The sequence below is a fragment of the Micromonospora sp. NPDC049523 genome (assembly GCF_040676775.1).
Classification (GTDB): domain Bacteria; phylum Actinomycetota; class Actinomycetes; order Mycobacteriales; family Micromonosporaceae; genus Micromonospora_G.
Map to the genome: position 1 here is coordinate 1 of NZ_JBFAPP010000026.1, position 56162 is coordinate 56162.

Consider the following 56162-nt stretch of genomic DNA (forward strand, 5'->3'; position numbering starts at 1 on the left):
GTCGTTGTACCAAGTACCGGAGACCTCGCTGTCTATCGATCACCGCCACGCCGTGACCTCAACCTGCCCACCGTGCTTTATGAAACGCGCCCTAGGCGTCCCGGCGGCGGACGCTCCAGTAGCCGGCAGCGACAGCGAGGACCGTCCAGCCGAGCAGCACCAGCAGGCCCTGGTTCTGGGTGAGTTCGCCCGGCCCGACGGTCGCCTCCATTGCCCGCATACCGGCCTGGTCCGGCAGGAAACGCGCGGCCGACCTGGTCGCAGGAATCATCCAGAGTGCGGGCGAGACGACGAAGAAGAACGGGATGAGGATGCCCAGGGACAGGGCGGTACTCCGCAGGACGGCGGCCACGGCGGCGGCGAACACGCCGAGCAGGGTCACGTACGCGAGGCCACCGAGCACCGCTCGGACGGCGCCCGGAGCGTTCAGGTCGACCCCGTGCGGACCGAGCGCGACCTGCGTCACCAGGAACGACCCGAGTACGGTGGCGCCACCCACCACCAGGCAGACCAGCCCGGCCATCCCGAGTTTGCACAGGTAGAACAGGCCACGTCGGGGCACCGCCGCCAGTGAGGCCCGGATCGTGCCGCTGGTGTACTCGGAACTGACCACGAGCACGGCAAAAACCGTGAACGCCACGTTGCCGTAGAGCAGGCCGCCGAAGCCGGCGTCGATCGGATGGAAGTCGGATCGGATTGCGTCGCTGCTCCGGTCGATGGCGACACGGATCGAGTAGCCGCTGGCCAACGCGAGCCCGAAGCTGACTACCACACCGACCGACAGCGAGATCATGCTTGCCAGGGTGGACCTGGCCTTGACCCATTCCGATGCGAGCACCGGGCGTACCGCCGTGCCGTTCATCGGTTCACCTCCACTTCCTGATGGCCCCGGTACTCGACCGCCGACGCGGTCAACTGCATGAACGCCTCCTCCAGCGAGGCCGAACAGGGGGTCAACTCGGTGACGGTCAGGTGTTCGGCGTGGACGATGGCGCCGATCTCCTCCATCCGGGCGTCGATCACGTGCAGCGCGCCGTCCGCGCCGTCCTCGACGCTGAGCCCGCCGGCCACCAAGGCGTGCCGCAGCCGTTCCCGCTCCGGCGAACGCACCCGCACGTACGACCCGGCGTGCCGGGCGACGAAGTCGGCCGTGCTCAGGTCGGCGAGCAGTCGACCCTGCCCGATGATGACCAGGTGCTCGGCGGTGACCGCCATCTCGTTCATCAGATGACTGGAGAGGAAAACCGTTCGCCCCTCCCGGGCCAGCCGGGTGAGCAGGTCCCGCATCCACTTGACCCCCTCCGGGTCCAGCCCGTTCACCGGCTCGTCGAGGATCAGGACGGGCGGGTCGCCGAGCAGGGCGGCGGCCAGCCCAAGGCGCTGGCTCATGCCGAGCGAGAAGCCGCGTACCCGTTTGCGGGCCACGCTCTCCAACCCGACCAGCCCGATCACCTCCTGGACCCGCCGCCGGCCGATCCGGTTGCTGGCGGCCAGGCCGAGCAGGTGGTCGTACGCGGACCGGCCCGGGTGGGCCGACTTCGCGTCCAGCAGCGCGCCGACGTGCCGCAACGGCTCCACCAACCGGCCGTACGGTCTGCCGTCGATCAGCGCGCTGCCGGAGGTTGGCCGGTCCAACTCCAGCAGCAACCGCATGGTGGTCGACTTGCCCGCGCCGTTGGGGCCGAGGAATCCGGTGACACGGCCGGGATGCACGGTGAACGACAGTCCGTCCACCGCCACCCGCCGGCCGTAATGCTTGGTCAACTGTGCTACCTCAATCACCGGACCAACATCCCAGCCGAGGGCCGCGCGGCGCGTCAGACCGAGGTTTGATCCTGTTCGCGCGACGCGTCAGACCGGGGTCTGATCCGGCACGCCACCGCCCGGGTGCCGGCCGCCGCCCAGCGGGACCAACCCACTCTCGTACGCGACGATGACCAACTGGGCGCGGTCCCGCGCGCCGAGCTTGGCCAGCAGCCGGGTCAGGTGGGTCTTCACCGTGGCCATGCTGATCTGCTCGTGCCCGGCGATCTCGGTGTTGGACAGCCCGGCGGCCACCAGTGCGAGGATCTCCCGCTCCCGGTTGGTCAGCCCGGCCAGCCGGGTTCCGTCGGTCCGGGCCGGCTCGGCTCGACCGAACTCGGCCACCAGTCGCCGGGTCACTGTCGGGGCGAACAACGCGTGCCCGCTCGCCACCACGTGCACCGCGTTGAGCAGGTCGGCCGGTGGGGTGTCCTTGAGCAGGAAGCCGCTCGCCCCGGCCCGCAACGCGCCGAAGACGTACGGGTCCAGGTCGAACATGGTCAGGATGAGGACGCGTACGTCCGCCGTCGCCCGGTCGGCGCAGATCCGGCGGGTCGCCTCGATCCCGTCCAGGTCGGGCATCCGGATGTCCATCAGCATCACGTCGGGGCGTACCCGGGCGGCGAGCCGCACCGCGTCGGAGCCCGTCGCCGCCTCGCCCACCACCACGCAGCGCGGATCGGATTCGAGCAGCAGCCGGAACCCACCGCGCAGCAACGCCTGGTCGTCGGCGATCGCGACCCGGATCGAATCCGTCACGAGGGGGTCCCGGCCGTTCGCCGGTCGCCGGCCGGGCGGCGATCAGGCGTCGGGTACGGCAGCCGGGCGCGGACTCGGAAGCCGCCCTGCTGACGCGGTCCCGCAGTCAGCTCACCGCCGTGCATGGCCACCCGCTCCCGCATCCCCGGCAGGCCGTGCCCGCTGCCCGCGATCGGGGTACGCCCGCCAGCCCGCCGCTCGTCCGGCCCGTCGTCCAGCACCTCGATCATCACCTCGGCATCGTCGCACCGCACGGTGACCTGGCAGCGGGTCAGCCCGGCATGCTTGATCACGTTCGTCAGCGCCTCCTGGAGAATCCGGTACGCCGAAACCGCCGTCCCCTCCGCCAGCCGGTCCGTACCGGTGATGTCGGACCGCACGTCGAGGCCGGCCGCCGCCGCCCGTGCCACCAGGACGTTCAGATCCCCCACCGCCGGGGCCAACTCCGGCTCGACCTCGATGTCCGGTGCGACGCCTCCCCTGCCATCGCTCCCCCTGCCATCGCCACCACCCGGGTCGGCGCCGTGCGCCGGAGCGCTGCCGCTCGGGTCGGCGCCGTGCGTCGGAGCGCTGCCATTCGGGTCTGCGCCGTCGGCCGGGTCGGTCCGCAGCACGTACAGGACCTGGCGCATGTCGGTGAGGGCCGAGCGGCCTACCCGCTCGATCAGCTCGAGTGCGTCGGCCGCCGCGTCCGGCTGGGTGTCCGCGACGTGCCGGGCCACCGCGGCCCGCACGGTGATGATCCCGAGGTTGTGCGTGACGATGTCGTGCACCTCCCGGGCGATACGCAGCCGCTCGTCAGCGACCGCCCGGGCGGTCTGTTCCGCGTTGCTCCGAGCCTGGTAGACCCGGCGTTCGCGGACCGCGACCCCAGCCGTCCACGCCGCCCCGACCAGCGCCAAGCCGGGCAGCAGCACACCGATGGCCTCCGCACCGGCGGGGGTCGGGCCGGCGGAGACGCTGAGCAGCAGCAGGACCAGGGTGAACACGCCCAGCATCCGCCACCGGATCCGGGTGAGTGGCCGGCCGGCGAGCGCGGCCGTGTAACCGGTCAGCGCGGCGGCCAGGAACGGCTCGTACAGCACCCCGGACGCCAGGGCCAGCACCGAGGCCGACGCGACAACCAGGAACACCGGCACCGGCCAGAGTCGGCGTACCGCCACCGGGACGGCCATGAGGAGCACGACCAGGCACAGCGTGAGCGCGGTCGAGCCGATCACGGGGCTCCCCGAGGGGGCACGGGTCATCGGGGCGAACGCGTACCACAGGCCGAGGACCAGCGCGAGCAGCGCGTCGAGCGCGATCAGCTCGCCACGGCGCAGCGGGCGGGTAGGAAGCGACGAGGCGGTCACCGCACACCTCCTCCGGCACGACTTTCCCCGCAGCCTATCCGGCCCCGCTGTTCGCCCTGGTCGGCGCAGAGAGAGGTCGACGTGACGCCCTGCGCTCCGGTTCAGGCAGCGCGGGTGTCGTACGTCGCGCGGTTGGCGAGCACGTCGTCCATGTGCGTCTCGGCCCAGGTCTTGAGGCTGCGCATCATCTGGTGCAGTGACAGGCCGAGGTCGGTCAGCTCGTAGGCGACCGTGACCGGCACGGTCGGCGTCACGGTACGGGTGACCAGACCGTCACGCTCCAGGGAGCGCAGCGTCTGGGTGAGCATCTTCTGGCTGACGCCGGCCAGCAGGCGGGACAACTCGGAGTAGCGCATCGACCGGGGCTCGCCGGCACAGTCGGCACCGAACCGGTGCGAGCCGTCGCTGCCCAGCGCGGCCAGGACCAGCGTGACCCACTTGTCGGAGAGCCGGTCGAGCAGCTTGCGGCTGGGACATCCGGCGAGGAAAGCGTCGTATTCCGCCTTGGTCTGTGCCCTCTGCTGCGCCGCCGTCATCGTTGCCATCGACCGCTCCTCCAAACATGGGTGCGTTACGCACTCGGAAGTGCCTACTTCCTACCAGGAAGTTACCCATCGATAGTGAAGCAGGCATCCGTCAGGTACCAGGACGGTCCGGTCACACACGAAAGTCAGAGAGGTATGCGCATGCTTCCCGCTTCCCTTCCCGGTGGCACCTGGACGCTGGGCGACCTGACCGTCACCCGGTTCGGGTACGGCGCCATGCAGCTCGCCGGCCCCTGGGTCATGGGGCCGCCCGCCGATCACGACGGCGCGCTCGCCGTCCTCAGGGAGGTCGTCGACCTCGGCATCACCCACATAGACACCAGCGACGCGTACGGGCCACACGTGACGAACCGGCTGATTCGGGAAGCGCTGCATCCGTACCCCGAATCGCTGCACGTGGTGACCAAGGTCGGCGCGACCCGCGACCAGCAGGGCGGCTGGCCCCCGGCCCGAGAGCCGGAGAACCTGCGCCGGGCAGTTCACGAGAACCTCGAAAACCTCGGCCTCGAGGCGCTCGAGCTGGTCAACCTTCGACTCGGCAACGCCGAGGGACCCGTGCCCGGCTCGCTCGCCGAGCCTTTCCAGACCCTCGTCGAACTCCAGCAGCAGGGCCTGATCCGGCACCTCGGGGTGAGCACCGCGACGGCGGAGCAGGTCGCCGAGGCACAGTCGATCGCGCCGATCGTATGCGTGCAGAACATGTACAACCTCGCGTACCGCCAGGACGACGGACTGGTCGACGCGCTCGCCGAACAGGGGATCGCCTACGTGCCGTACTTCCCGCTCGGTGGCTTCAGCCCACTGCAGTCCTCGGCGCTCTCGACCGTAGCCGCCCGGTTGGACGCGACGCCGATGTCCGTCGCCCTGGCCTGGCTGCTGCGGCGGTCGCCGAACATCCTGCTCATCCCCGGCACCTCCTCCACCACTCACCTACGCGAGAACATCGCCGGCGCGGGACTCCCGCTCTCCGACGAGGACCTGGCCGACCTGGACAAGATCGGCCGCTGACAACGCCGCACGAGGTAACCCGTTGCGGGGTCAGTGCGCCCCGGCGGGCGTCCACATGGTTGCCTTCATTTCCTGGGGTAGATGTCGATCCATGGCCGGACCGACCGCGCGCAGGTCCAGCCGGTCGGCCCAGCCCGATACGGACACAGCCCCGGCCGGTCGCCCGAACACCCGGACGCCTATCCGCAGCGACGGTCCGGGGCGCGTTCCGGGAGGCCGTACGTCCATCCGGTCCCACGGGCCGGCCGCGTTGCGGAGGTCGCGCACGACAAGCGCGAAACGCCGACTCTGCGTCGGGACGGATTCGGGGGCGGCCTATAGGTTTGGGGAGCTGCACCCGGTCCACCTACCGACACCGCTCGACCCGGAGGAACAACCGATGGCAAAAATCATCTCCACGCTGTTCATCTCGGCCGACGGTGTGGCCGAGATCGATCCCGACTGGCACTTCCCGTACTTCGACGCGAACATGGGCCGCGCGGTCGGCGAGGACTACGACACCGCCGACGTGCTGCTCATCGGCCGGGAGACCTACGACAGCTTCGCCGGGGCCTGGCCCGACCGCGAGGCCGCGGGCGGGGACGACGCACCGTTCGCCAAGCAACTCGGGGACGTACGCAAGGTGGTCGTCTCGCGTCAGCCGCTGGAGTTCTCCTGGCGCAACTCCGAGCTGATCAAGGGCGATCTCCTCGATGCCGCGAGTGCGCTCAAGGCCGATGCCGGCGTCAAGGGCATCCTCATCCCCGGGTCGATCTCCGTGGTGCAGCAACTGCTCGCCGCAGGGCTGGTCGACGAGCTGCGCCTGCTGGTGCACCCGGTGGCGGCACGTAAGGGCCGCAGGCTGTTCGACGACGGCGATGCGGCGTACCACCTGAAGATGACGGCGACGGAGGCGTTCCCGACGGGCGTGATCCGCGTGATCTACGCGCCGACCGCAGAACCCGCCAAGGTCGGCTACGACGAGGTCAAGGACCAGGTCCCCGCAGGAAAATAGTCACCATGGCCACCCATTGGACCTTGGGATGCGATGCCGCCGATCCCCAGCGGCTCGCCACCTTCTGGGCGCTTGCCCTCGGGTATGTCAAGGAGCCCGGTTTCGACGAGCCCGACAACGCGTCTATCGTCGACCCGGACGGCAGCGGGCGCGCGATCAGCTTCCTGAAAGTGCCCGAGGGCAAAACCGCCAAGAACCGGATGCACATCGACGTGCGGGTGGCGGGTCCGGGTCCCTGGGACATGACCGAGCGGGCACGACTAATCCGGCAAAAGGTGCCCGAGCTGGTGTCCGCCGGTGCGACGGTGGTCCGCGAGGAGTGGTACGGCGACAACCTGGGCCACGTCGTCATGCTTGACCCCGAGGGCAACGAGTTCTGCGTCGCCTGACGCCGTGGTGGGATGCGAGTTCGAGGGCGGTGGAGATGACGAGACACGTCGCCGCGCCCCTGGGGAATCTCCCACGGACCTGTCGCCCTGTGTCTCTGGCAGCCTGAAGCGATGCGTTCCCTTGGTTGGCCGAACGACTTCCGTGGAGAGCCGTGGGCGGACATCGCGACACGGTTGCACGCCGTCCTCGACAGCAGCACGACCTATGAACCGGTGCTCGACATCGTCGACAGCGTGATCGCGTTCGAGGCTGAGAATCTCTTGGCCGGCATCACCTCGATGACCGACCTCATCGTCACAGCCGTACCCGTCACACCAGCACCGGTCGACGTCATCGTGGTCCGGTCGGCCCACGACTGGGTCACCATCGAACATCTCGCGCACACCGGCCGTAACGACCGGATAGCCAGGCCGGCTCAAGACGGGGTCGCCCTGTTCTGGCGATTCGTGATTGAAAAGTTCGGAATTCACCCCACGGCGACCGGTGCACCACCTGACCAGGCATCACGCTGACGGACTGGATCGTTTCGCCGTCGGAGATGTTGACCCAGGGCCGTTCGGTATGGGAGTCGCAGCATGGACAGACGTTCTCCCACGTGTAGTGCTCAGCGGCTGGGAACATCACCGAGTCATCCGAGCGTGCACCGTGTCGTGTAGCGACCCGGCGAGATCCTGCCATCGCGCTGCACCGCCTGCGGCTGCGTCCGGCTGAGCCGCATCCCCTCGATCGCTCCCCAGGTGTACCGTCGGGGTACATCGTGTACCCAATCTCAACCCCGGTGAGGTGTCAGATGGCCGAGCAGGCACAGCCCACGCCAGGACAGCGGGTCGAGCGTCTACGCCGGGCTGCCGGCCTCTCACGGGAGAGGCTCGCCGGACTGGCCAGCCTCTCGCCCACCACCATCAAGTTCATCGAGAACGGCAAGCGGAGCTTGACCCTACGGGCAGCCCAACAGCTTGCTCCACACCTCGGCGTTCGGGACCTCGGCGACCTGTTCGGGCCGGCGGTCACGCTGTCGCTTGACGGCCGCCCCAGCCACCCTGCGGTCGAAGACGTCCGCCGGGCGTTGACCTCATGGCACGTGACGGTGAGCGGGGAGCCCGCCACCACCGAGTACCTGCGCGGGGCGACCGACTCCGCTTGGCAGACGTGGCACACCTCGCGCCAGCAGCGGACCGAGATCGGAGCCCTGCTGCCCGGCCTGCTCAAGTCCACCCAGCGGGCGGCACGACTCCACGAGGGACCCGACCGACGAACCGCCTTGGCCCTGCTTGCCCAGTCGTACCACTTGGCTCAGGCATACCTGGCATGGCACGGCGACCGCGAGCTGTGTTGGCTGACAGTCGACCGGGGCATGGCCGCGGCCATGGACGCGGACGACCCTCTCGCCCTGGCGCAGGCCATCTGGTACGCGGCGCACCTGCTCCGGTCCACCGGTCGCAGCGACGAAGCGGTGGAGCGGCTACGAGAGGCGTGCAGCCTGATCGAGCCGAGGGTTGCGGACGGCCCAGCCGAGTACGCCGAAATGCTGGCCGATCTGCATCTGTGCGCGGCGTTGACGCGGGCACGCAACGGTGACCAGGGCGCCTGGGCGGATTGGGAGTCCGCCCGGAACATCGTGCACCGGGCGCTACCGGCGGACTTCGTCGGCCTCCGTACCCGGGTGTCCCGGCCGCTGGTCGAGGTGTACGCGGTGATGTGCGCCGTCGACCTCGGTGACCCGGAAGAAGCGCAGCGGCGGGCACACGCGCTCGACCCGCTGACCATCCCCTCCACTGAGCGCAGAGGTCGGCACTACGTCGAGCTGGCCCGGAGCGCCGATCTTGAGGGCGCCCGCGAGGCGACCCTGCACCTGCTGACAAAGGCGGACGCCACCTCACCCGAGACGGTGCGGTTTTCGCCGGCAGCCAGGGACATGCTGACCCGACTGGCAACGGAGGCACCCGCGTCAGTGCGCGGAGACGCGGTCGAGCTGGCCGAACGAGCGGGCATCAACCTGTAGGGGTACATGCCGTAACCGGGTACGCCGCGTACCCCTCACTGCCTTTGCTGATACCTACTGTGACTCCATGGTCGCGGCGAGGTGTCGCACCGAGGCGCCCGTGGTACCTCGTAGCCGTCCACCTCGCCGCACCTACCGATCGCGCCGGATCGGCTGCTCCCGTGGCTGGCCCGGCGTCCCGGGGCGCGGCGACGGGACTGGCGTCGCCGCGCCCCACCTAGTGGAGGTGGGCATGGCAGCGATCAACAGCACCCGGCGGAAGTGGTTCTTGGACCCCGACCCCGTCCCTGAACCGGTCGAGCAGGTGACCCCCAGTCCCACGCAGGCACCGGTCAAGCCGACCCGCACTGTGGACCATCGCCCGGGCCTGCTGGTCGGCACGGCGATGGTCGGAGGGTCCTATCGGTCGGACGCCGCGACACGGAGGCGCCTCAACTCCCGGCAGGCTGCCTGGTGGGGGGCGTCATGAGCGACGCGGCAGAGATGATCCGGGACGCGCTGCGGGTGGTCGCCAAGCACCGGGACAGCACCTGCGACCAGTGCAAGGAGGACGGAACGTGCCGAGCGCTCGACCGGGCACGGAGCATCGTCGCAACGCCGAGCGAGTGGTGACCGCCGCCCTGCGGCCCGTCCCGCGCGGCCTGCTCCTCCGGCTCCAACCGGGCGAGTGGTACAAGGACGGCAGGCCGGCCACGACGGCAACCACGTTGCGCGTGTTCGCGATAGACCGGATGGCACCCCGGCTACGCGGACTCGACTACGAATTCTGGGTATCCGCTCACACGCTGAGATGCACCCCAACGGAGGCGTTGAAGCACGCTCCCTGCGCGAGTTCCTACGTCCCGCGCGCGGCAATCGAGCGACACCTGAGGGAGCCGACGCGGTGAGCCGACAGGACGAGCCACTCACCCCGGCCGCGATCTGGTGGGCAGCGACCCGAACCCTCGACGCCCACCTCAACGGCCGCCAGTGCCCGCAGTGCAAGGGCGCCGAGTGCGCGCAGTTAGCGTGGGCCGTACGGCAGCGGCCCGCCGGGCGAGCGGCTTCGGTGGTGCCGGTCCTGCTCGCTGGCGTGACCCCGTGACCAATCCGGAGGCGGGTACGGGGACGGTGCGGGCGCTGGTCAAGGTCACTGTCAACCTCACGCCTCGGGCGGTCGACGCCCTCGACCTGTCGTGCGCGCGGACCAGGGACACGAAGACGGACACGATCAACCGGGCACTCGTCGTCTACAACGTCGTGCAGGACCTGATGGAGCACGGCGGCGGCAGCCTCACCGTGCTGCGCCTGGACGGGAGCACCGAGCGAATCCACCTGTTGTGACCAGTCCGGGCCGGCGGTAGCCGGCTACGGACAGCAAGACGTCGCCCCGGACGATCGCGGTCCGGGGCGGCGTTTGTCTGCACGGCGGGCACGGCCTCGAGATATGGGTTACAGATCGGTGCCAGGCGTCACGCTCTTCTGAATGCGGGTGAGCAATATCCGAAGCTTGCCAAAGGCGGCAGATAGTGTCGAGCATGGTGGACCTTGAGAGCTCCTTTGGGGGGGCAGTCGAGGTAGGGAAGGACGTCGCGGATGATTTGGGTCGGCAGGCCGCATTCGATCAGCCCACGAATCTGCCGGACCACCTCGACGGCGCCGTGACTGAAGTGGCGGTAGCCGTTGCCGCTGCGAGCGGGCCGAATCAGCCGTTCTTCCTCGTAGTAGCACAGCGCCCGAACGCTGACGCCGGTCAACCGCGACAGTTCGCCAATCTTCATGTCCCCCGGCGGCCAACTCTCACGTGAACATGAACCTTCAACGTATCGCACTCAGGTCCAGCGATCAGGCCGAGCCTTCCGCCGTAGGTCCAGCTCGGGCGGCTCTTCCACCAAAGCCCCGGCCCAGACACCCTCACCCGAACCAAGCTTCACGCGCCATTTCCGTTGGACCAGCCGATTTGGAAAGATCTTGAAGTCCGGCCACGCCGCCGTGCCGTGGTCAACCCGGCCAGCGTCGCCCTGTGTCTGCTCGTGTCCGCCCGCTTGACTGTACGGATGGCTGCACCCCAACAATCAGGCACTGTCACGTCGGCTGTGACTTGGGACAGATCCGCTTGCGCTGCATGTCCCCGTGCCGGTGCGTTGCTGGATAGGCAGCCGAGGCGAGGCTCTGCCGTCCCATCTTTGGTCCCATGTGTCATGCTCTCGCACCTCGCGGATCCGCTCGATCCTCGGGCATGCAGGCGACACCGGCCAAGTCCGTCAGGAATCCGACAGCACCAATGCTGCGGGCAAGTTCGCATAGGTCTAGCAGCCAGGCGGGCTCGCAAACGGCCGAAATGCCGGAAGTTCAGCTGCCACCTTGAACGAACAAGCATTGGCAACCTTCGAACAAACACGTACGTGATCACTCGGTTATCTAGAGCGATGACGATCTGGATGGTGATCTGCGCATGGCAGTGAACACCCACAGAGCGAATTGCGCCAATGCCCAGAGACCTGGCTGTGAGTGCTCCGGCTGCGGCGGCTCGCTGCACGGTTGGCGAGGCTGGACAACCCTCGCCGCCGACCCGCCACAGGTACGCGACGAACTGCGGCGCCAACTCGAGAACAGCGTAAAAAAGGACCAACGATCCGGGCGCCTGAGCTTCAACGCCCACAATCGACAGGCGTATCTCAACCTTGCACGCCTGGACGTCGCCGATCACCTGTGGGCTACTGGCCCGCGCTCGACGCTGGACAGCCGCCTGCCACTCGATGTTGACACCGCCGACCCGGCATCCGTGTCATCCGACTTCGACCGGGTGAACGTTCTTACCAAGGCGATCATGGAGGATACTTGGCGCGAGATCTCGATCGATATCGATAACCTCGTCCAGAACGAGCCGAACGCCAGGGAAGTCAAGAAAGGTTTGGCCAATCACGTCTGGTGCGGCCTGCTGGTGGCCCTGATTCAGCTGATCGAGAAGATTGACAAGGCCATCGACTTCCTCAGTGACGCGGCCAGGCAGTTCATCAAAGACGCGTTGTCACAACACTTCAAGTCGGGGATCTCCCGGCTGGTCGCCGACGCCGTCATCAACATCGTCGTGGACAAGGTGTGGTCGGCCCTGACAAGGCTACTGGAAGCCCACTTTCCCCTCCTAGGTACAGACACTCTGCGCGTCCTCCGAATACTGACCGTATACACCTGCCCTTCGGTGGAACAGCACCCAGAGGTCTACAAGCACGCCGTCGAACCGCTCATGGCGGACACCCACAAGATCATTGGAGAGGAGATCAAGACGCAAGTAACTATCCTCTTCACCGCATGGTGGGGACGACACCGCCTAGATCCTGGCGTGTGACGGCCCAGAACGGGCATCGCGGACGATCGACAGAACGGAATGCGCGTTCCTGCGGAACATCTAAGCGTCCGTGTTGCTCGACGCCGGAGAAAGCATCAAAAGCCTAGCCGTATGGCCTACTGGGCTCTCGACGGTCTTTCCATGCAGCTCAGGGCGGATCTGTCGACTACTTGGCGTTGAAGTAGTTGGCGTCGGGGTGGTGGACGATGATGGCGTCGGTGGCCTGCTCGGGTTCGAGTTGGAACTCCTCGGAGAGGCGTACGCCGATGCGGTCGGCGCCGAGCAGGTCGACGATTTTCGCCCGGTCTTCGAGGTCGGGGCAGGCCGTGTAGCCGAGCGCGTACCGGCAGCCTCGGTAGTCGTTGTGCAGCAGGCCGGCGAGATCGGTCGGGTCGTCGGTGCCGACCGTACGGCCGCCGGGTAGGACCAGCTCGTTGCGGACCCGGCGGTGCCAGTATTCGGCGAGGGCCTCGGTGAGCTGTACGGACAGACCATGCACCTCGAGGTAGTCGCGGTACTCGTTGCGGGCGAACATCTTCGCGGTGTACTCGCTGACCGGCTGCCCGACCGTGACCAGTTGCAGGGCCACCACGTCCAACTGCTCACCGCGCGGCTTGAAGAAGTCGGCCAGGCAGAGGCGGCGTTCCTGCCGCTGGCGGGGGAAGGTGAAGCGGGCCCGTTCGGTGTTCCCGTTCTCGTCCAGCACCACCAGGTCGTTGCCTTCGGAGTACGCCGGGAAGTAGCCGTAGACCACGGCGGCTTCGAGCACCTTGTCGGAGATCAGCCGGTCCAGCCAGTAGCGCAGCCGGGGCCGTCCCTCGGTTTCGACCAGTTCCTCGTACGTCGGGCCGTTGCCGCCGCGGGCACCGCGCAGCCCCCACTGGCCGACGAACGTCGCCCGCTCGTCCAGCAGGGCCGAGTAGTCGGCCAGCGGCACGCCCTTGATCACGCGGGTGCCGAAGAACGGTGGTGCGGGCACCTCGACGTCGGTGGCGACGTCGGAGCGGACCGAGGTGTCGTTGATGTCCGGCAGGGCGTCGCTGATCATGGTTCGTTGGCGCTCCCGTCGGGCCCGCCGTGCCGCCAGGGCCGCTTCGCGTTCCGGGTCGACCACTGCGGCACCGCCACGCTTGGCGATCATCACCCGGTCCATCAGGGAAAGTCCCTCGAACGCGTCGCGGGCGTAGTGCACCTGGCCGGCGTACATCGAACGGAGGTCGTCCTCGACGTAGGCCCGGGTGAGCGCGGCCCCGCCGAGCAGGACCGGCCAGCGTTCGGCGACCCCGCGCGACGCCATCTCCTGGAGGTTTTCCTTCATGATGACGGTGCTCTTGACCAGCAACCCTGACATGCCGATGGCGTCTGCCCTGTGCTCCTCGGCGGCGTCGAGGATCGCGGTGATCGGCTGCTTGATGCCGATGTTGACGACCTCGTAGCCGTTGTTGGACAGGATGATGTCGACCAGGTTCTTGCCGATGTCGTGCACGTCGCCCTTGACCGTGGCCAGCACGATTTTGCCCTTGCCGCCGTCGTCGGCCTTCTCCATGTGCGGTTCCAGGTACGCGACCGCGGTTTTCATCACCTCGGCCGACTGGAGCACGAACGGCAACTGCATCTGGCCGGAGCCGAACAGTTCGCCGACCACCTTCATCCCGTCCAGCAGGGTGTCGTTGATGATCGCCAGGGCGGGGCGCTCGGTCAGGGCGTCGTCCAGGTCGGCTTCCAGGCCCTTGCGTTCGCCGTCGACGATCCGGCGCTTGAGTCGTTCGTCCAGCGGCAGACCGGCGAGTTCCTCGGCCCGGGTGGCACGCGCCGAGGCGGCGTCGACGCCCTCGAAGACCTGGATGAAGCGCTGCACCGGGTCGTACGCGGGCTGGTCGTCGGTGGCCGGACGGCGCCGGTCGTAGACCAGGTCGAGCGCCGCCTCGCGCTGCTCCGCCGGGATCTTCGACATCGGCAGGATCTTGCTGGCGTGCACGATCGCGCTGGTCAGACCGGCCTGCACGCACTCGTGCAGGAAGACCGAGTTGAGCACCTGGCGGGCGGCCGGGTTGAGCCCGAAGGACACGTTGGACAGCCCGAGGGTGAAGTTGACGCCTGGGTAGCGCTGGGCAATCTCCCGAATCGCGTTGATCGTCTCGATGCCGTCGCGGCGGGTTTCCTCCTGGCCGGTGGCGATCGGGAAGGTCAGCGTGTCGACCATGATGTCGCCCAGCGACAGCCCCCACCGGCCGGTGAGGTCGTCGATCAGTCGGGAGGCGACCCGGACCTTCCACTCCGCCGTACGGGCCTGGCCTTCCTCGTCGATGGTCAACGCGACCACGGCGGCGCCGTGCTCCTTGATGATCGGCATCACCCGGGCGTAGCGGGATTCGGGACCGTCGCCGTCCTCGAAGTTGACCGAGTTGACCACGCACCGGCCGCCGAGCATCTCCAGCCCGGCCTCGATCACCTGCGGCTCGGTGGAGTCGAGCATGATCGGCAGGGTGGACGCGGTGGCGAACCGGCTGGCGAGTTGGCGCATGTCCTCGGCACCGTCACGGCCGACGTAGTCGACGCAGAGGTCGAGCAGGTGCGAGCCGTCGCGGGCCTGGCTGCGGGCGATCTCCACGCAGGCCTGCCAGTCACCGGCGAGCATCGCCTCCCGGAACGCCTTGGAGCCGTTGGCGTTGGTCCGCTCCCCCACCATCAGCACGCTGGCGTCCTGGGCGAACGGGACGTGGTGGTAAATCGACGCGACCCCGGCCTCCGGCTGGGGCTGGCGCGGGACCGGGGTGGCCCCGGCCAGCCGCTCGGAGACCGCCCGGATGTGCTCGGGGGTGGTGCCGCAGCAGCCACCGACGAGAGATACGCCGTACTCGTTGACGAACCGGTCCAGGGCGTCGGCCAACTCCTGCGGGGTCAGCGGGTAGTAGGCACCGTCTGCGGTGAGCTGCGGCAGGCCGGCGTTCGGCATCACCGACAGCGGCACCCGGGCGTGCTGGGAGAGGTAACGCAGGTGCTCGCTCATCTCGGCCGGGCCGGTGGCGCAGTTGAGCCCGATCAGGTCGATGCCGAGTGGTTCGAGGGCGGTCAGCGCGGCACCGATCTCGCTGCCGAGCAACATGGTCCCGGTGGTCTCGACCGTGACGTGGCAGATCAACGGCACCGTACGGCCAGCCTGCGCCATCGCCCGGCGGGCACCGACCACAGCGGACTTGACCTGGAGCAGGTCCTGGCAGGTCTCGATGATCAACGCGTCGACACCGCCGGTGAGCAGACCGGTCGCGTTCTCCAGGTACGCCTGGCGCAGCGTGTCGTAGCGGCTGTGTCCGAGAGTGGGCAGCTTGGTGCCGGGCCCGATCGAGCCGAGTACGAACCGGGGCCGCTCCGGCGTCGACCACTGGTCGGCGGACTGCCGCGCGATCCGGGCGCCGGCCTCGGCCAGCTCGACGATCCGGTGCTGGATGTCGTACTCGCCGAGGTTGCCGAGGTTGGTGCCGAAGGTGTTCGTCTCGACGCAGTCGGCACCGGCCTCGAAGTACGCGTCGTGCACCGAGCGGACGACCTCGGGCCGGGTCACGTTCAGGACCTCGTTGCAGCCCTCGTAGCCCTCGAAGTCGTCCAGACTCAGATCGGCTGCCTGCAACATGGTCCCCATCGCACCGTCGGCGACGAGGATCCGGGTCGCGAGAGCGTCCAGCAGCGAAATAGGCACCCGTCCAGGCTAATCCGGATCGCGCCTACTGACGGTTGCACAACACACACTCCCACATTATGTGATTCGCGTCGCCTAGTCTGCTCCGTACCAGGTTGTCCGACCTGCGGTGATCTAAACGGCCGTACCGGTCGGTTCGGCCGGGCCGGACGGCGGCCTGACGGGCGAGGTCGCGTGCGAGCGTGGGGTGTCGGCGCGGCCGGCGGGCCCCATCCCGCGCAGAGACGTAGGCTGACGGACGTGAGGGACATCAGGGACAGCGCCACCGGGCCCGGCGCGGGGACGGCCGGGCTCAGCATCATCCGGTCAAGCGTTATCCGGCTCGACATCACCCGGCACGGTGACGGTGACGGCGAGGTGCTCGCGTGACCGAGTTCGACGGCCTGCCCACGCTGCGCTCGCCGGTGGCCATCGCCGCCTTCGAGGGCTGGAACGACGCCGCCGACGCCTCGACCGCGGCGGTGGAGCATCTGGAGCAGGTCTGGCAGGCCCGGCAGATCGCCGAACTGGACCCGGAGGATTTCTACGACTTCCAGGTGAGCCGGCCGACGATCACGATGGCGGAGGGCGAGACCCGACGGGTCGAGTGGCCGACCACCCGATTCATGCTGGCCAGTCCGGAGGGGACCGACCGCGATGTGGTGCTGATCCGCGGGATCGAGCCGAGCATGCGCTGGCGGACCTTCTGCGAGCAGATCCTGGAGCTGTGCCACAGCCTGGAAATCAACCGGATCGTGCTGCTCGGGGCGTTGCTCGCCGACGTGCCGTACACCCGGCCGTTGCCGATCAGCGGGAGCGCGTCGGACAAGGACGCGGCCGAGCGCTACCAGCTCACCCCGACCCGGTACGACGGACCGACCGGCATCGTCGGCGTGTTGCAGGACGCCTGCACCCGCGCCGAGGTCGACGCGGTGTCGTTCTGGGTGCACGTGCCGCATTACGCCAACAACCCGCCCTGCCCGAAGGCGACCCTGGCCCTGCTGCACCGGGTCGAGGAGGTGCTCGACCTGCCGGTGCCCATGGCCGACCTGGCCGAGGAGGCCGCCGAGTGGGAGCAGCGCGTACGCTCCGCCGCAGAGCAGGACGCCGAACTCGGCGAGTACGTCCGGGAGTTGGAAGAGCGGGTCGGTGACGCCGGCATCCAGCCGTTGACCGGCGACGAGATCGCCCAGGAGTTCGAGAAGTACCTGCGTCGTCGGGGCGGTTCCGCCGGCCCGACCGCCGGCTCCTGGTAGGGCTTCACACACCGGTAACAAAGGGACATCTGTCGGATAGCTGACAGATGCGGAGTGACACATCGACCTGGATGATCATATGTCGGGATGATCACTCCTACCCCGCTTATGGGGCTCGTGACCGGTTTCTGGAGCTTCAAGACCTTCGCGGCAGCGGTCGAACTCGGCCTGTTCACCCGGATCGCCGGTGGACAGGTGCTGACGGTGCAGACCGCCAGCACCGAGTTCGGCCTCGCCGCACGCCCGGCGGACCTGCTGCTGTCAGCCTGCGCCTCGCTGGGACTGTTGGAAAAGACCGACGGCGGCTACCGCAACTCCGCGCTGGCCGAGGAGTTCCTCGTCGCCGGGAAGCCGTACTACTTCGGCGGCCAGGTGCGCTACTGCGACGAGCGCACCTACCTGCCCTGGCACCGCATCGGCGAGGCACTGCGTACCGACAAGCCGCTCACCTGGGACCCCCAGGCCAAGGGGTCCGTGTTCGACGCCGACGACCCGGAGATGCTCGCCCTGTTCTGGGAGGCGATGTACTCCACCTCGATCTTCACCGCCCGCGCACTGGCCGGCGCGTACGACTTCACCGGTCACCGGCGGCTGCTCGACGTCGGCGGCGGGGCGGGAGCCTTCTCGATCGAGCTGTGCCGGCAGTACCCCGGCCTGCAAGCCACCGTCCTCGACCTGCCGCACGTCTGTGCCCAGGCCGACGGGAAGATCGCCGCCGCCGGGCTGACCGGCACGGTGGACGCCACCAGCGGGGACTTCCTGGCCGACCCGGCGCTGCCCGAGGGCTACGACGCGGTCCTGCTGAGCATGATCCTGCACGACTGGGACGAGCCGACCAACGAGCTGATCCTGGCCAAGTGCTTCGCCGCGCTCTCCCCCGGCGGCACCATCATCATCTCCGAGCTGCTGCTCAACGACGACCGGACCGGGCCACCGGAAGCCGCGCTGATGGGGATGAACATGCTGGTGGAGACCGAGGGCGGGAAGAACTACTCCGGCGCCGAGTACCGCGAGTGGCTGGGCCGGGCCGGCTTCACCGACATCCGTACGGTCGCCTTCGAGGCACCGGGCGCGAACGGCGTGGTGCTCGGCCGCAAGCCGTGATCCGCTGCCGCTGAACGCGTAGGAGTTTCGCGGAAGGTCCGGCCCTCAGCGTGTCGCTGCGGGCCGGACCACCGCGCGTACGGCATCCTAGGAACCTAGTTGTGCTGGTAGGGGCAGGGACCTAGCTGGGCTGGCAGAGGAGGACCAGGTGCAGATCAATCCGGGGGCCGCCGAGTTCCCGCACCGGCAGATCGCGAGCCAACTGCGTACCCGGGTCCGTCAGGGCGACTGGGCGGCCGGTGAGCGGCTGCCGAGCATCCCGGCCATCGCGGAGATGTTCGGGGTCGCCAAGCAGACCGTGCAACGCGCCATCGACCAGCTCCGGGTCGAGGGCGTACTGATCACGAAGCCCGGCTCCGGCACCTACGTACGCGGCACCCGACGCCGGCTCAACCGGCTCTCCCGGGGCCGCTACGGCGGTCACCGGGGCTACCACGCCGACCTCGCCGCCCGTTACCGCCAGCACCTGATCCAGGTCGGCCGGGCACCGGCACCGCCGGAGGTGGCCGACGCGTTCGGGGTGCCGGACGGCACCGAACTGGTCATCCGGCGGCACCTGGTCCGGACCGAGGAGGTGCCGGTCGAGGTGGGCGCCTCCTGGTTCCGGGTCGCCGACGCCGCCGGCACCAGCCTGGAACGGATGGAGTCCTTCGGCCGGCCGCTCTACCAGGAGGCCGAGGAGGCCATCGGGCGCGGGTACGCCTCCGCCACCGACACCATCAGCGCCCGGCAGCCGAGCCGGGAGGAGGCGGAGATCCTCCAGATCCGGCCGGACACCCCGGTCCTGCACCTGCTGCACGTCGCGTACGACGAGCGGCACAAGCCGATCGAGGTGGCGCAGGCGACCTGGCCCGGACCGATGACCACGTTGACCGAGGAATACCGGATCCCCGGACCCACGGCCGACCCCGAGCCCGACCCCGGCCTGGTGCTCGGCTGACCGGGATCGGTTCGGAAGGGGACGGAGTTACAGCTTCACGCCGAGCAGTGCGTCGACCGTGTCGGCAAAGAGCGCCGGGGCGGCCGGGTCGTCGCCGTCACCGGCGAGGGTGGCGTCCACCCACGCGTCCACCAGCGTCAGCGCACCCGGAGTGTCCAGGTCGTCGGCGAGCCGGGCCCGTACGCCGGCAAGCAGCTCCGCCCCGGACGGCCCGGCGGTCGCCGCGGCCGCCTCGCGCCACCGGGCCAGCCGCTGCTGCGCGGTCTTGAGCACCTCGTCGGTCCAGGTCCGGTCCGACCGGTAGTGATCGACGACCAGGCCCAGCCGCAGCGCCATCGGGTCCACCCGGTCGGCGCGCAGCCGGGACACGAAGACCAGGTTCCCCTTGGACTTCGACATCTTCTCGCCGTCGAGGCCGATCATGCCCGCGTGTACGTAGTGCCGGGCGAACGGCGCCTCGCCGGTCAGCCGCTCCGCGTGCGCGGCCGAACACTCGTGGTGGGGGAAGAGCAGGTCGTTGCCGCCGCCCTGCACGTCGATGCTGTTGCCGAGCAGGTCCAGGGCGATCGAGGCGCACTCGATGTGCCAACCCGGTCGGCCCGGCCCGAGGGGTCCGCCCTCCCAGGCCGGCTCGCCGTCGCGGGCCCCGCGCCAGAGCAGCGGGTCGAGCGGGTCGCGCTTGCCCGGCCGGTCGGGGTCGCCGCCGCGCTCGGCGGAGAGCACGAGCATCTGCTCGCGGGAGAGGTTCGACTCGTAGCCGAAGCGGGGCGCGGCGGCGAGGTCGAAGTACACGTCCCCGGTCCCGTCCTCCAGCCGGTACGCGGCACCGTCGTCGTAGAGGGCGCAGACCTTGCCGACGATCGCCGGGATCGACTCGACCGCGCCGACGTAGTGCGCCGGGGGGATGATCCGCAGGGCCTCCATGTCCTCGCGGAACAGGGCCGTCTCCCGCATCGCCAGCACGATCCAGTCCTCGCCGTCGCGCTGGGCCCGCTCCAGCAGCGGATCGTCGATGTCGGTGACGTTCTGGACGTAACGCACCTCGTGCCCGTTGTCGCGCCACATCCGCTGCACCAGATCGAAGGTGATCATGGTGGCGGCGTGGCCGAGGTGGGTCGCGTCGTACGGCGTGATGCCACAGACGTACATCGTCGCCGGCCCGGTGGGGCGGCTGCGGTGAACGGCGCCGCGCGCCGAGTCGTACAACGCCAGTGGCTCACCGGTTCCCGGCAGCCGTGGCACCTGATGCCCCGTCCATGCGTCCATGACGGCCAGCCTAGCCAGCCCGGACCGGTCGATCGGGACAGCCCGAGGTGATCAATGCGACAGGGCGCATACGTGGAAGCACGCACACGGGTCCGATGCCTGGTCAGGACCGGTGGGTCGGGGTCAGATCGGTGGCCACGGGATCGCCGGCCAGTCCTCGGGCGGGACCGGGAACCGGGACGTCTCCAGCAACCGGTTCACCCGGGCGGAGACCTCCGCGACCTCGCTGATGGTCAGGTGTTCGGCCAGTTCCTCGCCGAGGGGCCCGACGAGGTTGGCGGCCAGCTCGCTCAAAACCTCGATCGCGTCCGGCGGCAGGGCCCGCCGGGACCAGCCCCAGAGCACCGTACGGAGCTTGTCCTCGACGTGGAAACTGACGCCGTGGTCCACGCCGTAGATCCGGTCGTCGGTGCCGACGAGCACGTGGCCGCCCTTGCGGTCGGCGTTGTTGATCACCGCGTCGAAGACCGCCATCCGGGCCAGCCGGGGATCGTCGGCGTGCGCGAGCGCGTACGGCACACCGTCGTCGTCCTGGGCGGCGGCGACCCGGAACCACCGGGGCGGCAGGCTGCCCGCCGGCACGAACCCGACCAGCGGTTCGGCGTCGGCCGGCTCGTCGATCCAGAGCTGGCAGGCGCCGGGGCCGAACGGACCGTCGCGCAGCACCGTCGGCGGGACCACGTCCCAGCCGCTGGCCCGGGAGACCAGGTACGCGCTCACCTCACGGCCGGCCAGGGTGCCGTCGGGGAAGTCCCACAGCGGCCGCTCGCCGCGTACCGGCTTGTAGACGCACCGGGCGGTCACCCCGTCGAGGGTGAGGAAGCCCCGCAGAGTGGTGTTGGAGGCGTCGGTCAGCCGCCCCTCCAGCTCGAACTCACCGCCCCGAAGCAGGCGTAGCGCGTCGCTCTCGTCGAGCACCGGCTGCACGTCGGACGAGGTCACCGCAGCGGCACCCGGCCGCTCGGGGCCCGGCCGATCCGGGTCGTCGGGGCCATGACCATCAGCGGTGGTAGCCGTTGTGACGTGGGCAGAGGTGGCCGGCGGGGTCGAGTGGCTGGCCGCAAAGCGGGCACGGCGGCCGTCCGGCGTTGACCACCCGGCGGGCCCGCTCGATGAACTCCCGCGCCGCCTGTGGGGTCAACCGCACCCGCAGCCGGTCGAGGTCGTCATCGGGCTCCTCGTCCTCCTCGTCGGTTTCGTCTACCTCGTCCGGCTCACCCAGCTCGACCTCCGCCTCGGCCTCACCGGCCGCGATCGCCTCGATGACCACCGTGGCGGTGTCGACGTCGAAGGCGAGGCCCAGCGTGCCGACGCGGAACTCCTCGTCGACCGGGTTGTCCAGCGGGTCGTTGTCGGAGGTGACCACCACCGGTTCGGGCAGCTCGACGCCGAAGCGGCGCTGCGCCTCGGTCAGCAGCTCTTCCAGCTTCTCGGCCAGCAGCGACACCTGGACCTTCTCCAGGGCGACACTGACCACCCGGCCGCCGCCCTTGGCCTGGAGAAAGAACGTCCGCTCTCCGGGCGGGCCCACGGTCCCAGCGACGAACCGCTCTGGCGGCTCGAAGGCGTGCACCTGGTGGGTCATACCCACGACCCTATCCGGCCCGATCCGCCGCCGCGCAGCGCACCGACCCGAATCGCCGGGCACCCCCGGCGCGGCCGCCTGTACGACCCTGTCGTGCCTGGTGGAACGGCTGCACCGGCCTGGTCGGCGGGGCCGGCGGTGAGGTCGGGCACCGGGCCGGTCCGGTCGGCCGGGCTCATCGTTGCAACCCCGGTTCGCCGCTGCCGGCACCGCCGCCGATCGCGGCGTCGGAATCGGCCGCGCGTGGCCGCCGCCGCCGGGTCCGGCGAGGCGGTACGAGGTTGCCCAGGTCACCGGCGGAGTCGTTGAGCCGGAGCACGAACGGCCGGGTCGGCGTGTAGCGGATCGCGGTCACCGAGGCCGGGTCGGCCACGATCCGCTGAAAAAGATCAAGATGTACGCCGAGCGCGTCCGCCACGATGGCTTTGATCACGTCGCCGTGGCTGCAGGCCAGCCAGATCGCCTCCGGCCCGTGCTCGGCGGTGACCTTGGCGTCCCAGCGGCGTACCGCCGACACGGCGCGGGTCGCCATCGCCGCCATCGCCTCGCCACCGGGGAACACCACCGAACTCGGGTGCTGCTGGACCACGGGCCACAGTGGATCCTTGGCCAGCTTCTTCAGCGGCTGCCCCTCCCAGTCGCCGTACCCGCACTCGATCAGGTCGTCCTCCAGGGTGGGCGGGACCTGCGGCAGTGCCAGCTCCAGGGTCTGCAGGCAGCGGATGAGCGGGCTGCTGACCACGGCCGCCAGCGGGAGCGGGCGCAGCCGGGCGCCGGCCGCCACGGCCTGTGCCCGGCCGGTCTCGTCCAGTTCGACCGGCTGGCGTCCGGCCAGGCCACCGCTGGCGTTCGCGGTGGTCCGGCCGTGTCGCAGAAGTAGGAGGGTTGCCACGAGCCCTACCCTACGACGCCGTCCCTTACCGGCGACTCAGGTAGTGCCTTACCGGCGGCTCAGACGCCATCCACCGGCGGCTCAGGTGGCGGTGATGGTGCCGGTGATGAGCAGGGCCAGGACCAGGCTGCCCAGGGCGACCCGGTACAGCACGAAGGCGTACAGGGTGTGGTGGGCGACGTAGCGCAGCAGCCAGGCGATGGAGACGTAACCGACCGCGAACGCGATCAACGTGGCCACGATCATCTGCGCGACGGTCGGGATGGAGCCGTCGCCGCTGTTGTCGAAGACGTCCGGGATGCTGAACAGGCCGGACATCACCACCGCCGGAATGGCCAGCAGGAACGAGTAGCGGGCGGCGGCCTCGCGGGTCAGGTTCAGGAAGAGCCCGGCGGTGAGGGTGCCGCCGGAGCGGGACACGCCGGGCACCAACGCCGCCGCCTGGGCCAGGCCCATCACCACGCCGTCGCGCATGGTGAAGTCCTTGATCGTCCGGGTCTGCCGGCCCCAGTACTCGGCGAAGGCGAGCACGAAGGCAAAAACGATCAAGACGGTGGCGACCAGCCACAGGTTACGCGCGGCGGTACGAATCTGGTCGGCGAACACCAGGCCGAAGACCCCGATCGGGATCGAGCCGACGATGACGTACCAGCCCATCCGGTAGTCCAGGCTGCCGCGTACGGAGCGGTCCCAGATCCCGACCACCCAGATCCGGGTGATCCGCCAGATGTCCTTGGCGAAGTAGACCAGCACGGCCGCCTCGGTGCCGAGCTGGGTGACCGCGGTGAACGAGGCCCCGGCGTCCCGGTCGAAGAAGATCGCCGAGGTGATCCGCAGGTGTGCCGACGAACTCACCGGCAGGAACTCGGTCAGCCCCTGTACGAGGCCGAGCACGATCGCCTCGATCCAGCTCATCCGCTCACCACCCGGCTCACTCGCCCACCCCGGACAGCTCCAGCGCCTCGGCGGCGGTCCGCAGGGCCTGCACCCCGCTCTCCACGTCGGCGACGAAGAGGGTGATCGACAGGGTGGTCACCCCGGCTGCGGCGTACTCGCGCATCCGGTCGGCGATCCGCTCCTTCGGGCCGAGCAGCGAGGTCCGGTCGATGAACTCCAGCGGCACCGCCGCCGCCGCGTCCCGCTGCCGCTTGGCCAGGTAGAGCTCCTGCACCTCGCGGGCCGCGTCGCCGTACCCCATCCGGGTGGCGAGCTGGTTGTAGAAGTTCTGCTCCCGGCTGCCCATGCCGCCGACGTAGAGCGCGGCGTACCAGCGGACGAGTTCCGCGGAGGCGGCGATGTCGTCGCCGAGCACCAGCGGAACGCTGGGTACGACGTCGAAGCCGGCCAGTTCCTTACCGGCCTTGGCCCGCCCGGCGGCGACCGAGGCCAGCTGCTCGGCGGCGAACTCGGGCGAGAAGAAGACCGCCAACCAGCCGTCGGCGATCTCACCGGCGAGTTCCAGGTTCTTCGGCCCGACCGCGGCGAGGTAGATCGGCACGTGGTCGCGGTACGGGTGGAAGCCGAGCCGCAGCGCCTTGCCGGGTCCGTCGGGCAGCGGGAGCTGGTAGTGGACCCCGTCGTACTCGACCTGCTTGCGGCCGAGCGCGAGCTTGACGATGTCGACGTACTCCCGGGTGCGGCCCAGCGGCTTGGCGAACCGTACGCCGTGCCAACCCTCGGAGACCTGCGGCCCGGAGACGCCGAGCCCGAGCCGGAACCGGCCACCGGAGAGGGTGTCGATGGTCGCCGCGGTCATCGCGGTCGCCGCCGGGGTACGCGCCGGGATCTGCATCACCGCCGCACCGAGGTCGATCCGCTCGGTCTGCCCCGCCATCCAGGCGAGCATGCTGGGTGAGTCCGACCCGTACGCCTCGGCGGCCCAGACCACCGAATAGCCGAGCCGGTCCGCCTCCTGTGCCAGGAGCAGGTGGTCGGCGGGGGTGCTCCACGCCGTCTGGTAGCCGAGGCTGAGCCCGAGTCGCACTGGTCCTCCCCATCCGCGTGCCAAGTCGCATCAGGGTACGCAATGACCGGGAACAGCCCGGTCACCCGGTGGGCAACGCGCCGCCCGGAATGGTGCAGTGGTGTCGGAAGGCCGTCATTCGGGCGTTCATGCAGGTCCGAAACACGCGGCACGGCACACATCAGCGGGAGCGAGGATATCGGTCCGGCGATGTTCTGAATAAGGTTCACCCATGCAACAGCGACCGCTCGGCCGAAGCGGGCTGGCGGTTTCGCGGCTCGCGCTCGGCACCATGACCTGGGGTCGGGACACCGACGCCGACGACGCGGCCGCCCAACTGAAGAGCTTTCTCGATGCCGGCGGGAATCTGGTCGACACCGCCGACGTGTATTCCGACGGCGACGCGGAGTCGGTGATCGGTTCGTTGCTGGGCACCCTGGTCCCCCGCGAGGACCTGCTGATCGCGACCAAGGCGGGGCTGCGGCCGGGGTCCGCGCGCCGCCGCGACGGCTCGCGGGGGCATCTGCTGCGCACCCTGGACGCCTCACTGCGCCGGCTGGGCACCGACCACGTGGACCTGTGGCAGGTGCACGGTTACGACCCGGACACCCCGCTGGAGGAAACCCTCGCCGCCATGGACCACGCGGTGAACAGCGGCCGGGTCCGGTACGTCGGGGTGTCGAACTTCTCCGGCTGGCAGACCGCGCGGGCCGCCACCTGGCAGGCGGCGTTCCCCGGCCGGGCGCCGGTGATCGCCGCCCAGGTGGAGTACTCGCTGCTGGAGCGTGGCATCGAACGTGAGGTGCTGCCCGCCTGCGAGGACCTGGGGCTGGGCGTGCTGCCCTGGTCGCCGCTGGGTCGGGGCGTGCTGACCGGCAAGTACCGGCACGGCCGGCCGGCCGACTCCCGGGCCGCCTCGCCGCACTTCGAGCGCTTCGTCGCAAGCTACCTGGAGCCCCGCTGCTCCAGCATCGTCGAGGCGGTCGCCACCGCGGCCGGCGGACTGGGCGTGTCACCCCTGGAGGTGGCCCTGGCCTGGGTACGCGACCGGCCCGGTGTGGTCGCCCCGATCCTGGGCGCCCGTACGGTCGGCCAACTGCTCGGCGCGCTGGCGGTCGAACGGATGACCCTGCCGGGGGAGATCGCCCGTGCCCTGGACGACGTGTCGGCCGTACCGGTCGGCTATCCGGAGCGGGACGGCTGACCGGGTAGTCGACCCGATCTCAAGGACTGGTGTCTCCGGACGGGCGTGGGCAGGATAGGGGGCATGGACTACGAATACGCCCCGCTACGGTTGCCGTCGAACGTCGATCGGATGACCGCCGCGGCTCAACTGGCGATCCAGGCCGAATTCTCCGGTTGGGAGCTGGCCCGGGTGCGACTGTTCCGGGACGGTACGCGGCAAGTGGTGCTGCGTCGCCGCCTGGCACAAACGTCGCAACCGGGCCTCTCCTACTGATCCACGACGCGCGGTCGACTACCGGGCCGACGGCTCGTGGTCGTGGTCGTGGTCGGCGTCGGTCGGCAGGAACGGGTGTTCGTCGAGCCGGCCGACGAGCTGGTCCTCGGCACCCGGCTGGAACGGACCCGCGCTGTCGTCGTCGTCGAACGACTCCAGGTTGAGCGGCTCCGCGACCTCGCTGACGATCACCAGACCGTCGAGCGGCTCCAGCTCCGGGATGTCGAGGGCGCCGAGCGAACCGTCGCCGGTCTGGAGCAGCTCCAGCACCGCCTCGCCGACCCCCTCGACCGGCTCGGACTCCTCGTCCTCGCCGGCGGCGGCGCGGCGGGCGGCCTCGGCCACCCGGATCAGTGCCGCGACGCTGGGCACCCGGTAGTCGCGCCGCTGGCGGACCGAGAGCACCCGCGGGTGCGGGTCGGTCGGCTCGTTGCCGTCGACGCCGCCCAGGCCGACGCCGAACCGCTCGTCGGCCTCGTTCGGGTCGATCGACTCCACGTCCCAGGGAGTGACCTCGCCGAACGCGTCGAGCAGCCGCTCGTCGTACTCGAACGAGGCGTTGTTGAGCGCGACGTACGCCTGCCAGACGTCGTCGTCGTCGATCCGGCCCTGCGCGGCCTTGACCGCGGCGAGGTGGGCCCGAGCGGTCGAGATGACCCGCTCCAGGGCGGCGTCCAGCTCGGCGTGCTGGTCGGTCATGGTGTGGCTTTCCCTTCGAGGTGGCATAACGCGGGACATGATGAACCCGCGGCGTGTCGTTGACGCCCCGGTTTGCGAACTGCTCCGGCGCGACTAGCTGCCGCGCAGGAACCGGTCGAGTACCCGCACGCCGAACTGTAGTCCGTCGACCGGTACGCGCTCGTCAATGCCATGGAACAACGCGGAGAAGTTCAGGTCCGCGGGCAGGCGGAGCGGCGCGAAGCCGAAGCAGCGGATGCCCAGCCGCTCGAACGCCTTGGCGTCGGTCCCGCCGGAGAGCATGTACGGCACCGGCCGGGCACCCGGGTCCTCCGCCCGCAGCGCCGCCGACATCGCATCGACCAGGTCCCCGTCGAAGGTGGTCTCGACCGCCGGCTGCCGGTGGGTGTACTCCACCTCGATCTCCGGCCCGATGACCTGGCGCAGCTGCTCCAACAGCAGCTCGGACTGCCCGGGCAGGCTACGGCAGTCGATGGTCGCGCTGGCCCGGCCGGGAATCACGTTGTCCTTGTAACCGGCCTCGAGCCGGGTCGGGTTCGCGGTGTTGCGGATGGTCGCGCCGACGATGTTCGCGATCGGGCCGAGCTTGGCGATCGCCAGCTCCGGATCGTTCGGGTCGAACTCGATCCCGAGCAGCTCGGAAACCTGCTCCAGGAAGGTCCGTACGGTCGGGGTCAGCACGACCGGGAAACTGTGCCGGCCGACCCGCGCGACCGCCTCGGCCAGCGCAGTGACCGCGTTGTCGTCGTGGACCATCGAACCGTGACCCGGCCGCCCCTTCGCGTGCAGGCGCAGCCAGTCCAGGCCCTTCTCGGCCGTCTGGATCAGGTAGAGCCGCAGGTCGTCGTTGACCGAGTAGGAGAAGCCGCCGACCTCGCCGATCGCCTCGGTGCACCCGTCGAACAGCTCCCGGTGCCGGTCGACCAGGAAGTGGGCGCCGTAGTCGCCGCCGGCCTCCTCGTCGGCCGTGTACGCCAGCACGATGTCGCGCGGCGGGCGGACGCCGGTGCGCTGCCACTGGCGGACCACCGCCAGCACCATCGCGTCGAAGTCCTTCATGTCGATGGCGCCCCGACCCCAGAGGTAGCCGTCCCGGAGCTCGCCGGAGAACGGGTGCACCGACCACTCACTGGCGTCGGCCGGTACCACGTCGAGGTGCCCGTGCACCAGTAGCGCACCGCGACCAGGATCGGTGCCCGGGATCCGGGCCACCAGGCTGGTCCGGCCGGGTGCCGACTCGCGCAACTCGGAGGTGATGCCGACCTCCGCGAGCTGGCCGGCCACGTACTCCGCGGCCACCCGTTCGCCGGCGCTGGTGGCGTTGTCGCCGGTATTGCTGGTGTCGATGAGCAGCAGGTCACGGCAGATGTCGACGACCTCGTCGGTGGCGCTGGGATGGTTGGGAGCGGCATGGCTGGTCATGCGCTTCTTCATACCAGCCCACCCCGGTGCCCGGTCGGCTCGGCCCGCCCTGTGGTCGCGACAACCCCATTGCCGCACCTCCCCAGCCGACTACCGAGGGTGACCGGAACGGGGCACGCCGGACCGGGACATCGACCGCCGGGTTTGGCCCTCCAGCGGTACGGGTATCGCCGTCGGCGTCCCCACATCCACCTACGTCACCGCAGTGCCGCTCCCAGGAGGACCCCCGTGACCGTGCCCCTACCCCCGCTGCCGCCCACCGCCGGCGACGACGACGAGCACTACCGTCCCGGCGGGCTCAGCATGGTCGAACTGCTCACCCAGGAGCACGAGCAGATCGGCGCCCTCTGCCGGGAACTGGCCGATCCGGCGCTGCCGGCCGACCAGCGGCACCGGGTCGCCGAGGTGCTCACCGCGACCCTCACCCGGCACCTGTCGGCCGAGGAGCAGTACCTCTACCCCAGCGTGCGCAGTGCGCTGCCGGACGGTGCACCGGTCGCGGACCGGGAGATCGCCGCAGACGCGGCGCTGCTGCGTTCACTCGTGGACCTGTCCGGGGCGACGACCGGGGAGCCGGAGTTCGAGCGGACCCTCGGCGACATCACCGAGCAGGTCAGCCGGCACAACCGGGTCGCGGCGACCGAGATCTTCCCGGCGCTGCACTCGATCGCCACCGAGGCCGACCTGATCCGGCTCGGCAACCGGGTGCAGATCGCCGAGGAGGCGGCACCCACCCGCCCGCACCCGACCACCCCGGCCACGCCGCCGTGGAACCGGATCGTCGAACCCGCGGTGGGCGTGGTCGACAAGGTCCGCGACGCGGTCAGCGGACGGCAGACGTACGTTGAGGATCTGCCCGACGCCCAGCGGCCCTGACCGGACCCGCCGCCCGGCCGTCGGGGTCCACCGGGGACGGGAGTGGCGGTGCGGGACGCGATCGTGGTGCGTGGCGGCTGGGACGGGCACGTTCCGGTGCAGGCGACAGAGCTGTTCGCCCCGTTCCTCCGGGAACGGGGCTTCGCCGTGCAGGTCTACGAGGACCTCGACGTCTACACCGACGCGGCCCGGCTGGCCGCCGCCGACCTGATCGTGCAGTGCTGGTCGATCGGCACCATCACCGACGCGCAGGCGACCGGACTGGCCGACGCGGTCCGGGCCGGTACGGGATTCGCCGGTTGGCACGGCGGCATCGTCGGCGCCTTCCACCACACCACCTACCACCAGCTCACCGGTGGCGTCTTCGTGCACCACCCGCCGGGCTTCGTCGAGCACGAGCTGACGGTGGTGCCGGAACGGGCCGGGCACCCGGTTGTCGCCGGCATCGGCTCGGTCGCCCTGCACACGGAGAAGTACTGGGTGCTGTCGGACCCGCTCAACGACGTACTCGCCACGGTGACCTTCGATCCCGAGCCCGCCGACCCGGCCGCCGCCGGGCCGTCGGGGACAGCGTGGCACCGGCCGGTCACCCTGCCCGCAATATGGACTCGAAACTGGGGCTCCGGCCGGATATTCGTATCGACGATCGGCCATAAGCTGGACGATTTTGAGGTGCCCGAGGTCCGTACCATCACCGAGCGTGGGTTGCTCTGGGCGGCGCGTTAGCCCAGGTGGACCGTTCGGCTGCCCTTTACTTTTCGTTTGGGGGATCTTTCACTGGCCGAAGGTCTTCCCGTAGATCCCGTCATAGTCCTACCGTCACGCTATGAACCTGGAGCTGCGGCACCTGAAGGTGGTCTGCGCGATCGCGGAGACCGGCAGCGTGACCAAAGCTGCGTCCACACTGGGACTGGCGCAACCCGCCCTCACCGCACAACTTCAGCGCATCGAGCGCACGCTCGGCGGCCCACTGTTCGAACGGGACCGCCGGGGCGCCCGACCGACCGCACTCGGGGAGCTGGTGCTCGCCCGTGCCCGGGTGCTCCTGCCGGCGATGAAGGGGCTCCAGGACGAGGCGGCCCGGCTCGCCGGCACCGGTACGACGCTGAGCCGGTACCGGTTCGGTGGGGTGAACAGCCCACTGGTGGGCCGGCTGGTACACCGGCTCGCGGCCGACCAGCCGCACGCCCAGATCAGCACCTACGCCTCCTGGTACGTCGACGAGCTGGCCCAGATGGTGCTCAGTGGCCGGCTCGACTACGCCCTGGCCGGGGTCTGCGGCGACGCCACCCCGTCGGCTGAGTTCGGGTTGACCTGGCGGGCGATCGCGGTCGACGCGGTGTTTGTCGTCCTGCCCGAGGCACACCCGCTCGCCGCCGCCGACGAGGTCAAGCTGGAGATGCTGCGCGACGAGCAGTGGGCGGTGGCACCCGGCGACGGCTGCTTCGGTGACTGCTTCGCGGCCGCCTGCGCACGGGCCGGCTTCACCCCGCGCAAGATGTACGAGACCGACATCCGGGGCTGTCTGGACCTGGTCGACGCCGGTGAGGCGGTGGCGCTGGCGCAGGCCACGTTCCGTCCGGTTTCCGGCCTGGTGACCCGGCCGCTGGCCGGTGCGCCGCTGCGGTGGCGGTTGCTGCTCGGCTGGCACCCGGAGGCCCCGGCGGCCGGGATCGCCGACCGGGTGCTCGGCCACGCGGTGGCCGCGTACACCGACTCGCTGCACCGCAACCCCGACTATCTCGCCTGGCTCGCCCGCAACCCGGCCTTCGGGCCGCAGCAGATGGCCGCCGCCTGACCGATCCAACCGTCGGCGCGGCCGGCCTGACCTGCCGACGTGTGCCCGCCGGCAGGACCATGCCTGGCGCCCCTGCGGGCGCGCGGTCATAGGCCCGCGCGGTATGAGCTAGGTGATATATACCTGTGTCGATTCTGTGGCCGATAGGTTAAGCCTGCCCCGCTCGATCCAGTCCCGGCGGGCGGCCGACGGCCGTCCGGCACCGGGACTGACCCCGGATCGGCAGGGCACCGGACCATCCACATCGCCGGGTCACCGGGCTGGACGCGCCCGCGTCGCCACGGCGTGGTGAAGCAACCCCCATGTTCCCGCTTCGCCCGCCGTGCCGGGAGCCGGCATACCCCCAAGGAGACGAACGGATGAAGCGAAGACTCGCCGCGGTGGCAGCGGTGATCCTGCTGCCCACGGGTGTCCTCACGACCGTGGGCCTACCCGCGACCGCGGCCCCCGGCACCGCATCGACGAGCGCGGCGGACACCGCCGCGGCGCCGGAGATGCTCGCCGCCATGCAGCGTGACCTCGGCCTGACCGCCACCGAGGCGAAGGACCGGATCACCCGGGACGACAAGGCCAGCCGGACCGACGCCAACCTGCGCAAGTCCCTCGGCGGGGCGTACGCGGGTGGTTGGGTGAGCGCCGACGGCGGCGCCCTGGTCGTCGCGATCACCGACGCCGCGCTCGCCGGCCGGGTCACCGGCGCGGGCGCCCAGGCGAAGGTGGTGGCGCGCAGCGCGGCACAACTCGACGGCGTCAAGAACGGGCTGGACCGGGCCGCCACCAAGGCGACCCACGAATCGGTCGCCGGCTGGTACGTCGACGTGGCCAGCAACACCGTGGTCGTACTGGCCAAGGACAACACCGCGGCGAGCACGTTCGTGAAGGCTAGCGGCGTAGACGCCAAGGCGGTCCGGCTGGTCCCCACCACCGAGTCCCCGGTGCCGTTCTACGACGTACGCGGCGGCGACGCCTACTACATGGGCGGCGGGCGCTGCTCGGTCGGCTTCCCGGTGACCGGCGGCTACGTGACGGCCGGCCACTGTGGCACCACCGGCACCGCGACCCAGGGCTACAACCAGGTCGCCTCCGGCACCTTCCGGGGCTCCTCGTTCCCGGGCAACGACTACGCCTGGGTGCAGACGAACTCGAACTGGACCCCGCAGCCGTGGGTGAACAACTACGCCGGAGGCAACGTGACCGTGGCCGGCTCCACCGAGTCGGCGGTCGGCGCGGCCATCTGCCGCTCCGGCTCCACCACCGGATGGAAGTGCGGCACCGTACAGGCGAAGAACTCGTCGGTGACGTACCCGCAGGGCACCGTGTCCGGCCTGACCCGGACCAACGCCTGCGCCGAGCCGGGTGACTCGGGCGGCTCCTGGCTCTCCGGCCAGCAGGCGCAGGGTGTCACCTCCGGCGGCTCCGGCAACTGCACCTCCGGTGGGACCACCTACTTCCAGCCGGTCAACGAGATCCTCTCGGTGTACGGCCTGACGCTGCGTACCGGCAGTGGTGGGGGGAACCCGCCGCCGACCGGCTGCACCGGTTACGAGGCGACCTACACCGGCTCGGTGACCAGCGGCAACAGCCAGTTCCAGCCGGGCGGCAGCTACTACCAGTCGACCGTCTCCGGCACCCACCGCGGCTGCCTCGACGGCCCGTCCGGGGTGGACTTCGACCTCTACCTGCAGAAGTGGAACGGCAGCGCCTGGGTCGACGTGGCGGCCGGCGAAACCGCCAGCTCCGACGAGACGATCACGTACAACGGCACCGCCGGTTACTACCGCTACGACGTCTACGCGTACAGCGGCTCGGGCAGCTACTCGCTCGGCATCACCAACCCGTAATCGGACACCGGCCGGCGCGGGCCAGACCCGCGCCGGCCGGCACCGTTCCCGGATCCGGGCGGGGTGCGGGGTACGCACCGGACTCCGCAACCCGCCCCTCGGTCCCCGACCGGCTGACGCCCCCCGACGCGACCGGCGCGGCCGGCGGCCGAGAGGTGCGAATCGCCCCGAACCGGGTACCGGTAGGTACATGACCGACCTCATCCCGCCCGACGACGCCCGGGAGAACGCCCGGCGGATCGCCGCCGCCCACACCGCCGCCTCCCGCGACCTGGAGGCGTTCCTGCGCCGGGCACCGGACCTGCCCTCTCCCGCCGACGTCGCCGAGTACGCGGCCCTGCTCGCCCGCGAGGAGGCGCTGCGCGACGAACGCCGGGACGCCGCCGAGTCGGCCGGCCTGGGCGCCCCCAGCATCGGCGGCGAATGACATCGGCATGACAGAAGGGCCCCTCGTCGACGCGTTCCGATACGAGGGGCCCTTCCTGTCGCCTAGCGCGTGGGGCCCATCGCCCAACTCCGCCTGACGCCCATCGCCCAACTCCGCCTGATGTTCCTCGCCTGGCGGCCGGTGGCGGCGGACCGCGGGGTCAGCGTTCGAGCAGGGGGTCGTGGCCCAGGTCGAGCAGGGCCCGGCGCCAGCCCTCGTCGCTCGGTCCGGCATCGGGGCGGGTGTCGAGCAGCCCTTCGATTCCGTCCACGGTCACCCGCATCACGTCGATGTCCTCCGGCGTCAGGTCGACCTTGCGCTTGCGCTTCACGGCGAGGATCTGCCGTCCCGGTTCGGGCAGGTCGAGGTCGGGGTCCGGGCTGAACGCCTCCTCCCCCGACCCCTGCGTCATCAACCAGGTACGCAACTGCTCCGAGCTGACGTTGACCCGGTCGTGGAAGTCCTGCCAGAGTTGCTCGACCTCGGGCTCGATGCGTTGGTCGCGGGCCATCACCGCTCCTTCCGGGAGGTCGACGAGGTGCCCGCCGGGTCGTCCTCGCCCCGGTCACCCTCGTCACGGTCAGCGTCGTCGCGGTCGGGCCGGTCCCGCTCGCCCCGCAACTGCGTACGGTCCGGGTTGGCGGTCGGCGGCTGCAGCACCGCATCGGTCTTCGGGCTCTTCTCCCGGCTCTCCTCGGGTTGACTCACCGTCTGACTCCCCTCGCCGTGCCGTCGGGACCTTCCGTATCCGCGCACCTCGACCCGCCGACCAGAGCACCGCAGCCCGCCCGCCCACCGGTGCCCGTCCGGCTGCCGGTACTCGTCCGGCTGCCGGTACTCGTCCGACCGGCGGCGCTCATTCGGCTGCCGCCGCGGCTGCGGCGGTGTTGCGTCCGCTGCTGTGGCCGCTGTCGGACACGTCGAAGGTGAGCGCGCCGTCGGCGGCGTCGACGGTCACCCGCTGCCCCGGCGAGAGCGAACCGTCCAGCAACATCCGGGACAGCCGGTTGTCGATCTCGCGTTGGATCGTCCGGCGCAACGGTCGGGCACCGAACTCCGGCTGGTAACCGTGCTCGGCGATCCAGTCCACCCCGGCGGTGGTGAAGTCGACCACGATGTCCTGCGCGTGCAGGCGGCGGCGGGTGTCCTCGAGCAGCAACTCGGTGATCTGCCGCAACTGCTCGCTCTCCAACCGACGGAAGATGATCACCTCGTCGATCCGGTTGAGGAACTCCGGACGGAAGTGCTCCTGCAGCCGGCGCATCAGCCGCTCGCGCAGCTCGATGCTCTCGTCCTCTTCCCCGTCGCCGCCGAACCCGACGCTGCGTTGGGTGCCGGTGATCAGCTCCGACCCCAGATTGCTCGTCATGATCAGTACGCTGTTGCGGAAGTTGACCGTACGGCCCTGGCTGTCGGTGAGCCGGCCGTCGTCGAGTACCTGCAACAGGATGTTGAACACGTCGGGATGCGCCTTCTCGATCTCGTCGAGCAGCACCACCGCGTACGGGCGGCGGCGTACCGCCTCGGTGAGCTGGCCCGCCTCCTCGTAGCCGACGTATCCGGGTGGAGCACCGACCAACCGGCTGACCGTGTGCCGTTCCTGGAACTCGCTCATGTCGAGCCGGATCATCCGGTCGGACTCGCCGAACAGCGCCTCGGCCAGGGCCCGCGCCAGTTCGGTCTTGCCGACCCCGGTCGGGCCGAGGAACAGGAAACTGCCCATCGGCCGGTCCGGATCCGCCAGCCCGGTACGCGAGCGCCGCACCGCCTCGGCGACCGCGTTGACCGCGTCGTCCTGGCCGACGATCCGCTCGTGCAGGTGCCCCTCCAACCGCAGCAGCCGGTCGCGTTCCTCCTCGGTGAGCTGGCTGACCGGGATTCCGGTCGCGCGGGAGACCACCTCGGCGATCTCCTGTGGGCGTACCTCGGGCACCTGCTGCTGGCCGTTGTCGCCCCGGGACGACTCGATCCGCTCCTGCACGCCCTGCAACCGGTCGCGCAACTGCGACGCCCGCTCGTACTGCTCGTCGGCGACCGCCTGTTCCTTGTCCCGGCGCAGGTCCTCGAGCTCCCGCTCCAGGTCGCGTACGTCGTTGTCGGGCGTACGGGTGCGCAGCCGTACCCGGGCGCCCGCCTGGTCGAGCAGGTCGATCGCCTTGTCCGGCAGGAACCGGTCGGTCAGGTAGCGGTCGGACAGTTCGGAGGCGGCGACCAGGGCCTCGTCGCTGAAGCGCACCTGGTGGTGTGCCTCGTACCGGTCACGCAGCCCGCGCAGGATCGCCACCGTGTCGTCGACCGACGGCTCCGGCACCAGCACCGGCTGGAACCGCCGGGCCAGTGCCGCGTCCTTCTCGATGTGCCGCCGGTACTCGTTCAGCGTGGTCGCGCCGACGACCCGCAACTCGCCCCGGGCGAGCGCCGGCTTGAGCATGTTGCTGGCGTCCATCCCGCCCTCGCTGCCCGCGCCACCGGCGCCGACCAGGGTGTGCAGTTCGTCGAGGAAGACGATGAGCTCCTCACCGTGGGCGCGGATCTCGTCGATGACCTTCTTCAGCCGCTCCTCGAAGTCGCCGCGGTAGCGGGTGCCGGCGACCAACCCGGCCAGGTCGAGTTGGACCACCCGCTTGCCGAGCAGGGTGCGGGGTACGTCGCCGTCGGCGATCCGCTCCGCCAGCCCTTCGACGATGGCGGTCTTGCCGACCCCGGCCTCGCCGATCAGCACCGGGTTGTTCTTGGTCCGGCGGGACAGGATCTCCACCGCCTGCTCGATCTCGTCGGCCCGGCCGATGACCGGGTCGATCTCGTCGGCGCGGGCCAGGTCGGTGAGGTCCTGGCCGTACTGGTCCAGGGTCGGGGTGCCCCGGTCGGGCTTGGGTCCGGGCGCACCGGAGCGCTCCGAGTTGGCGTTCTGCAGCGACTGCGGCTGGATCCGGCCGGCGGCGAGCATCCGCCCGGCCGGTGACTCGGGGTTGAGCGGCAGGGCCATCAGGATGTGCTCGGGTCCGATGTAGGAGGCGCCCATGGCGCGGGAGAGCTGGTGGGCGTCGAGCAGCGCCCGCTTCGCGGCCGGGGTGAGGGAGAGGTTCGGCGGCACCTGACCCTGCGGTGCCGGCTCGGCCGGGCGCTGCTGGCCGCCGAGCGCGCCGGCCAGCGCGTCGGGGTCGGCCCCGGCCCGGCGGACGAGTTCGCGCAGCGGCTCGCGCTGCAGGGCGGCCCAGAGCAGGTGATCGGTGTCGAGGTCGTTGCTGGAGGCGGAGGCGGCCCGGCGGGCAGCGTCGGCGAGCAGTTCCCGGGCATCGGCGGTCATCAGCCGGGTGATGTCGACCCGGTGTGCCGGACGGCGACCCTCACCGCGCCCGAAGTACCGCGCCAGGAACTCGTCCCAGGGGTCAACGCCGGAGTCACCGGGTGGCTGCGTCATCTCTGGTCCCCTTCGACGGGCAAGACACGGTCGGCGTGGCCTACCCCGCGACAGGCCCGACAAACGTGCGCCGATGGCAGGCTGACCCCATGGAGACCGAGCCGCTGCTGGTGGTGGATGCCGCGAACGTGATGGGTTCCCGGCCGGACGGCTGGTGGCGGGACCGGGCCGGGGCGGCCGGGCGGCTGCGCGACGCGCTCACGCCAGTCGCCGAGACGGGTCTGCCGGACCTGCCCGGTCCGGTCGAGGTGGTGCTGGTGGTCGAGGGTGCGGCCCGCGACATCCCCGGTGCCGAGCGGGTCCGGGTGGTGGCGGCCGCCGGGTCGGGCGACGACCGGATCGTCGAGCTGGTCCGGGCGGAGGCTGCGGGGCGGCACTGCGTGGTGGTCACCGCCGACCGGGAGCTGCGGGCCCGCGTGCAGGCACTGGGGGCGGAGGTACGCGGTCCGCGCTGGTTGCGTCCCGACTGACGAGCGCCGTACGCCGGGTCGGGCGGCTGCCGTACCCCGTCTTGGGCATTCTGTCGGAGATCCGACTCAATGTTGCCCGAAAAGGCTGGTGCTGCGGTCCGACCTCGGACTCCGTCAGAAGCCACGGTGCGCGTCGGAACGGACACTGAGGCGACAACCGCCCACGGGGGTATGTTGACCCCAGAACAAATCCAGAGCCCTCCCCGCCCGCCCCCAGGAGGTTTCGCCGTGGCGAGCGTCGCCGAGCTGAAAGCAGCCATCGATGCCGCCCTCCAGCAGATCACCGAGGGCCAGACCGCGGTGCAGGCGGCCAGCGAGAAGCTGACCGAGGCACAGCAGACCCTGGCCGGCGCACTGGAGGGCAGTGGACACGAGACCGTCAGCGCCGCCCAGGCCTCGCTCTCCCAGGCCTCCCAGGAACTGGAGGAATGCCTCTCCGCGACCCTGGCCGCGGTGGAGCAGGCGCAGCTCTACGTCTCGACGCTCTGAGCCGCCGATGTCCATCGTGGAGGAACTGGGCGCGCAGGTGCGAGCCGCCGCCGACGAGCTGCCGGTGGCGTTGGTGACGGAGGCGCTGGACCGGCTCCGGCAGGCCGCGGACCGGCTGCGCTGGGTCCGCCAGGAATCGGCCGACCCGATGGGTGTGCCCGAGCTGTCCGCCGCCACCGAGCACGCGGAAACCGCCGGACACACCCTGCGGGTGGCACAGGACCAGTTCGCCGCGTACCTGGCCGCGATCGGGTTGGCCGGCGACGGCCCACCGGCCGCCGGGCAGCCGCAGCGGCGGGAGCCGACCGACGATCAGCCGACCGCCGGGCCGGGAGCCGTACCGGAGCCGCGCGGGGAGGCCGGGCCGGTGCACCGGTGGTGGTCGGTGCGGGTGACCGAGCTGACCGGCCAGCGGGACTCACCCGAGGCAAAACCGGACCGCGAGATCACCGACGCCGAGGACCTGCTGCGCCGGGTGGCCGAACGGGTACGCGCCGACGACCGCGGCCAGCTGCACGCCCAGCTCCGTGACGTACCGGCCGACGTGGGGCTGGGGATGGCCGCGGTGGCCCCACCGATGCTGCGCGACCTGGCGGCCGAACTGCTCGGGCACCCGCCCCGGGCGCAGGACCTGCCCCGGCTGCGCGGCGAACTCACCGGCAAGGCCCGCGACCTGCTCCCGGGGCTGCCCGCCGAGGTGCTGGAGACAGCACTGAGCCGGGTCTGCCGGATGCCGCCACCGAAGAACCCCACCGCGCCACCGCACCCGGCCGACCCGGCGGTGGCCGCCGGAGTGCTCACCGGCCTGCTGCTCAACCGACTCGGCCGCGACGCCCGGTCGGTGGCCGCCCAGACCCTGCGGGAGTCCGATGGCTGACGTCCGGACCCAGCTCGTCGCCCGGGTCCGCGGCATGCTGTCGCACGCGCTCGGCGCGACCCGGGGTCGGCTGACCCAGGCCCGTACCGAACTCGACGGCTCGCGCGACCGGTTGGCCCGGACCCGGCGGGCCGCCGCGCGGGTGCCGCAGCGGGTCGGCGCCGAACGGGACCGCCGGCTCGCCGAGATCGCCGACGAGTACGAGGGCCAGCTTGTCGAGCTGGCTCGGCGTACCGCCGAGGCGGCGACCGACGAGGCGCCCGGCGCGGCCAGCGCACCCTGGTCCCGGTGGCGGCCGAGCCCGGCCGACCGGCACGAACCCGCCGGTGCGCTGCGGGTCGGCGCGGTCCGGCTGCCCGGTGCCGAACCGGTGCCGGCGCTGGTGCCGCTGCTGGACCGGGGACACGTGCACCTGGCCGGCGACGACCGGGCCGGCTGCGACGCCGTGGTGGCCGCCCTGCTGCTGCGGGCGATCGGTCGCGCCGAACCCGGCGCCGTCCGGCTGATCGGCTACGACCCGGAGCACCTGGGCGGCGGGCTGGCCGGTTTCGCCCCGCTGTCCACCGCCGGGTTGCTCACCTTCGTCGGCCCGGGCGGTCTGGCCCGCCTCCTCGACGACCTGGTCGACCAGATCCGGCGGATCAACGAAACCGTGCTCGCCGGTGAGTACGGATCGCTGCGCGAACTGGCCGCCGCCACCGGCCGGCGTCCCGAACCCTGGCGGGTGGCGGTGCTGCTCGGCGGGGACGAGTTGTCCCGGCACGAGCGCGGCCAACTCGACCGGGTGGTCCGCACCGGTGCCGCCTGCGGGGTGCACCTGGTGGTCCGGGGCATCGAGCTGCCCGACGAGCCGAACGTCGAGCGGGTCCTGGTCGGTGACGGACTGACCCGGCTGCGTACCGCGCCGGGGCTGGCCGTACGGCTCGATCCGCCGCCGCCGGCCGCCCTGGTCACCGACACCTGCCGGGAGATCGCCGCGACGGTCACCGCCGGTCCCGCACCGGCACCGTTCACCGACCTGCTGCCACCGGTGGACCAGATGTGGAAGGAAGGCTCGGCGACCGGCCTGACCGTGCCGATCGGCGACGGGCCGCAGGGCCGCCCGGTGCTGCTCAGCCTCGGCGACTACCCGCCACACGCGTTGATCGGCGGCCCGTCCGGCACCGGCAAGACAAACCTGATCTTCGCCTGGATCGGTTCGCTCGCCGCCCGCTACTCCCCCGCCGAACTGGAGTTCTACCTGCTCGACTTCAAGGAGGGGGTGTCCTTCGCCCGGTTCGCCCAGGGCCGGCGGGACCCGAGCTGGCTGCCGCACATGCGGCTGGTCGGGATCAACGTCAACACCGACCGCGAGTTCGGGCTGGCGCTGCTGCGTTTCCTCGCCGAGGAACTGCGCCGCCGGGCCGACGCCGCCAAACGGCACGAGGTGACCAAACTCGCCGAGCTGCGCGCGGTCGACCCGGACGGGCACTGGCCCAGGATCGTGGCGGTCGTCGACGAGTTCCAGATGCTGCTCGCCGGCCGGGACGCGGTCGCCCGGGAGGCCGCCGACCTGCTCGAAGACCTGGCCCGACGAGGCCGGTCGCAGGGCATCCACCTGGTCCTCGCGTCGCAGGACGTACGCGGCATCGAGGCGCTGTGGGGACGGCCCGCGCTGGTCGCCCAGTTCACCCTGCGGATCGCGCTGCCGAAGGCGCTGCGCATCCTCGCCGAGCGCAACGACGCGGCCCAGGCGCTGCCCCGGCACCACGCGGTGATCAATGCCGAGTCCGGCATGGCAGAGGGCAACCAGGTGGCCCGGATCCCGTCGGCCAGCGACTGGGGCACCTGGAGCGAGCTGCAGAACCAGCTCTGGCGGATGCGCCCGCAGGACGCCGCGCCGGCCCGGTTGTTCGACGGCGACGCCGTACCCCGGCTGGCCGAGGCGCCGGACTTCGCGGCGCTGCGACCGGTCGAGGAGGCGGCCGAGAGCCGGGCCGCCGGTGGTCCCCGCGGGCCGGTCGCCCTGCTCGGCGAGATCATCGACGTCCAGTCACGGTCGGCCGGAATGCGCCTGCCCCGGGCACCCGGCCGCAACCTCGCCATCATCGGCACCCGGGTGGACGAGGCGTGCGCGGTGCTCGACGCGGCGGCGCGCTCCCTGCACCGGCAGCACGCGCCCGGCACCGCCAGGTTCTCGATCGCCTGCCTGGACCCGGACGCCGACTCGGCCGCCCGTACGCTCTACGACTCCCTCGGCGACGACGCGGCCTGGTACGACGAGGAGACGGTGCCGGAGCTGATGAGCGAGACGGCCACCGGCCTCGGGTTGGGTGCCGCGCCGGGCGAACCGCACTACCTGCTGCTGTACGCGGTCGACGCCGCCGCCGGCCGGCTGGCGGCTCGGGCCGGTGGGCGTACCGGGCTGGAACACCTGCGGCAGATCCTGCACGACGGGCCGGAGCGGCGCACCCACGTACTGGCCTGGTGGCGTGGAGTGGCCCGGATGCGGGCCGACCTCGGGGGCCCGGCCTCGCGTACGGACCAGATCGGTGCCTGGGTGGCGCTGGACGTACAGGGCGCGGAGCTGGGCTCGGCCCTGTATCCGGGCACCGGTGGGCCGGACTGGTATCCGAGGCCGTGGCGCGGGCTCTTCTTCGACCGGGCGGTGCACCGTACCGGGCAGACGATCATCCCGTACGGACCGGCCCGATGAGCGGGACGTACGCCGAGCTGATCCGCCGGCTGGCCGAGATGACCGCGCGGATGGACGCCGAACGGGGCGAGGCGCAGAGCTGGTACGCCGGCCAGGTCTCCGCCGCCGAACGCGCCGTACGCGACGCCGAGCAGGCGGTACGGCGGGCTGAGGCGGAGTTGGAGGAGGCACGGCAGGAGGCCGAGTCGACCGACGCCGAGGTGCTCCTGCTCTGGCAGACGCTGCGGGAACGGCTCGGCGGCGGGGTGCGCCGGATCGGTGACCCCCCGGTGCCGACCGCGGGTGCGCCGACGGATCCGAGAATGCTGCTCGACGGGGTCCGGGACCTGCTGGACCGGGCCAGGCATCCGGGTGAGTTGCCCGGCTCGGCCCAGCCGCTGCTGGCGGTCTTCGGCGTACTCGGTGCGGCGGTCGCGTACGCCCTGGGGTTCGCGGCCCGCGCGGCCGGCGTGCGGTACGGCGGCGACCTGGCCATCGGGATGCCGGTGCTCGGTCTGGTGGTGACGCTGGTCGGCCCGGTGGTCGGGCTGGCGCCGGCGAAGCTGCTCGCCGACCGCCGGCACGCCGGGCTGGACCCGAAGTCGGTGACCGTCGTGGTGGCCGCCGGTCTGCTCACCACCGCTGCCCTCTTCGCCCTGGTGCGCTGACGGCGACCCGCCCGACCCCGCTTTCGCGCGCGGTCAGGCGGGTACGGCCACCGCCTCGCGCAGCAGCCGGCGGGCGAGCAGGATCCGGTCCGTGTCGTCGTCGAGTCCGGGCAGGTCACCGACGCGGGAGACACCGCCGTCGAGAAATGCCCGCAGCGCCAGCGCACACTGTCCGGGGAAGGTGATGGTCCGGTCGAACAGGCGCAACACCACCCGGTCGGGCTCGTCCGGACCGGCCGGCCCGAGCTGCCAGTCGAGGCCGGCGCGGGGGGCGAGCCGGGAGTCGGCGTCGAGAGCCGCGATGGCGTCCGCCTGGGCCAGCGGCCGGATCGGCGCGGGACGCGCGGCCGACCAGACGCGTTCCCTGAGCTTGGCCGCGACCGCGGCCGGGTCGGCCCGGTCCAACCAGTCGCGCAGCGCCTCGACGGTTTCGGTCAGCTCCGGCCCGATCTGGCCGGGCTCGGCGAGGTCGAGCCCGAACGGCAGCGCGGCGCGCAGCCGCGGGTCCTCGGCGGCCAGCCCGAGCAGGGTCTCCACCAGTGCGTAGCGGGTGAGGGCCCGGACTCCGACGGTGAGGTGCAACGAGCTGCCCTGCTGCGCCTGGGCGCTGTGCAGCCAGCCACGGGGCAGGTAGAGCGCGTCGCCGGGCTCAAGGGTCACGTCGAGCGCCGGTGGTCCGGCCGCGGTGGCGGAGACCTCGTCGGCCCGGCCGCCCCAGGGTTGGCGTTCCAGCGGATCGACCAGCACCGGTTCGTGGATCCGCCAGTGTTTGGAGCCGTCGACCTGGAGCACGAAGACGTCGTGCGTGTCGTAGTGGGTGGCGAAGCCCTGGTTGCCGGCCGGGGTCAGGTAGGCGTTGACCTGCAGCGGCTGGCGCAGGCTGGCGCCCAGCTCACGGGTGAAGTCGATCAGCGGTGGCCAGTTGCGGTGCAGTCCCTGCAGGACGAGGGTGGCGCCACCGGCGTACAGGTCGAGGATCCGTTCGTCGAGCACCTGGTCGGTGACCTCGGCCCCGGCGCCGCCGCCGCCGGTGAACCGGCCCGCCGGCAGCACCTGGCCGTCCTTGGCCACCCTCAGGAACGGGGTACGCAGACCTCGTCGACTGAGCAGTTCGTCGGCGTCGGCGGGGCTGAGCAGGTCGGTGAAGCCGTCCGGGTTGGCCAGTTCCTTGGCGCGGGACAGCAGGGGTGCGCGGCCCCAGTGGGTGGTGACGAACGCGGCCGGGGGCAGGGCCACGCAGCGGGCCAGCGCCGGGCGGCGGTCGCCGCCCGGCGCGTTGTCGGTCATCTACCGGGTCCCGGCTACCGGGCCGCGCTGTCCGCGCCGCCGTCACGCTGCCCGGGGTTGGCCCCACCGTCGGCCGGACCCTCGGCGCTGCCGTCGGCGCCGCCGTCGTGCTGACCCGGTGTGGCTCCACCGTCGGCCGGGCCTTCGGCGCTGCCGTCCGCGCCGCCGTCGTGCTGACCGGGCGTGGCTCCACCGTCGGCCGGACCCTCGGCGGCGCCGTCGGCACCGCCGTCCCGCTGACCGGGGTTGGCCCCACCGTCGGCCGGACCCTCGCCGGCACCGCCGCCGCTCGTCCGGATGTCGTCGTCGTCGAGTCTCATCGGGCCCCCTCGGTTCAGTCGCCCCACCTTCCACGCGGCGGGGCGCCGTGCCACCGGGTGGTACCCGGCGCACGATCACCCCTAACCCGCTGGCAGGGATCACTCCACCAAGAAGCCTAATTCAGCTCGAATCATCTCAAAGCGGTTCGCTGAGTCCGGCTTTCGATCCGAGCCGGATGCTGGGCGCAAGCATCGGAACGCGTCAGCGCCGCACCAGGGGCGCGGAGCTGTCCCGTACGACCAGGTCGGTGGAAAGCTCCACCCGAGGGGTGTCCACCGGCTCACCGCGGGCCAACCGCAGCACCGTACGGGCGGCGAGCAGCCCCATCTCCGCCAACGGCTGGCGGACCGTGGTCAGCGGGGGCGAGGACCACCGCGCCTCGGGCAGGTCGTCGAAACCGACCACGCTCACGTCGTCGGGCACCCGCAGCCCGCGCCGACGGACCGCCTCGTACGCGCCGAAGGCCATCTGGTCGCTGGAGGCGAAGATCGCGGTGGGCGGTTCGGGGAGGTCCAGCAGCGCCGTACCGCCGGAGTATCCAGACTCGTGGTAGAAGTCCCCGGGCACGATCAGCTCGTCGAGCATGGGGATGCCGGCGGCCTCCAGCGCTGCCCGGTAACCGTCCAGCCGCGCCCGGCTGCACAGCAACCGGGGTGGGCCGGCGATGAAGCCGATCCGGCGGTGGCCGAGCGAGAGCAGGTGCTCGGTCGCCCGGAGCCCACCGGCCCAGTTCGTCGCACCGATCGTCGGTATGTCCAGGCTGGGTACTCCCGCCGGGTCGACCAGCACCATCGGCACGTTGAGCCGGCGCAGCTCGGCGTGCACCGGCGGGGCGAGGTCGCTGGTCACCAGGATCACCCCGTCGGTGGCCCGGGTACGCAGGTTCTGCAGCCACTGCCGGGTGGAGGTGGACCTGCGGTGGATGGCCGACACCACGGTGCCGACGCCGGCCGCGTGCGCGACGTCCTCCACCCCACGGATGATCTCCACCGCCCAGGGGCTGTCCAGGTCGTTGAAGACCAGGTCGATGAGGCTCGCGCCGGCCCGTGGCCGGGTGGCCCGGCGCCGGTAGCCGTGCCGGCGCAGCAACTCCTCGACCCGCTCCCGGGTCTGCGGCGCGACATCGTTGCGACCGTTGAGCACCCGGGACACGGTGGGCACCGACACCCCGGCCTCCTGGGCGATCGCGGTGATGGTGATCCGGCGTCCTTCGTCGACCGTCACGAGGCAGCTCCTTCGTCGAGGCTCCAGCCTACGACCGAAACACTTTCGCGGTCGCGCCGGCACCTGGCTCGGATGGATCACCGTTGCCCGAGGCCCGATGCCGGAGCGGCGGCCGGTGCCGGCAGCTCTGGCGTTTTGCACCAAGTTACGGAACTGTTCCGGAAAGTGGTGCCCGCAGACTAGCCGATCGGGCTACGACAGGACGCTCTCCGGCCCGCGGCGAGGTGTCGTAACGGGGACAGGGCGACCGGGCATCGACATCTGCGACCATGGAGGACATGGCAGTTGGACGACGTACGGCCTGGGATCCGCTGGCCGCGACCGCCGCCGCGCTCGCGCTACTCGTGACGGTTCTCTATCTCTGGCTGATCGGCCAACAGGGCGGTCAGGCCGTTGCCTGGTTCGTCGGCGGAACCGCCACGGCTGGCCTGCTGGCCGGGTACGGCGTGCGGCGGGCGGCAGCCCACCGGGTCGCGGCGCTGGCGACCGCCGGCACGATCATGATCGTGCTGGGGGTGCTCGGCATCCTCTCGATCGGTCTGCCGATCCTGGTGGCCGGCGCACTGTCCCTGACCGCGGCGCTGCGTCCCCCTGCCAAGGTGAACGGCCCCGCGTCGTCGACCTGAGCGTCGCCCCGGCGGCTCAGCCAGCGATCTCCTCGACGACGCTGGTGCCGCTCCCCGACCGCGACTCCCACGTCTCGTCCAGCCGCAGCCGGCCGTCCGGCAGTACGCTGACCACCGTGTCGCAGCGACCGCCCGATGTCTGCCCGTCGCGGTTGAGTTGCACGTACCGCAGGCTGATCAGGTCGCCCTCGCGGGTGCCGACCAGCGCGCGGGCCACCGGACCGCCAGCCGACTCTCCGTAGCGGTCGGCGCCGACTAGCGCCGGAATCCGACCCGACGCGCCTCGGTCCAGGAACGCAGCAGCCATTCGACCGGCCCGTACCGGAACCGGGCCAGCCACCAGGCACTGAAGAGCAGTTGCCCGCCGAAGATGCCGACCGCGATGAGCAGGGTGGGCAACGGGGCGACCCGGCCGACCAGCCCGAGGCCGATTCCGGTGAAGATCAGTACAGCGGCGACCGACTGGCCGAGATAGTTGGACAGGGCCATCCGGCCGGCGGGCGCGAGGATCCCGGCGAGCCGGTGACCCCACCCGGTGTGGAAGCCCCGCAACGCGGTGGCGACGTACGCGGCCATCAGCAGGGGTGCGGTGAGGATGCTCAGCACCAGCCCGGTCAGGTTCGCGGTTCCGCCGCCAATCGCGAAGACCAGCGCACCGGCCAGGCCGATCGGGTAACCGACCTGCTGCACCCGCCGCAGCAGGACCTGGTGCCGGGTGACGTCGGCGAGCAGGCGTACCTTGCCGGCCGCCAGGCCGACCAGGAAGGCACAGAGGGCCAGCGGTCCCTGGACCAGCAACGCCGAGATCATCGCCGGCATGGCACGGAGGTGCTCGACCAGCACCGAGCCGAGGCCACCGCCGAGCGCCTCGGTGGACCGCGCACCGGCGTCCACCGCGACGGCGTCGTCCGGGACCAGGCCACCACCGCGTACCGCCACCAGCGCGATGAGCAGCGCGACCAGGCCGAGCAGGGCCGCCGCCAGGGTCGACGCGGTCTTCGGCCGCATCCCCCGCGCGGCGAGCAGCACCAGCCCGAGCAGGGCGTACGTGGTCAGGATGTCACCGTGGAAGAGGAACACCGCGTGCAGTACGCCGAGCACGAACAGCCCCGCCAGCCGGCGCCGGAAGCGCGGGGCGAAGGTGACGCCGCGTCGTACGGCGGAATCGATCTGGAGGGTGAAGCTGTAACCGAACAGGAAGGAGAAGAGCAGGTAGAACTTCATGGTGAAGAGGAACTCGACGAGCCAGCGGGTGCCCTGGTCCACCCAGGAGCCGTACGCCGGGTCGGGTATGAGATGGAACGGATACCCGGACGCGAAGAACGCGATGTTGACCACGAGGATGCCGAAAAGCGCGAAGCCCCGTAATGCGTCGAGGTCCCCGATGCGTGCGCCGTCGCCGGCTTTCCCCGTGATGTCGACGGGTGGGTCCACCCGTACCGGACCACTGATCGGACTCATGGCTTGTCCCCCCGGATGTCAGCCCTGTGGATCGCGTCGCCGCCGGTACGTGGTTCGGACCGCTGTCGGCGTGCGGATCGTCGGAATCCAACGTATGAGGGATCGGGCCTGGTCGACAGCCGGCAGACCGGAGGATTCGGGGTAGGGCTGGGCCTACCACCGGGGCATCTGGGCCGGTGTGGTGCTGTCGCTCGACACGCTCCGGATGGCCGGATCTGCCCGGCCCTGACACCCGCCCGAACACCTCGACGACGAGCCTGGGAGGGGTCCATCGTGGCGTGATCCGGGCGTGTACCGTCGCCGCATGACGGTGCTGCAGGAGTTTGTCGCCGCCCTTTCCAGCGGCCGGATCCGGGTTGTCGATCTCACCGCCCCGCTGTCGGACCAGACGCCGATCCTCGGCCTGCCCGAGCAGTTCGGCCAGACCTGGCCGTTCCAGCTCACCGAGATCAGCCGGTACGACGACCGCGGCCCCGCCTGGTACTGGAACAACTTCTCCACCGGCGAGCACACCGGCACCCACTTCGACGCACCGATCCACTGGGTCACCGGCAAGCAGGCGGCCGACGTGTCGCAGGTGCCGGTGAGTCAACTGATCGCGCCGGCCGTGGTGATCGACCACAGCGCCGACGCGGCCGCCAACCCCGACTTCCTGCTAGAGATCGAGCACGTACGGGCGTGGGAGGCGGAGTACGGCGAGCTGCCGGCCGGCGGTTGGCTGCTCTACCGCACCGGCTGGGACGCGTACGGCGACGACGCCGAGCGGTACGCCAACGCCGGCCGTACGCCGGGGATCTCGGCCGAGTGCGCCCGCTGGCTGGCCGAGGAGTCGCCGATCCAGGGCATCGGGGTGGAGACGGTCGGCACCGACGCCGGTGCGGCGCACTCGTTCGACCCGCCGTTCCCGTGCCACTCGTACCTGCTGGGCCAGGATAAGTACGGGCTGACCCAGTTGCGCAACCTCGCCGAGCTGCCGCCGACCGGTGCGGTGGTGATCGCCGGGCCGCTGCCGATCGTGGCCGGCTCGGGCAGCCCGTGCCGGGTCCTCGCGCTGGTCGAACCGTAGACGCGGGCCGGCGATGCGGGTATCCGAGGTGGTCGGCCGGGTGCTGGCCGGACACGGCGTGCGGTACGTCTTCGGTGTGGTCGGCAGCGGCAACTTCCACGTGACGAACGCGCTGGTGGCGGCCGGTGCCCGGTTCGTGCCGGCCGCGCACGAGGGCGGCGCGGCGAGCATGGCGGACGGCTTCGCCCGTACCTCGGGCACGGTCGGGATCCTCTCGGTGCACCAGGGTCCGGGCCTGACCAATGCGCTGACCGGCATCACCGAGGCGGCGAAGAGCCGTACGCCGATGCTGGTCCTGGCTCCGGAGGCGACCGCACCCCGGTCGAACTTCTTCCTCGACCTGCCGGCCCTGGCCGCCTCGGTCGGCGCCGACTTCTTCCGGGTACGCGCGGCGCACGCGGCCGAGGACACCGGTGCCGCCTTCCGGGCCGCCGCCCGGGGCGCGACGGTGCTGCTGGGTCTGCCGCTCGAGGTGCAGAACGCGTCGACCGAGGCGTGGTCGGGCCGGATCGCACTGGCCGCACCCGAGCCGCCGGTCGAGCCGGAGGTGGAGCCGCTGGTGGCAGCGCTGCGCGCGGCACGCCGGCCGGTGTTCGTCGCGGGCCGGGGTGCGCGCACCGCCCGCGAGCCGTTGATCCGGCTCGCCGAGGAGTGCGGCGCGCTGCTCGCGGTCTCCGCCGCGGCCAAGGGGCTGTTCGTCGGGAACCCGTGGAACCTGGACGTGGCCGGCGGGTTCGCCACCCCGCTGGCGACCTCGTTGATCGGCGAGGCGGACCTGGTCGTCGCCTGGGGCAGCACGCTGAACATGTGGACCACCCGGCACGGTGAGCTGATCCCGCCGGATGCGGTCGTCGCACAGGTGGACCGGGATCCGGCCGCCTTCGGGGTGAACCGACCGGTCGACCTGACCGTGGCCGGCGAGGTCGCGACGGTCGCGGGAGCGGTGCTGGCCCGGCTGGCCGGGCAACCGGTGTCGGACCGGCCGGCGGCGGGATGGCGTACGCCGGAGCTGGGCCGGCGGATCGAGCGGGAGGGTCGCTGGCGGTCGGTGTCCTACGTGGACGAGGGCGGCTCGGGGCAGCCGATCACGATCGACCCCCGGACGCTCTCCATCGCCCTGGACGACCTGCTGCCGTCGGAGCGGACGGTGGTGGTGGACTCCGGCAACTTCATGGGCTACCCGTCGATGTTCCTCGACGTACCGGACGTGGCCGGGTTCTGTTTCACCCAGGCGTTCCAGTCGATCGGGCTCGGTCTGGCCAGTGCGCTCGGCGCGGCGGTCGCCCGGCCGGACCGGCTCACCGTGGCCGCGCTCGGCGACGGCGGTTTCCTGATGTCGGCCGCCGAGTTGGTCACCGCCGCCCGGCTGGCCCTGCCGCTGGTCGTGGTGGTCTACGACGACGCGGCGTACGGCGCGGAGGTGCACCATTTCGGTCCGGACGGCTATCCGCTGGACACGGTGACGTTCCCGCAGACCGATCTGGCCGCGATCGCCCGCGGGTACGGCTGCGCCGGGGTGACCGTCCGGGGTGTCGATGACCTCGAGCCGGTACGCGACTGGCTCGCCGGTCCCCGGAGCCGACCGATGGTGGTCGACGCGAAGATCTCCGGCGAGCACGGTTCGTGGTGGCTGGAGGAGGCGTTCCGAGGGCACTGAGCGCCCGTTCGTGCACTCCGCCGACGGTCAGCGATGCATGTGCACGCGGATGCTGGTCGCACCGGGACGGGTGTGTACGCGTACCAGGTCGCACAGCTCGTTGACCAGCACCAGCCCCCGTCCACCGTCCTGGTCCGGCGTGGCCGGAATCCGACCGGCGAGCGGCTCGGTGATGTGCCCGGTGTCGCTGAGCTGGCAGATCAACTGGCTGCCCTCGGTCCAGACCGCCAGGGTGCCGGTGGCGCCGCCGTGCTCGACCGTGTTGGCGGCGAGTTCGTTGACCGCCAGGGTCAGGTCGCTGACCCGGTCCGGTTCCAGTCCGGCGGCGAGGGCCTGCGCGGTCACCAGCCGGCGCAGCGCCCAGAGGGTGTGGAACTCGATCACGACGGTTTCGGCGTGCTCGGGTGGGGGCGGCAGCGGCAGGTTGAAGCCGTCGGCCACCACGAGCGGATCCGCGTAGTACGGGCTGTCCCAGGCCGCGGTGGCGGTCCGCACGGTCGGATGGGTGCGGTACGCGTCGTCGAGCCAGTCCCGGTCCAGCCGACCGCTGTCGTACGGGCACAGGATGGTGGCCCGCCGGCCGGTGAAGACGGCGTTGATCAGGGCCTCGTGCTGGGCGCAGGCGGGGTACTCGTCGGCGGTCCGCCCGGCCCAGACGGGCTCTCCGACGATGCGCACGGGACTGTCGGGGTGCGCGTCGGCGAAGGCGAGCAGCACACCGGGGAGGATCCGCCCGGGGTTGCGCCCGGCCACGCCCATGTCGTGGAGCTGGACGTCGGCCGCGTCGGCACCGAGTGCGCCGCGGATGTGGTCCAGGTTCTCCTCGGGTACGGCGACCATCACCGGTTCACCGGCAGCCAGTCCGGCGCGGATGAACGGCACGGTGCCGGCCAGGTATTCGTACTGGTTCGCGTAGAACAGGGCCGGGTGCACGAAGGCGTCGAGACCGGTGGACTCGCGCATGGCCCGACCGCCTCCCCTGCCCGCCTGTTTCCGATCACCGCGGCGACCCGGACGGCTCGGCAGGAGTCATCCGAATGCCGAGCGGACGTCGCCGTCCATCACCATAGCCGTCCATTGCATCGGTGCATTCCCGGCGGCGGGCAGAAACGCCCGACCACTCGGCCAGCGCAGACCACCGGTTTCGCGGAGTCCGATCACCCTCCGTGTCCAACGATCCCGAGGCGGTGGGAGCCCGGCTCACGGGGTGGCGTACGCGTGCAGCGGCCCCGGGGCCGGCCGTGCGTCGAGCGTGCTCGGATCCACGCTCCACGCACCCGCGAGTCGCATCACGTCGTGCTCGGAGACCAGGATGTCGGGCTCGCCGTCCAGCGCGGGCGGCAAGCCCATCGACTGCTCCACGTCGTCGGGATCGCCCCGCCACTCGGTGACCTCGCCGATCTCGCCGAGGAAGCCGAACGCGCGTACCGCCACGCCGTCGACCGCGCGGGCCCACCGGTGCAGCTCGGAGACGCGGTAGGTGGCGAAGAGCTGCACCTCGGTGCCGAGCGTGGCGGACAGTTCCACCACGTCCACGACGGTGTTCGGCCGCAGTAGCCAGCGGCCGGTGGCCAGCAGCCAGCGCGCGTCGCGGGCACCGGGCAGCGGTGGGGTCACCACCAGGCGATCGTCGGTCAGGTAGGCCAGGTCGATGCCGTCCCGCCAGGAAACCGTACCGAGGTCGCGCAGTGCCAGGGCCCCGGTGAGGGCCTCGACGTCGGCGTCCCGAACCGCCAACCACGACTGTTTGTGGCCGAATCCGACCATGGTCTCCCCCTGCATGCCCCGCACGTTACCGACCTTCGCCGCGCCGACGCGGCGACTTACCGGCGCGGGCGCCGGATCCGACCCTCCGGGTCCCCGCCGGGCCCGGTCGAATCGGGTACGCGGCACGCCGGATCGCCGGTACGGCCCCGGCCGCGACACGTCGGCGGATCTCGATGAGCAAGGATGATTCGTTAGTTCCGTTCCCGATCACGCATTTCGTCCCCGGAAGGACTGGACATGGAAAAGCCGAACATCGGACCGATCGAGGGTGCGCCCCCGGCGGACCTGGTCATCGAGGACATCACCGTCGGCGAGGGTCCGGAGGTCGGGCGCGGCCAGTGGGCCTCCGTGCACTACGTCGGCGTCTCCCACTCCACCGGCGGCGAGTTCGACTCCTCCTGGGGCCGGGGCGAGCCGTTCGGCTTCCAGGTCGGCGCCGGGCGGGTCATCGCGGGTTGGGACCAGGGCGTGGCCGGTATGAAGGTCGGCGGCCGGCGCAAGCTCGTCATCCCGCCGCACCTCGGGTACGGCAACCAGGGCGCCGCCGGTGTGATCAAGCCGGGCGAGACGCTGGTCTTCGTGGTCGACCTGGTCGACGTCAAGTAGTCCTCGACCGTCGGCGGTGCCGGCGATGCCCGTACCCGGGGCCTCGCCGGCACCTCGGTGGGCGGTGACGGCGGGCGCGTCCTCGGGTTAGGGTGCGGCGATGTCGTCGTACGTGATCGGCGGTGTTCTCGCGCGGACCTCGCGCGCGGCCTCCCTCGGCCTCGTGGCCGGGGTGTATCTGGTGGCCGGCGGCGCGGGCGCGCTGACCTGGTGGCTGCTCGCCCCGCACCACCACCCGCTGGCGGTGGCCCTCTGGGCCGACCTGGTCGGCACCGCAGTGGTCTTCGCCGCCTCGGTGCTGGCCCGCAACGCCAGCCTCTACGACCCCTACTGGAGCGTGGCGCCACCGCTGGTCGTCCTCGGCTGGGTGGTGGCCGCCGGGCACGGCGTGGGCGTACGGCAGGCGCTGGTGCTCGGCCTGGTCACCGTCTGGGCGGTACGCCTCACCGGCAACTGGATGGCCGGCTGGACGGGCCTGAGCCACGAGGACTGGCGTTACGTGCAGATGCGCGAGCAGACCCGGGGTCGGCTCCCCTGGTGGCTGGTCAACCTCACCGGTGTGCAACTCGTGCCCACCCTGGTCGTCTTCGCCGGCCTGCTCGCCGTCTGGCCGGCGGTCACCGGCGACCGGCCGCTGGGCTGGCTCGACGCGGTCGCGGCCGGGCTCACCGCCACCGCGATCGCCCTGGAGGCACTCGCCGACCGCCAGTTGCACCGGTTCACGGCCGAGCCGGCGAACCGGGGCCGGATCGCCGACCGGGGCGTGTGGCGCTACGTCCGGCACCCGAACTACCTGGGCGAGATCGCCTTCTGGTGGGGACTGTGGTTGTTCGGGCTGGCCGCCGCACCGCGCTGGTGGACCGTGGTCGGGCCGCTGGCGATGGTGGCGTTGTTCACCGGGGTGAGCATCCCGATGATGGACCGGCGGTCGCTGGACCGCCGGCCCGGTTATCGGGAACACATGCGAAAGGTGCCCGCCCTGCTGCCCCGGCTCACGCGCCGACCGGCACCCGCTCCTTGATGAAGTTGAGCAGTTCCCGGGTGACGTCGTCGGCGTGGGTCCACGGGATCCCGTGCGGCGCGTCCTTCAGGACGATCAGCTTGCTGCCGTTGACCATGCCCGCCAACCGCTTGCCGGTGGAGGGGAACGGCAGCACCCGGTCGGCGTCGCCCTGGATGATCAGCAGCGGTACGTCGATCCGGGGCAGGTCGTCCCGGAAGTCGGTCAACCAGGTCGGTACGGCGGCCAGGGTGGCCGTCGGCGACGAGCTGATCGCCATGTTCCAGTTCGCCCGTACCACCTCGTCGCTGACCAGCTTGCCGGCGTTCACGTCGAGGTTGAAGAAGTTCTGCAGGAACTGGGTGTACCAGACGTACCGGTCCTTGCGGATCTGGTCCATGAAGCCGTCGAACAGGCTCTGCTCGACCCCCTCGGGGTTGTCGGCCGTCTTGAGCAGGAACGGCGGGATCGGCGAGACCACCACCGCTCGGTTCACCCGCGCGGACCCGTACGCGCCGAGGTAGCGGGTCACCTCGCCGGTGCCCATCGAGTGCCCGACCAGGGTCACGTTGCGCAGGTCGAGGGTGTTCATGATCTGGTCCAGGTCGGCGGCGAAGGTGTCGTAGTCGTAGCCCATGGTCGGCTGGCTCGACTTGCCGAAGCCCCGACGGTCGTAGGTGATGGCCCGGTAGCCGGCGTCTACCAGCGCCTGCACCTGCTTTTCCCAGGCGGTGCCACCGAACGGGTACCCGGGGATGAGCAACACCGGCTGACCTGCGCCGTGGTCCTCGTAGTAGATGTCGATGGACGCGGAATTCTCCACCCCGACACTGATGTACGGCATCTCGACTCCTCTCGCATGGACACGTGCGTGACGGGGGGTCGGCCGATCTGTGTGCCACGTGAGAGGGGCGCGGCAGCCTGAAATTAACACGGTCCGGGGCGGCGGGTAGCCGAGTCGCGGGGTTGGGTCGACACCCACCGAGCGGCACCGCAAATTTTCGGCCCCGGTCCGATAGTTCAGGTTGTCGCCGTACGCCTGCCGCATCGCAATGTCATCGAGCCGGCCCTGTCCCGGACGGGGCAGTGGGCCGAGAGCAGAGCGTCGAGACCCTCGACGGGAAGCCAAGTTTCCGGAAACATATCGGAAGCAACGGCATCAGCCCTCGGCACGACGACGTCGCCGACGGGACTTCGGAGTGCCGGTACAAGCGACAGGAGGCTGCCATGAGCAGCGATCCCCGGGCCAGCGACGACGGCCACCGCACCCTGACGGCGGCGCCACTGGCAACGTGGCAGGACCCGTCCCGACCAGTCGACGTACGGGTCGACGACCTTCTCGGCCGGTTGTCGCTGGAGGAGAAGATCGCCCAGCTGTACGGCGTATGGGTGGGCGCGGACGTGTCCGACGAGGACATGGCCCCGCACCAGCACGACATGGTGGACGAGATACCGGACTGGCGGGAACTCATCCGGGCCGGACTGGGACAGCTCACCAGGCCGTTCGGCACCGCCCCGATCGACCCCGCGCTCGGCGCCCGGGCGCTCGCCCGGATGCAGGCCGAGATCGTCGCCGCGAACCGGTTCGGCATCCCCGCGATCGCCCACGAGGAGTGCCTGTCCGGCTTCATGACCTGGGGCGCCACCGTCTACCCCACCCCGCTTGCCTGGGGTGCCAGCTTCGACCCCGAACTCGTGGAGCGGATGGCCGGGCAGATCGGCGCGGCGCTGCGACGGGTCGGCGTACACCAGGGGCTGGCGCCGGTGCTCGACGTGACCCGCGATCCCCGGTGGGGCCGGACCGAGGAGACCATCGGCGAGGATCCGTACCTGGTGGCGACGATCGGGACCGCGTACGTGCGGGGGTTGCAGTCGGCCGGTGTGGTCGCCACCCTGAAGCACTTCGCCGGCTACTCCGCCTCCCGGGCCGGGCGCAACTTCGCCCCGGTCGCGGTCGGTCCGCGTGAACTCGCCGACGTGCTGCTCCCGCCCTTCGAGATGGCGGTCCGCGACGGCGGGGCCGGTTCGGTCATGCACTCGTACGCCGAGGTCGACGGCGTACCGGCGGCAGCCGACGAACGGCTGCTCACCGACCTGCTGCGGGTTCGCTGGGGCTTCACCGGGACCGTGGTCGCGGACTACTTCGGGGTCGCCTTCCTGCAACTGCTGCACCATGTCGCCGACTCGGCCGTGGACGCGGCCCGGCTCGCGCTCACCGCCGGGGTCGACGTCGAACTGCCCGCCGTACGCTGCTTCGGCCCGGCCCTGGTGACCGCGGTACGCGCTGGCACGGTGCCGGAAGCCCTGGTCAACCGGGCCGTCGCCCGGGTGCTGCGGCAGAAGTGCACGCTGGGACTGCTCGACCCGGACTGGCAACCCGGTCCGCCGGCCCTGGCCGGCCGTGGCGACGAACCGAGCGAGCTGGAGGGGACCGTCGACCTCGACCCGCCGGCCAACCGGGCGCTGGCCCGGGAACTCGCCGAGGAGTCGGTGGTGCTGCTCGCCAACACCGACGTCCTCCCCCTCGCCCCTGACTCCCGGATCGCGCTGGTCGGGCCGCTGGCCGACGGCGTCACCGGGATGCTCGGCTGCTACACCTTCCCGAGCCACGTCGGCGGCCAGCATCCGGGCGTACCGGCCGGGGTGGACATCCCCACCCTGCTCGCGTCGTTACGCGCCGAACTGCCCGCCGCGAGGCTCACCCACGCCGCCGGCTGCGCCGTCGACGGTACGGACCGCGCCGGGATCGCCGAGGCGGTGGCCGCCGCCACCGACGCCGACGTGTGCGTAGCGGTGCTCGGCGACCGGGCCGGCCTGTTCGGCGCCGGTACGTCCGGTGAGGGCTCCGACGCAGCCGACCTGCACCTGCCCGGAGTCCAACAGGATCTGCTGACCGGGTTGCTCGACACCGGCACGCCGGTGGTGCTGGTGCTGCTCGCCGGGCGTCCGTACGCCCTCGGTGGGTGGGCGGACCGGCTCGCCGCCGTGGTGCAGGCGTTCTTCCCGGGCGAGGAGGGCGGTCCCGCGGTCGCCGGGGTGCTCGGCGGCCGGGTCAACCCGTCCGGCCGGCTCCCGGTCAGCGTGCCGCGCCATCCCGGTGGGCAGCCGGCCGGATACCTGGCCCCCGCGCTGGGCCACCGCACCGAGGTGAGCAACATCGACC

General features: G+C 71.1%; 57 protein-coding genes (1 of these 57 running past the window's edge). 31 read left to right on the forward strand and 26 right to left on the reverse strand.

Annotated elements, in window-relative coordinates; all coding sequences use genetic code 11:
- Window positions 1-91: 91 nt before the first annotated feature.
- The 5 genes from AB0J90_RS30010 to AB0J90_RS30030 all read right to left on the reverse strand — a co-directional run bounded on the left by AB0J90_RS30010 (window position 92) and on the right by AB0J90_RS30030 (window position 4459).
- The gene (locus AB0J90_RS30010; protein ID WP_363601561.1) at window positions 92-862 is read right to left on the reverse strand and encodes an ABC transporter permease subunit; all 771 of its coding nucleotides are present in this window, start codon (window positions 860-862) and stop codon (window positions 92-94) included.
- Window positions 859-1782 carry an ATP-binding cassette domain-containing protein gene (locus tag AB0J90_RS30015; protein ID WP_363601563.1) on the reverse strand — a complete coding sequence of 308 codons (924 nt, stop codon included), beginning with the start codon at window positions 1780-1782 and terminating at the stop codon, window positions 859-861. The genes AB0J90_RS30010 and AB0J90_RS30015 overlap by 4 nt, the downstream gene beginning before the upstream one ends.
- 69 nt (window positions 1783-1851) lie before the next feature.
- Window positions 1852-2562, reverse strand: coding sequence for a response regulator transcription factor (locus tag AB0J90_RS30020; RefSeq protein ID WP_363601565.1), 711 nt, complete (start codon window positions 2560-2562; stop codon window positions 1852-1854).
- Window positions 2559-3914, reverse strand: coding sequence for a histidine kinase (locus tag AB0J90_RS30025; protein WP_363601567.1), 1356 nt, complete (start codon window positions 3912-3914; stop codon window positions 2559-2561). The genes AB0J90_RS30020 and AB0J90_RS30025 overlap by 4 nt, the downstream gene beginning before the upstream one ends.
- Before the next feature lie 101 nt (window positions 3915-4015).
- Entirely contained in the window at window positions 4016-4459 is a 444-nt protein-coding gene (locus AB0J90_RS30030; protein ID WP_363601569.1) for a helix-turn-helix domain-containing protein, read from the reverse strand.
- A 141-nt stretch (window positions 4460-4600) separates the two neighbouring features.
- On the opposite strand from AB0J90_RS30030, the gene AB0J90_RS30035 reads away from it, so the two are divergent.
- From AB0J90_RS30035 to AB0J90_RS30070, 8 genes are all read left to right on the forward strand, one after another.
- Window positions 4601-5467, forward strand: coding sequence for an aldo/keto reductase family oxidoreductase (locus AB0J90_RS30035; protein WP_363601571.1), 867 nt, complete (start codon window positions 4601-4603; stop codon window positions 5465-5467).
- Between the two features lie 379 nt (window positions 5468-5846).
- On the forward strand, window positions 5847-6461 hold the full coding sequence (locus AB0J90_RS30040; protein ID WP_363601573.1) for a dihydrofolate reductase family protein: 615 nt from the start codon (window positions 5847-5849) through the stop codon (window positions 6459-6461).
- 5 nt (window positions 6462-6466) lie between these two features.
- Window positions 6467-6850 carry a VOC family protein gene (locus AB0J90_RS30045; RefSeq protein WP_363601575.1) on the forward strand — a complete coding sequence of 128 codons (384 nt, stop codon included), beginning with the start codon at window positions 6467-6469 and terminating at the stop codon, window positions 6848-6850.
- Between the two features lie 174 nt (window positions 6851-7024).
- A complete protein-coding gene (locus AB0J90_RS30050; protein ID WP_363601576.1) occupies window positions 7025-7363 on the forward strand; it encodes a hypothetical protein in 339 nt (112 codons plus the stop codon).
- Window positions 7364-7641: 278 nt separating this feature from the next.
- A complete protein-coding gene (locus AB0J90_RS30055; protein WP_363601578.1) occupies window positions 7642-8853 on the forward strand; it encodes a helix-turn-helix transcriptional regulator in 1212 nt (403 codons plus the stop codon).
- Between the two features lie 465 nt (window positions 8854-9318).
- The gene (locus AB0J90_RS30060) at window positions 9319-9465 is read left to right on the forward strand and encodes a hypothetical protein (RefSeq protein ID WP_363601580.1); all 147 of its coding nucleotides are present in this window, start codon (window positions 9319-9321) and stop codon (window positions 9463-9465) included.
- Window positions 9466-9736: 271 nt separating this feature from the next.
- Window positions 9737-9937, forward strand: coding sequence for a hypothetical protein (locus AB0J90_RS30065; protein WP_363601582.1), 201 nt, complete (start codon window positions 9737-9739; stop codon window positions 9935-9937).
- Window positions 9934-10176 carry a hypothetical protein gene (locus AB0J90_RS30070; RefSeq protein WP_363601584.1) on the forward strand — a complete coding sequence of 81 codons (243 nt, stop codon included), beginning with the start codon at window positions 9934-9936 and terminating at the stop codon, window positions 10174-10176. The genes AB0J90_RS30065 and AB0J90_RS30070 overlap by 4 nt, the downstream gene beginning before the upstream one ends.
- Window positions 10177-10304: 128 nt before the next feature.
- Here the strand turns inward: AB0J90_RS30070 and AB0J90_RS30075 are convergent, their stop codons facing one another.
- Window positions 10305-10613, reverse strand: coding sequence for a MerR family transcriptional regulator (locus AB0J90_RS30075; RefSeq protein WP_363601585.1), 309 nt, complete (start codon window positions 10611-10613; stop codon window positions 10305-10307).
- Between the two features lie 674 nt (window positions 10614-11287).
- Between AB0J90_RS30075 and AB0J90_RS30080 the strand changes: the two genes are divergently transcribed.
- Window positions 11288-12181 (forward strand): hypothetical protein, encoded by an 894-nt coding sequence (locus AB0J90_RS30080; RefSeq protein ID WP_363601587.1) that lies wholly within the window; start codon window positions 11288-11290, stop codon window positions 12179-12181.
- A gap of 166 nt (window positions 12182-12347) precedes the next feature.
- Here AB0J90_RS30080 and metH read toward each other — a convergent pair whose 3' ends face one another.
- Entirely contained in the window at window positions 12348-15878 is a 3531-nt protein-coding gene (metH, locus tag AB0J90_RS30085) for a methionine synthase (RefSeq protein ID WP_363601589.1), read from the reverse strand.
- 240 nt (window positions 15879-16118) lie between these two features.
- On the opposite strand from metH, the gene AB0J90_RS30090 reads away from it, so the two are divergent.
- The 4 genes from AB0J90_RS30090 (at window position 16119) to AB0J90_RS30105 (ending at window position 19157) form a co-directional block, all read left to right on the forward strand.
- Window positions 16119-16247, forward strand: coding sequence for a hypothetical protein (locus tag AB0J90_RS30090; protein WP_363601591.1), 129 nt, complete (start codon window positions 16119-16121; stop codon window positions 16245-16247).
- Window positions 16244-17113, forward strand: a complete 870-nt coding sequence (locus tag AB0J90_RS30095; protein ID WP_326558626.1) for a PAC2 family protein — start codon at window positions 16244-16246, stop codon at window positions 17111-17113. The genes AB0J90_RS30090 and AB0J90_RS30095 overlap by 4 nt, the downstream gene beginning before the upstream one ends.
- Window positions 17114-17200: 87 nt before the next feature.
- Window positions 17201-18217 carry a methyltransferase gene (locus AB0J90_RS30100; RefSeq protein ID WP_363601593.1) on the forward strand — a complete coding sequence of 339 codons (1017 nt, stop codon included), beginning with the start codon at window positions 17201-17203 and terminating at the stop codon, window positions 18215-18217.
- 148 nt (window positions 18218-18365) lie between these two features.
- Window positions 18366-19157, forward strand: coding sequence for a GntR family transcriptional regulator (locus tag AB0J90_RS30105; protein WP_363601595.1), 792 nt, complete (start codon window positions 18366-18368; stop codon window positions 19155-19157).
- A 27-nt stretch (window positions 19158-19184) separates the two neighbouring features.
- Here AB0J90_RS30105 and mshC read toward each other — a convergent pair whose 3' ends face one another.
- The 6 genes from mshC to AB0J90_RS30135 all read right to left on the reverse strand — a co-directional run bounded on the left by mshC (window position 19185) and on the right by AB0J90_RS30135 (window position 24884).
- Window positions 19185-20423, reverse strand: coding sequence for a cysteine--1-D-myo-inosityl 2-amino-2-deoxy-alpha-D-glucopyranoside ligase (gene mshC / locus AB0J90_RS30110; RefSeq protein ID WP_363601597.1), 1239 nt, complete (start codon window positions 20421-20423; stop codon window positions 19185-19187).
- 123 nt (window positions 20424-20546) lie between these two features.
- Entirely contained in the window at window positions 20547-21365 is an 819-nt protein-coding gene (locus AB0J90_RS30115) for an SCO1664 family protein (RefSeq protein ID WP_363601599.1), read from the reverse strand.
- 58 nt (window positions 21366-21423) lie between these two features.
- Complete coding sequence (locus tag AB0J90_RS30120) at window positions 21424-22008, reverse strand: DUF3090 family protein (protein WP_326558631.1); 585 nt, start codon at window positions 22006-22008, stop codon at window positions 21424-21426.
- 175 nt (window positions 22009-22183) lie between these two features.
- Window positions 22184-22900 (reverse strand): histidine phosphatase family protein, encoded by a 717-nt coding sequence (locus AB0J90_RS30125; RefSeq protein WP_363601601.1) that lies wholly within the window; start codon window positions 22898-22900, stop codon window positions 22184-22186.
- An 81-nt stretch (window positions 22901-22981) separates the two neighbouring features.
- On the reverse strand, window positions 22982-23815 hold the full coding sequence (locus AB0J90_RS30130) for an undecaprenyl-diphosphate phosphatase (protein ID WP_363601603.1): 834 nt from the start codon (window positions 23813-23815) through the stop codon (window positions 22982-22984).
- 16 nt (window positions 23816-23831) lie between these two features.
- Window positions 23832-24884, reverse strand: coding sequence for an LLM class F420-dependent oxidoreductase (locus AB0J90_RS30135; protein ID WP_363601605.1), 1053 nt, complete (start codon window positions 24882-24884; stop codon window positions 23832-23834).
- 211 nt (window positions 24885-25095) lie between these two features.
- On the opposite strand from AB0J90_RS30135, the gene AB0J90_RS30140 reads away from it, so the two are divergent.
- Window positions 25096-26067, forward strand: coding sequence for an aldo/keto reductase (locus AB0J90_RS30140; protein ID WP_363601607.1), 972 nt, complete (start codon window positions 25096-25098; stop codon window positions 26065-26067).
- Window positions 26068-26130: 63 nt separating this feature from the next.
- Window positions 26131-26322 (forward strand): DUF5703 family protein, encoded by a 192-nt coding sequence (locus AB0J90_RS30145; RefSeq protein ID WP_326558636.1) that lies wholly within the window; start codon window positions 26131-26133, stop codon window positions 26320-26322.
- An 18-nt stretch (window positions 26323-26340) separates the two neighbouring features.
- Here AB0J90_RS30145 and AB0J90_RS30150 read toward each other — a convergent pair whose 3' ends face one another.
- The gene (locus tag AB0J90_RS30150; RefSeq protein WP_363601609.1) at window positions 26341-27021 is read right to left on the reverse strand and encodes a hypothetical protein; all 681 of its coding nucleotides are present in this window, start codon (window positions 27019-27021) and stop codon (window positions 26341-26343) included.
- A gap of 93 nt (window positions 27022-27114) precedes the next feature.
- Complete coding sequence (locus tag AB0J90_RS30155; protein WP_363601746.1) at window positions 27115-28443, reverse strand: M20/M25/M40 family metallo-hydrolase; 1329 nt, start codon at window positions 28441-28443, stop codon at window positions 27115-27117.
- A gap of 228 nt (window positions 28444-28671) precedes the next feature.
- On the opposite strand from AB0J90_RS30155, the gene AB0J90_RS30160 reads away from it, so the two are divergent.
- The 5 genes from AB0J90_RS30160 (at window position 28672) to AB0J90_RS30180 (ending at window position 33385) form a co-directional block, all read left to right on the forward strand.
- The gene (locus AB0J90_RS30160) at window positions 28672-29319 is read left to right on the forward strand and encodes a hemerythrin domain-containing protein (protein ID WP_363601611.1); all 648 of its coding nucleotides are present in this window, start codon (window positions 28672-28674) and stop codon (window positions 29317-29319) included.
- A gap of 48 nt (window positions 29320-29367) precedes the next feature.
- Window positions 29368-30045 (forward strand): ThuA domain-containing protein, encoded by a 678-nt coding sequence (locus AB0J90_RS30165; protein WP_363601613.1) that lies wholly within the window; start codon window positions 29368-29370, stop codon window positions 30043-30045.
- Window positions 30046-30145: 100 nt separating this feature from the next.
- On the forward strand, window positions 30146-31117 hold the full coding sequence (locus tag AB0J90_RS30170; RefSeq protein WP_363601615.1) for a LysR family transcriptional regulator: 972 nt from the start codon (window positions 30146-30148) through the stop codon (window positions 31115-31117).
- A 359-nt stretch (window positions 31118-31476) separates the two neighbouring features.
- Complete coding sequence (locus tag AB0J90_RS30175) at window positions 31477-32958, forward strand: S1 family peptidase (RefSeq protein WP_363601617.1); 1482 nt, start codon at window positions 31477-31479, stop codon at window positions 32956-32958.
- 190 nt (window positions 32959-33148) lie between these two features.
- A complete protein-coding gene (locus AB0J90_RS30180; protein ID WP_363601619.1) occupies window positions 33149-33385 on the forward strand; it encodes a hypothetical protein in 237 nt (78 codons plus the stop codon).
- Between the two features lie 160 nt (window positions 33386-33545).
- Here AB0J90_RS30180 and AB0J90_RS30185 read toward each other — a convergent pair whose 3' ends face one another.
- The 3 genes from AB0J90_RS30185 to AB0J90_RS30195 form a co-directional block, all read right to left on the reverse strand.
- Window positions 33546-33896, reverse strand: a complete 351-nt coding sequence (locus AB0J90_RS30185) for a DUF3140 domain-containing protein (RefSeq protein WP_363601620.1) — start codon at window positions 33894-33896, stop codon at window positions 33546-33548.
- A complete protein-coding gene (locus AB0J90_RS30190) occupies window positions 33896-34093 on the reverse strand; it encodes a hypothetical protein (protein ID WP_363601622.1) in 198 nt (65 codons plus the stop codon). Before AB0J90_RS30190 ends, AB0J90_RS30185 begins: the two co-directional genes overlap by 1 nt.
- A gap of 148 nt (window positions 34094-34241) precedes the next feature.
- Window positions 34242-36806, reverse strand: coding sequence for an ATP-dependent Clp protease ATP-binding subunit (locus tag AB0J90_RS30195; protein WP_363601624.1), 2565 nt, complete (start codon window positions 36804-36806; stop codon window positions 34242-34244).
- A gap of 89 nt (window positions 36807-36895) precedes the next feature.
- On the opposite strand from AB0J90_RS30195, the gene AB0J90_RS30200 reads away from it, so the two are divergent.
- From AB0J90_RS30200 to AB0J90_RS30220, 5 genes are all read left to right on the forward strand, one after another.
- Window positions 36896-37276: a hypothetical protein gene (locus AB0J90_RS30200; protein WP_363601626.1), complete on the forward strand. Its 381-nt coding sequence runs from the start codon at window positions 36896-36898 to the stop codon at window positions 37274-37276.
- Between the two features lie 228 nt (window positions 37277-37504).
- The gene (locus tag AB0J90_RS30205; protein ID WP_326558649.1) at window positions 37505-37765 is read left to right on the forward strand and encodes a hypothetical protein; all 261 of its coding nucleotides are present in this window, start codon (window positions 37505-37507) and stop codon (window positions 37763-37765) included.
- A gap of 7 nt (window positions 37766-37772) precedes the next feature.
- On the forward strand, window positions 37773-38642 hold the full coding sequence (locus tag AB0J90_RS30210; protein WP_363601628.1) for a hypothetical protein: 870 nt from the start codon (window positions 37773-37775) through the stop codon (window positions 38640-38642).
- Window positions 38635-41337 carry an FtsK/SpoIIIE domain-containing protein gene (locus AB0J90_RS30215; RefSeq protein ID WP_363601630.1) on the forward strand — a complete coding sequence of 901 codons (2703 nt, stop codon included), beginning with the start codon at window positions 38635-38637 and terminating at the stop codon, window positions 41335-41337. Before AB0J90_RS30210 ends, AB0J90_RS30215 begins: the two co-directional genes overlap by 8 nt.
- Window positions 41334-41984: a hypothetical protein gene (locus AB0J90_RS30220; protein ID WP_363601632.1), complete on the forward strand. Its 651-nt coding sequence runs from the start codon at window positions 41334-41336 to the stop codon at window positions 41982-41984. The genes AB0J90_RS30215 and AB0J90_RS30220 overlap by 4 nt, the downstream gene beginning before the upstream one ends.
- A 33-nt stretch (window positions 41985-42017) precedes the next feature.
- On the opposite strand, the gene AB0J90_RS30225 is transcribed toward AB0J90_RS30220, so the two are convergent.
- The 3 genes from AB0J90_RS30225 to AB0J90_RS30235 form a co-directional block, all read right to left on the reverse strand.
- Complete coding sequence (locus tag AB0J90_RS30225; RefSeq protein ID WP_363601634.1) at window positions 42018-43271, reverse strand: cupin domain-containing protein; 1254 nt, start codon at window positions 43269-43271, stop codon at window positions 42018-42020.
- A 14-nt stretch (window positions 43272-43285) separates the two neighbouring features.
- Window positions 43286-43591 (reverse strand): hypothetical protein, encoded by a 306-nt coding sequence (locus AB0J90_RS30230; protein ID WP_326558654.1) that lies wholly within the window; start codon window positions 43589-43591, stop codon window positions 43286-43288.
- Window positions 43592-43793: 202 nt separating this feature from the next.
- A complete protein-coding gene (locus tag AB0J90_RS30235) occupies window positions 43794-44816 on the reverse strand; it encodes a LacI family DNA-binding transcriptional regulator (RefSeq protein WP_363601636.1) in 1023 nt (340 codons plus the stop codon).
- Between the two features lie 278 nt (window positions 44817-45094).
- Here AB0J90_RS30235 and AB0J90_RS30240 point away from each other — a divergent pair, with 278 nt between their 5' ends.
- Entirely contained in the window at window positions 45095-45442 is a 348-nt protein-coding gene (locus AB0J90_RS30240; RefSeq protein WP_363601638.1) for a hypothetical protein, read from the forward strand.
- A gap of 16 nt (window positions 45443-45458) precedes the next feature.
- On the opposite strand, the gene AB0J90_RS30245 is transcribed toward AB0J90_RS30240, so the two are convergent.
- Window positions 45459-45659: a hypothetical protein gene (locus AB0J90_RS30245; protein ID WP_363601640.1), complete on the reverse strand. Its 201-nt coding sequence runs from the start codon at window positions 45657-45659 to the stop codon at window positions 45459-45461.
- Window positions 45660-45697: 38 nt separating this feature from the next.
- Window positions 45698-46903, reverse strand: coding sequence for a DUF418 domain-containing protein (locus AB0J90_RS30250; protein ID WP_363601642.1), 1206 nt, complete (start codon window positions 46901-46903; stop codon window positions 45698-45700).
- Between the two features lie 304 nt (window positions 46904-47207).
- Here AB0J90_RS30250 and AB0J90_RS30255 point away from each other — a divergent pair, with 304 nt between their 5' ends.
- Together AB0J90_RS30255 and AB0J90_RS30260 are read left to right on the forward strand one after the other, a co-directional pair.
- A complete protein-coding gene (locus AB0J90_RS30255; RefSeq protein WP_363601644.1) occupies window positions 47208-47969 on the forward strand; it encodes a cyclase family protein in 762 nt (253 codons plus the stop codon).
- A gap of 13 nt (window positions 47970-47982) precedes the next feature.
- Window positions 47983-49626 carry a thiamine pyrophosphate-binding protein gene (locus AB0J90_RS30260; protein WP_363601646.1) on the forward strand — a complete coding sequence of 548 codons (1644 nt, stop codon included), beginning with the start codon at window positions 47983-47985 and terminating at the stop codon, window positions 49624-49626.
- A gap of 27 nt (window positions 49627-49653) precedes the next feature.
- Here AB0J90_RS30260 and AB0J90_RS30265 read toward each other — a convergent pair whose 3' ends face one another.
- On the reverse strand, window positions 49654-50589 hold the full coding sequence (locus AB0J90_RS30265; RefSeq protein ID WP_363601648.1) for a sensor histidine kinase: 936 nt from the start codon (window positions 50587-50589) through the stop codon (window positions 49654-49656).
- Window positions 50590-50826: 237 nt separating this feature from the next.
- Complete coding sequence (locus AB0J90_RS30270; RefSeq protein WP_363601650.1) at window positions 50827-51408, reverse strand: hypothetical protein; 582 nt, start codon at window positions 51406-51408, stop codon at window positions 50827-50829.
- Window positions 51409-51630: 222 nt separating this feature from the next.
- Here AB0J90_RS30270 and AB0J90_RS30275 point away from each other — a divergent pair, with 222 nt between their 5' ends.
- Entirely contained in the window at window positions 51631-51999 is a 369-nt protein-coding gene (locus tag AB0J90_RS30275) for an FKBP-type peptidyl-prolyl cis-trans isomerase (RefSeq protein ID WP_363601652.1), read from the forward strand.
- 100 nt (window positions 52000-52099) lie between these two features.
- Window positions 52100-53020 (forward strand): DUF1295 domain-containing protein, encoded by a 921-nt coding sequence (locus AB0J90_RS30280; protein WP_363601654.1) that lies wholly within the window; start codon window positions 52100-52102, stop codon window positions 53018-53020.
- Here the strand turns inward: AB0J90_RS30280 and AB0J90_RS30285 are convergent.
- Window positions 52992-53843: an alpha/beta hydrolase gene (locus AB0J90_RS30285; protein ID WP_363601656.1), complete on the reverse strand. Its 852-nt coding sequence runs from the start codon at window positions 53841-53843 to the stop codon at window positions 52992-52994. The genes AB0J90_RS30280 and AB0J90_RS30285 overlap by 29 nt on opposite strands.
- Window positions 53844-54226: 383 nt before the next feature.
- Here AB0J90_RS30285 and AB0J90_RS30290 point away from each other — a divergent pair, with 383 nt between their 5' ends.
- Window positions 54227-56162: the 5' portion of a glycoside hydrolase family 3 N-terminal domain-containing protein gene (locus AB0J90_RS30290; RefSeq protein ID WP_363601658.1), read on the forward strand. 476 nt of this gene lie beyond the right edge of the window; the window shows 1936 of its 2412 coding nt (coding positions 1-1936); its start codon is at window positions 54227-54229; its stop codon lies beyond the right edge, outside the window.

Coding starts and splice junctions, on each gene's coding strand:
- AB0J90_RS30060 (WP_363601580.1), top strand. CDS start 9,319: ATGAGCGACGCGGCAGAGATGATCCGGGACGCGCTGCGGGTGGTCGCC.
- AB0J90_RS30140 (WP_363601607.1), top strand. CDS start 25,096: ATGCAACAGCGACCGCTCGGCCGAAGCGGGCTGGCGGTTTCGCGGCTC.
- AB0J90_RS30045 (WP_363601575.1), top strand. CDS start 6,467: ATGGCCACCCATTGGACCTTGGGATGCGATGCCGCCGATCCCCAGCGG.
- AB0J90_RS30220 (WP_363601632.1), top strand. CDS start 41,334: ATGAGCGGGACGTACGCCGAGCTGATCCGCCGGCTGGCCGAGATGACC.
- AB0J90_RS30280 (WP_363601654.1), top strand. CDS start 52,100: ATGTCGTCGTACGTGATCGGCGGTGTTCTCGCGCGGACCTCGCGCGCG.
- AB0J90_RS30260 (WP_363601646.1), top strand. CDS start 47,983: ATGCGGGTATCCGAGGTGGTCGGCCGGGTGCTGGCCGGACACGGCGTG.
- AB0J90_RS30255 (WP_363601644.1), top strand. CDS start 47,208: ATGACGGTGCTGCAGGAGTTTGTCGCCGCCCTTTCCAGCGGCCGGATC.
- AB0J90_RS30250 (WP_363601642.1), bottom strand. CDS start 46,903: ATGAGTCCGATCAGTGGTCCGGTACGGGTGGACCCACCCGTCGACATC.
- AB0J90_RS30010 (WP_363601561.1), bottom strand. CDS start 862: ATGAACGGCACGGCGGTACGCCCGGTGCTCGCATCGGAATGGGTCAAG.
- AB0J90_RS30055 (WP_363601578.1), top strand. CDS start 7,642: ATGGCCGAGCAGGCACAGCCCACGCCAGGACAGCGGGTCGAGCGTCTA.
- AB0J90_RS30175 (WP_363601617.1), top strand. CDS start 31,477: ATGAAGCGAAGACTCGCCGCGGTGGCAGCGGTGATCCTGCTGCCCACG.
- AB0J90_RS30240 (WP_363601638.1), top strand. CDS start 45,095: ATGGCAGTTGGACGACGTACGGCCTGGGATCCGCTGGCCGCGACCGCC.
- AB0J90_RS30170 (WP_363601615.1), top strand. CDS start 30,146: ATGAACCTGGAGCTGCGGCACCTGAAGGTGGTCTGCGCGATCGCGGAG.
- AB0J90_RS30215 (WP_363601630.1), top strand. CDS start 38,635: ATGGCTGACGTCCGGACCCAGCTCGTCGCCCGGGTCCGCGGCATGCTG.
- AB0J90_RS30080 (WP_363601587.1), top strand. CDS start 11,288: ATGGCAGTGAACACCCACAGAGCGAATTGCGCCAATGCCCAGAGACCT.
- AB0J90_RS30270 (WP_363601650.1), bottom strand. CDS start 51,408: ATGCAGGGGGAGACCATGGTCGGATTCGGCCACAAACAGTCGTGGTTG.
- AB0J90_RS30210 (WP_363601628.1), top strand. CDS start 37,773: ATGTCCATCGTGGAGGAACTGGGCGCGCAGGTGCGAGCCGCCGCCGAC.
- AB0J90_RS30285 (WP_363601656.1), bottom strand. CDS start 53,843: ATGCCGTACATCAGTGTCGGGGTGGAGAATTCCGCGTCCATCGACATC.
- AB0J90_RS30230 (WP_326558654.1), bottom strand. CDS start 43,591: ATGAGACTCGACGACGACGACATCCGGACGAGCGGCGGCGGTGCCGGC.
- AB0J90_RS30275 (WP_363601652.1), top strand. CDS start 51,631: ATGGAAAAGCCGAACATCGGACCGATCGAGGGTGCGCCCCCGGCGGAC.
- mshC (WP_363601597.1), bottom strand. CDS start 20,423: ATGGACGCATGGACGGGGCATCAGGTGCCACGGCTGCCGGGAACCGGT.
- AB0J90_RS30035 (WP_363601571.1), top strand. CDS start 4,601: ATGCTTCCCGCTTCCCTTCCCGGTGGCACCTGGACGCTGGGCGACCTG.
- AB0J90_RS30155 (WP_363601746.1), bottom strand. CDS start 28,443: ATGACCAGCCATGCCGCTCCCAACCATCCCAGCGCCACCGACGAGGTC.
- AB0J90_RS30100 (WP_363601593.1), top strand. CDS start 17,201: ATGATCACTCCTACCCCGCTTATGGGGCTCGTGACCGGTTTCTGGAGC.
- AB0J90_RS30120 (WP_326558631.1), bottom strand. CDS start 22,008: ATGACCCACCAGGTGCACGCCTTCGAGCCGCCAGAGCGGTTCGTCGCT.
- AB0J90_RS30130 (WP_363601603.1), bottom strand. CDS start 23,815: ATGAGCTGGATCGAGGCGATCGTGCTCGGCCTCGTACAGGGGCTGACC.
- AB0J90_RS30195 (WP_363601624.1), bottom strand. CDS start 36,806: ATGACGCAGCCACCCGGTGACTCCGGCGTTGACCCCTGGGACGAGTTC.
- AB0J90_RS30180 (WP_363601619.1), top strand. CDS start 33,149: ATGACCGACCTCATCCCGCCCGACGACGCCCGGGAGAACGCCCGGCGG.
- AB0J90_RS30225 (WP_363601634.1), bottom strand. CDS start 43,271: ATGACCGACAACGCGCCGGGCGGCGACCGCCGCCCGGCGCTGGCCCGC.
- AB0J90_RS30200 (WP_363601626.1), top strand. CDS start 36,896: ATGGAGACCGAGCCGCTGCTGGTGGTGGATGCCGCGAACGTGATGGGT.
- AB0J90_RS30030 (WP_363601569.1), bottom strand. CDS start 4,459: ATGGCAACGATGACGGCGGCGCAGCAGAGGGCACAGACCAAGGCGGAA.
- AB0J90_RS30265 (WP_363601648.1), bottom strand. CDS start 50,589: ATGCGCGAGTCCACCGGTCTCGACGCCTTCGTGCACCCGGCCCTGTTC.
- AB0J90_RS30040 (WP_363601573.1), top strand. CDS start 5,847: ATGGCAAAAATCATCTCCACGCTGTTCATCTCGGCCGACGGTGTGGCC.
- AB0J90_RS30145 (WP_326558636.1), top strand. CDS start 26,131: ATGGACTACGAATACGCCCCGCTACGGTTGCCGTCGAACGTCGATCGG.
- AB0J90_RS30150 (WP_363601609.1), bottom strand. CDS start 27,021: ATGACCGACCAGCACGCCGAGCTGGACGCCGCCCTGGAGCGGGTCATC.
- AB0J90_RS30075 (WP_363601585.1), bottom strand. CDS start 10,613: ATGAAGATTGGCGAACTGTCGCGGTTGACCGGCGTCAGCGTTCGGGCG.
- AB0J90_RS30185 (WP_363601620.1), bottom strand. CDS start 33,896: ATGGCCCGCGACCAACGCATCGAGCCCGAGGTCGAGCAACTCTGGCAG.